Source organism: Sphingomonas sp., assembly GCF_036269755.1.
Lineage (GTDB): Bacteria > Pseudomonadota > Alphaproteobacteria > Sphingomonadales > Sphingomonadaceae > Sphingomonas.
The window spans coordinates 58,326-113,100 of record NZ_DATBDV010000011.1; the positions used below are offsets into that span (position 1 = coordinate 58,326).

Here is a 54,775-nt window from a genome sequence, read left to right on the forward strand (position 1 = left end):
TTCGCGGGGGGCAAGTCGAATTCGTTGCCCTGGCGCTCCTGCGAGCTCGTCAGCAATTCGTCGCTTCGCACCGGCCGCGCCTGGGTCGAGGCGGTAAGCAACTCGGTCGGCGACGGCGTCGCACGCGCGCCATAGGGGGCGACCGGCAACGCCTTGCCCGCCGCCGGCTTGAGGTCACGCGCCGCGCCGCAGCCTGCGAGCGCGAATACCAGCCCAAGCACGATCCAACGCTTCACTTCTTCTCTCCCGCACGTGCCGCCTTCGCCGCCGTGATCGCCTCGCGCACGCGCGCCGGCGACGTGCCACCGAAGCTCGTCCGGCTCGCCACCGACGCGTCGATGCCGAGCACGTCATAGACTCGTTCGTCGATCCGCGCATCGATTGCTTTCAGCGTCTCGATCGGCAGCGCGTCGAGCCCGACCCCGGCGTCCTCGGCTGCCTTGACCGCGCGGCCGGTCACGTGATGCGCCTCGCGGAACGGCAGCCCGGCTTCGCGCACCAGCCAGTCGGCGAGGTCGGTCGCGGTGGCGAAGCCGCTCTCCGCCAAGGCGCGCATGCGGTCGGTGCGGAAGCTCGCGCTCTTGACCATCCCGGTCATCGCCGCGATCGACAGCGCCAGCAGATCGTGCGCCTCGAAGACGGGCGGTTTGTCGTCCTGCATGTCCTTCGAATAGGCCAGCGGCAGGCCCTTCATCGTGATGACGAGCGCGGTCATGCACCCCGCGATCCGCCCGGCATGCCCGCGCACGAGCTCGGCGGCGTCGGGGTTGCGCTTTTGCGGCATGATCGAGCTGCCGGTCGACCACTGATCGCTGATCGCGACGAAGCCGAACGGCTGCGACGCCCAGATCACGAACTCCTCGGCGAGGCGCGACAGGTGCAACGCGCACTGCGTCGCCGCCATCAGATAATCGAGCGCGAAGTCGCGGTCGCTGACCGAATCCAGGCTGTTGGTGGTCGGGCCGTCGAACCCGAGCGCGCCCGCGGTGGCGTCGCGGTCGAGCGGGAAGCTGGTCCCGGCGAGCGCCGCCGCGCCGAGCGGGCAACGGTTCATCCGCGCGCGATTGTCGGCGAAGCGGCTGCGGTCGCGCGCGATCATGTCGTGATACGCCATCAGATGATGGCCGAGCGTCACCGGCTGCGCCGATTGGAGGTGCGTGAAGCCGGGCATAACCGCCCCGGCATGCTCTTGCGCGCGCGCGACCAGTGCATCCTGGAGTTCGCCGAGCGCGGCTTGCACCTGATCGATCGAGTCCCGCACCCACAGCCGGAAATCGGTCGCGACCTGGTCGTTGCGCGACCGCGCGGTGTGCAGCCGACCGGCGACCGGGCCGATCTTCTCGGCCAGCCGCGCCTCGGTCAGCATGTGGATGTCCTCGAGCGCGAGATCGTCGGGCACGCCGTCGCGCTCGTAATCCGCCGCCACCGCATCGAGTCCGTCTGCGATCGTCTTGGCGTCGGCAGCGCTCAAGATGCCTTGCGCGCCGAGCATCGCGGCATGCGCCTTCGACCCGGCGACGTCCTGGCGCCACAATCGCTTGTCGAACGGGATCGAGGCATTTATCTCGCGCATCACCGCGGCCGGTCCTTCGGCGAACCGTCCCCCCCACATCGCGTTAGAGGTGGTCTTGCGCTCGATCGTACTTCTCCTTGCGGCAACCGCCCTGTTGGCCGGCTGCGATAAGCGCTCCCCAGCAACGGGGCAAGCGAACCAGGCGACTGATGCCAGCGTCGCGACTCCCGACGAGGCCGTCGCGCCGCCCGATAACGGCGTCGATACGATCGGCAAGCTCGATCGCAGCCATAAAGGCGAGCCAGCGCCGACCGTCGCGTTCACGGGTCCTGACGGCGCGAAGACCAGCCTTGCCGCGTTCGCCGACCAGCCGTTTCTGCTCAATCTGTGGGCGACGTGGTGCGGCCCGTGCAAGGTCGAGATGCCGGCGCTCGACACCATCGCCGGCGAACACAAGCTGCCCGTGGTCACGGTCAGCCAGGACATGGACGGCGCGAAAGCGGTGGCCCCCTATTTCGCCGCCAAGAAGTTCAAGGCGCTCAAGCCGTACCTCGACCCGGCGCTCGGTATGTCGACCGCGCTCGGCAACCCCAGCTTGCCGACGACGATCCTCTACGATGCCGACGGCCATGAGGTTTGGCGGATGACTGGCGGGATGGACTGGACCTCGCCAACCGCACGGGCGTTGCTGGCGGAGGCGGGCTAGGCCGCGCGGTCCCGCGTGGCTTCGGTAAATTTGTCGGCGCGGCGCAGTCCGACCATCATCTGCCGCTCGAGCCGCGCGCACAACGCGGCATAATAATCCGACAGGAAACCGTAGTCGTCGCGATCGTCGGGCAGGTCGGCCTTGCGCCGGATCGCTGCGGCGACGGTCACGATCGCGTCGTTGTCGCCACCGCGCAGCACTTCCTCGAGCGTCTGCAGCTCGTACTCCCCGTAAAGGCTGAGCGCAGCGTCGCTGAACGTGCGGCGCGCGCGATCGCTCGCGGCGGCCGACGCGACGATGTCATCGCCCAATTTGACCTTGGCGCGCTGCACGACCCAGGTCCCCGCGAGCAGATCGCCGACGCGCAGCCGGTCGCGGTTGAACAGCGGGAAGAACAGGAACACGCAGCTCCACACCAAGGCGATCAGCGAGATCATCTTGTCGGTGCCGCTCGAAAAAATGGTCGCGAAGAAGAAGGTGATCGGCAGGAAGAACTCGATCTCGCGCATCGCGTTGCGCGCGATCACCGCACCGCCGGTCAGCCGCGCGCCATCGCGCGCGACGACGCGGAGCCCGACGATGCGCTTGCCCGGAGTCGCGCCGCGCCCGCCCATCTCGAACAAGGTGAACCAGCCATTGCGCAGGAAAAAGAACCCGATCAGCCACAGCCCGCCCATCAGCACCGATTGCGAGGCGTATGCCGCCATACCGATCACGATTGAGCCGACGATCAGCAACACGAGCATCAGCAGCATGTCGAGCATGAACGCGCCCGCGCGCGCGCCGGCCGAGCCGAGCTCGATCCGCAGATCGACGCCTTCGGGCGTGACGAAGCGGCGCCTGAACGGATTGCCGATGGTGCGGGGTTTACGCTGCCGCGCCATCGTTCCTCCGCGGCCAGTAGAAATAGAGCATCCAGCCGAGCAGCATCGCGATGCCGATCGCGTAGCGCGCGCCGTCCGCGGTAATCGTCTGGCGCCCGATGCCTTCGAGCAGCCCGGCAACCGCGAGCATCACGACGGTGCCACCCATTGCGGTCGCCGCCGACCGCCCGGCCGCGACCGCGGCGTCGGCGCGCGCCAGCTTGCCGGGGAACAGCAAGGCGAGGCCGATGCGGAACCCCGCCGCGCCCGAGATCATGATCGCGAACAATTCGGTGGTGCCGTGGATCATCAGCCAGCCGACGAATCCGTAGGCGAGTCCTTTGGCGGCGAACACCTGGATCATCGCGCCGAGCGTGAGCCCGTTATAGACGATCAGCCCCGCGGTCGGCACACAGAACGCGAAACCCAACGCAAACGACATGATCGCGATCTGCGCGTTGTGGGTGAACAGGAACGACGCGAAGAAAGCGAGCGTGCTCTGGTCGGTGCTGCCGTCATGACCGGTGCCGTAGATCGTCGAGCGCAACAGCTCCGCGCTCGCGGTCGGATCGCGGCCCTGCGCCATATTGTCGGGCATCAGCACGTAGAACCAGCTCGGGTTGTTGCGGATGAGCAAATAGGCGACCAGCGCGCCCGCCGCGGTGAGCACGAACGCGACCAGCGTTTCCTTCCACAGCGCCTGCACCGCCTTGGGCCAGCTGCGCGCGAAGAAATGACCGAGCTGGCGCAGCGGCGAGGTCGGCACGCCGTAAATCTGGAAATAGGCGCGCGTGCAGAGCTGTTCGAGATACGCGACCAGGCTCTTGTCGAGCGAAGTTTCGCGCGCGACCGACAGCGACGACAGCGTCGAGCAATAGAGCAGCGGCAGCACCAGCAGCGCCTGTTCGGGCACGCCGCGCACGCCGCGCTTTTCGATCGCGGTGACGATCTTGTCGAGCCGCTCCCAGTCCTCCTCATGCGCCTGGCGAAAGCGCGTGGCGTTGACCATCGGGGTGCGGATGTCGCCAAAAATTGATGGCTGCGCGTTCACAGCAAGTTCCTCCGCTTCAGATCGACATAGCCCTGGACCAGCCGCTCGGCGATCTTGTCATGCTCGCTCTCGATCACGTGCGCGCCGAGATGCCGCAGCCGGGTGAGCACCAGCAGCCGGTCCTTGAGCAGCCCGGCGGCGGTGACCGCGCGGGTGATGTCGTCCGGAGTCGCGGGCGCGCGATCGACGATCGCCTCAAGTTCCTCGTCGCGCAGCACGACGACCATCAGCAAGTGAGTCTGCGCCAGCCGCGCGGTCGCGCGCACCATGAACTCGGCGCTGGTCAGGTCGGTGAACTCGGTGAACAACACGATCATCGAGCGCCGGGTCAGCCGTGCGGCAAGCGTGGTCAGCGCGTAGGTGTAGTTGGTCTCGTCGCCCGAATAGTCGATCTGCGCCGCGAGATGCTGGAGCTCGGGAAACGCGCCGGCGCCCGAGATCAGCCCGCTGGCGATGCGCGGCCGCGAATCGAATGCGGTGAGCGCGACCCGGTCGCCGAGCTTGAGCGCGACCCATCCGGTCAACAGCATCGCCGCGACCATGCGGTCGACTCGCGGCACGCCCGCCACCGGCTCGGCCATCTGGCGCCCCGAATCGATCGCGAACACGATCTGGTTGTTGCGCTCGGTACGGTATTCCTTGGCATGCAGCTTCAAGTGCCGCGCCGATTGCTTCCAGTCGATCGCGCGCCGGTCCATCCCCGAGCGGAATTCGACCAAGGTATCGAAATCGGTGCCGTCGCCGCGGTCGAGCTGAGTCATCAGCCCTTGCGGCGCGTGGCGCTGGAAGATGCGCGCGCCGCGCTCGTGGACCGGACGGATGTCGGGCAGGATCGCGAGGCTGGCGTCGCTGGCGATCCGCTTGCCCTTCCAGGCAAGCCCGATCGGTCCGCGCCAACGCACCCAGATCCGATCGAACCGCGCGGTGCCGCGCCGCCGAGTTTCGACCGGCATCGCCACCGCGCCGCGCCCCCTGGTCAGCGCGACGACCGCGCGGCCGTCGTCGGCGATCTCGACCAGCGCATCGCTGGCGATCGCGACCTCGGCGCGGCGCGGCGCGGCCACGCCGGGCATCGTCACCGTGACCAGCGCCTCGACTTCCTCGCCGACGCTCGCGGTGCGCGGCAGCGTCAGGTCGACCGCGACGTTGCCGCTACTCATGCCGACCACCGCGTCGATCACCGTCGCTGCCAGCACCACCGCCGGCCACGCCAGCCCGATATACCAGCGATCGGGCATCATCACCGCGATCAGCAGCGCGACGGGCGCGCCGGCGGCGGCCGCCAACACTGCGAGGCGTGTGGGGTAGATCAACGAAGAAGCCCGCGCCGAAACGCACGCTTCCCCGGCGAAGGCCGGGGCCCAGTTGGCCAGATCGAGGCAACGAAGCGCAGCGCTTCCCAACCAGCCCTCCGCAGCTGGACCCCGGCCTTCGCCGGGGAGGCGTTTAAATTATGGGAAAGAAATCCCCGCCTCAACGCGGCGCCTCGATCTGTTCGATGATCCCAGTCACCACATCCTCGACCACGCGGCCGTCGATTTCGGCGGCGGGCGACAGGATCAGGCGGTGGCGGAGCAACGCGGGCGCGAGCTGCTTGACGTCGTCGGGGATGACGAAGTCGCGACCGTCGATCGCCGCGCGGGCTCGCGCCGCGCCTGCCAGCATCGCGCCGGCGCGTGGGCTCGCGCCGCTTTCCAGGTCGGCGACGCCGCGCGTCCCGCGGATCAACGCGGCGATGTAATCGATCACTTCGTCGACCAGTTTGACCCCCGCGACCGCCTCGACCGCGCCGCCGATCGCCTTGGCGTCGGTGCAGGGCTCGACGCCCCAGCCTTGTGGCTCCATCGCAGTCGCGCGCGCGCCGTGCGTGGCGATGATCTTGCGCTCCTCGGCGGCGGATGGATAATCGACCGTCTGCTTGAACAGGAAGCGGTCGAGCTGCGCCTCGGGCAGCGGATAGACGCCCTGCTGCTCGATCGGGTTCTGCGTCGCCACCACCATGAAACGGTCGCCAAGCGACAGGCTCTCGCCGTCGATCGTCACGGTGCGTTCCTGCATCGCCTCGAGCAACGCCGCCTGGGTCTTGGGCGGCGTGCGGTTGATTTCGTCGGCCAGCAGCAAATCGGTGAAGATCGGGCCTCTCGTGAGCGTGAAGGTGCTCGTCTGGAAGTTGAACAGGTTCGCCCCGATGATGTCGCCAGGCATCAAATCGGGCGTGAATTGAATCCGCCCGAATTGCAGGCCCACGGCGCGCGCGAAGCTGTTGGCAAGCAACGTCTTGGCGGTGCCCGGCGGCCCTTCCAGCAGCATGTGGCCGCCGGCGAACAGGGCGACGAGCATCAGGTCGACCGTGGCCTCCTGCCCGACCACCGCCTTGCCGACTTCCTGCCTGATCGCCACCGCCAGGTTGCGGACTTCATCGACCGTCACTGGGCTTTCTCCTTTTGCCAATCGTGTAATGCCTGCGCCGCGGCGACCAGGCTTGCCCGGTCGGTCGCGCTTTCGGCGGCGCGCGCGAGGTCGCTGAACCGGTCGCGCGCGGTTAGTTTGTCGAGATAATCGTCGATCGCCTGATCGCGCAGCCGCGGGGGCACGCCGAACGCGGTCACCGCTCGGTCCCGGATCACTTCGACATAGCGCCCGCCGAGCCGCGCCTGGCGCCGAGCCTTGCGGATCAGCATCGCCGAATTGTCGACCAACGCCGCCTTTCCGAAGGCGATCGCGCGCTCGCGCCGCACCGCCGGGCCGAACCGCGTGACGGCTTGCCATGCCGCGAGCAGCATCGCCGCGACCAAGGTCAGCGTCATCGCCAGGAACGGCGGGTCGAGCGCGAGGCGCAGCGGGTTGGGCGCGCGGCCCAGCCCGACGAGCGTCACGTCGAACGAGATCGGCTGGCCATCGTCGTTGAGCTGGTCGAGCAAGGCGAGCGCGCTCTGCGCATTCGACGCCTCGCGCATGCCCATGTTGGACAGGAGGTCGCCATCGGCGAGGACGTAGAGCGGCCCCGCGCCGACCTGCGCCAGCACGATATGGCCGGCCTGGTCGGTCAGCAGCGGGGTCAGCTTGTCGCCCGTCATCGTCTGGAGCGGTCGCGGCGCGGAAAAAGCGATCGACTCCGACAGGAATCCGTCGGTCAGCAGCGGCCGCCCGCCGCTCGGCGCGCGCGATATCTTGAACTTATTACCGGGCGCCAGCACGCCCTCCGGCTCGCTCGACGGTAGCAGCCCGACGTGATCGACCCAGCCGGCGTCCCCCTTGTCGGGAATCGTCTGCCATTTCGGCAGCACCACCAGGGTCGGCAGCCGCGTGCGCCGCGTGAGCGCCTCGCCCATCGGCGTGTCGGCGGTCTGCGGCGTCAGCACCATCAGGCCCGGCGTCGACAACAGGTTGTCGTCGCGGATCACGCGAGTCTGGTGCCCCGTCGCCTCGGCGAGACGCAGGATGCCGCTATAGCCGAGCGCCGAGTTCGACAGCGCATGCGCCGCGCCGCCGCCGCGCGGGGTGCTGCCCGGGGCATAAGCGGTCGCGACCAGCATCGCGACGAACGCTGCGACCCCGACGGTGATCAGGAAGACGATCGTGCGCAGCCGGAACAGTGCGCCGCCGCTTTCGTCGCCCGAGCGCGTGACCGCGACGTCGCTCATGCTTTCCACTGCCCGGGCAGCGCGAAATCGGCATAGGCCGCGCGCGCCGATTGCCAGTCGTCGGCGCCGAGCGCGCGGCCGCCGAACAGGCTGTGCTCGACCTGCCGCGCGATCTTGGCGAACAGCTCGCGCGCGATCGTCGGAATGCCACTCGCCGCGGCGAGCTCGCGGCTGGTTAGCGAGGGGCGGACGATCTGCGGGCGGCGGCGCTTGATGTCCTCGACGGACCGGAACAGCAAGTGATGGACCGCTTCGGCATAGAGCCCGCGCGCCGCGAGCGAATCCGCCTCCGCCAGCCATTCGCGCGCCGGCGCGGCATCGGGCGCCCACTCCTGTTCGTCGGCTGCCACGTCGACCTGGCGCGCGCGCTTGCGCTTCAACGGCGCGTGCCACTCGCCCGAGCGGACGCGATCCACGATCATCCACACCAGCAGCAGCGCGAGCGCAGCGATCACCAACCAAAGCAGGATGCGGACGTAGGGCGCGGCGGGCATCAGGTTGGTGAGCCACTCGAACAACTTGCCGACCTGGCGCAGCAGATCGCCGAGCGAGCGCAGCCAGGCGGGAATATGCGGCGGCTGCGGCGGTTTGGCCGGGCCCATGCCGAATTGGATGGTGGGGTCCGCACGCAAGGCACGGTGAGCTTCGGCAAAGCGCTGCGCGGCCGCCGCGGCAGCTTGCCCGTTCCCCCCGCTCACGCGATCGCCGCCCCCGAATTCACGACACGGATGCTTACCCGCTGCCGGACTGCGCGCAACCGCTAATTGGTGGCGCTAAGTTGTTCTGGACACGGATGTTCCTAATTCGCACATGCCCCCGTCATCCTACCTTCGCGATTCGAGCGGCGGTTGCAAACATTCTCTCCGCCAGCCGGCGGGATCAAATTTCGCGTTCGAACATTTGAACAAATCGGTTCTGTAACGAGATCGTCTGGACAGGCCGGTTGGTGACCTATCAAGCGGAGGATGAATGCCCAATTGTGCGACCGGCGTATCGGGTCTCGACGAAATCCTGGCGGGCGGTTTTGCCAAGAAACGTCTGTTCCTCGTCGAAGGCAGTCCGGGCACCGGCAAGACGACCATCGCCAGCCAGTTCCTGCTCGCCGGGATGAAGGCCGGCGAAACGGTGCTCTACATCACCCTATCCGAAACCGAGGAGGAGCTGCGCGACGGCGCGGCCTCGCACGGGTGGACGTTCGAAGACGGGTTTCACGTATTCGAACTGGTGCCGCCCGAAAATCTCCTCGACGACGATCAGCAGCAGAGCCTGCTCTATTCTTCCGATCTCGAATTGGGCGAGACGACCAAGCGCATTTTCGAAGCGTTCGAGAAGTTGAAGCCGTCGCGCGTCGTGCTCGACAGCCTGTCGGAAATACGGCTGCTCGCGCAGAGCTCGCTGCGCTATCGCCGGCAGATCCTCGCGCTGAAACACTATTTCTCGCGTCACGACGCGACGGTGCTGATGCTCGACGATCTCACCGCCGACGTGATGGACAAGACCGTCCATAGCGTGGCGCATGCGGTGATCCGGCTCGAAGAATTGTCGCCGACCTACGGTGCGGAACGGCGGCGGATGCGCGTGCTCAAATATCGAGGGCGGCGCTACCGCGGCGGCTATCACGACTTCGTGATCGATACCGGCGGCGTCCGCATCTTTCCGAGGCTGGTTTCGGCCGAGCATCGCGCGACGTTCAGTCGAGAGACGGTTCCGATCGACAATGCCGAACTCAACGGCTTGCTCGGCGGCGGGTTCGAACGTGGCGCGAGCAACCTGATCCTCGGCCCTGCGGGCACCGGCAAGTCGTTGCTGACGCTGAGCTTCGTGCAAGCCGCGGTGCGGCGCGGCGAGGCTGCCGCGATGTTCGCATTCGACGAAGAACGCGGGCTGCTGTTCGAGCGATCGAAGGGGCTGGGAATCGACCTGCAGGGCATGGTCGACTCGGGAAAGCTGTTGATCGAGCAGATCGACGCCGCCGAGCTGACGCCGGGCGAGTTTTCGGAGCGCGTGCGGACGTGCGTCGAACAAAACGGCGTACGCACCGTCGTGATCGACAGCCTCAACGGCTACCAGGCGGCGATGCCCGAGGAGCAGGCGCTGATCCTGCACATGCACGAATTGCTGCAATATCTGAACCGGCAGGGGGTCACCACCTTCCTCACCGTCGCGCAGCATGGGCTGGTGGGCGACATGAAGTCGCCGGTCGATGTCACCTACCTCGCCGATACCGTCATCCTCTTGCGATATTTCGAGGCGGTGGGGCGGGTCCGTCGCGCGATCTCGGTCGTTAAGAAGCGGACCGGCGCACACGAGGACACGATTCGGGAGTTCATGATCGGCGCGAAAGGCATTACGCTCGGTGAACCGCTGACCAGCTTCCAGGGTATCCTGCGGGGGGTCCCTAGTCTCGTCGGCGACGGCGCCGGCCTCCTCAGCATGAAAGAGGCGTAAGCGCCCTTGGACCGTACGATCGCGGAAGGTGCGGTAGTCCTCGCGCCACACGGCCGGGACGCGGCCGTGGCGGCGGCGATGCTGCGCGAAAGCGGGCTCGGTGCGGCCACGGTTCGCGACGTTCCGGAGCTCGTCGCGGCGCTGCGCGGCGGCGCCGGGTTTGCGGTCGTCACCGAAGAAGCGTTGGGGACCGCCGATCTTCGTGAGCTGGCCAGGTTCATCGCGGATCAGGCCGAATGGTCGGACTTCCCGTTCATCGTCCTGACCGCGCGCGGCGGCGGATTGGAGCGCAATCCGGGCGCGGTGCGGCTGCTCGAAACGCTGGGCAACGTCACCTTCCTCGAACGCCCGTTCCACCCGACGACCTTGATCAGCCTTGCCCGCGCGGCACGGCGCGCGCGGCTGCGGCAATACGAGGCGCGCGCCCGATTGGAGGACATCCGCGAAGGCCAGGAACGCTTGCGGCTCGCTCTCGACGCTGGCGGTCTCGGCGCGTGGACGATGGAGTTTGACGGCAATAAGTTGGAATGTTCGAGCGAGTGCAAGGCGCATTATGGCCGCACGGCGGACCAGGACTTCGCCTACGAAGATCTGCTGGCCGCGATCCATGCCGAAGATCGCGCCGGCACGCGGGCGGCGATGGTGGAATCGGCGACCACCCGCGGGCATTATGACGCGCAATACCGATGCGTCTGGCCCGACGGCTCGCTCCACTGGGTCCATATCAGCGGCCAGACCGAGCGCGATGCAAGCGGCAAGCCCATCCGCATGGTCGGCGTGTCGCGCGACATCACCGCGCAACGCCGCCACGAAAGCCGCCAGCTCGCGCTACTGACCCTGGGGGACGGGTTGCGGCAGATGACCGATCCCGCCGAAATGTCGTTTCTCGCCGCGGAAATCCTCGGCCGTACGCTGGAGGTGAGTCGCGCGGGGTACGGGATCGTCGACACACTGAACGAAACCATCACGATCGATCGCGACTGGAACATGCCGGGGACGCAGAGCCTAGCGGGCGTCCTGAAATTTCGCGATTACGGCTCGTACATCGAGGATCTGAAGCGCGGCGAGACGGTGGCGTTCGCCGACGCTCGCCTCGATCCCCGGACCGCTTCAGCCGCGCATGCTCTCGAGGCGATCCATGCGCGGGCGGTGATCAACATGCCGCTGGTCGATCACAACGACTTCGTCGCTTTGCTGTATCTCAACCACAAGGAGCCGCGCGAGTGGAGCAGGGACGAGCTCGCGTTCATCGGCAACGTCGCCGATCGTACGCAGGCGGCGATCGAACGGCGATACGCGGAGATTTCGCTCGCGGAGCTGGCGGAATCGCTCGAGCGCCAGGTCGAGGAACGCACGCGCGAGAGCGAGGCGGCGCAGGAGCAATTGCGCCAGGCCCAGAAGATGGAAGCGGTCGGCCAGCTGACCGGCGGACTGGCGCACGACTTCAATAACCTGCTGACCGGCATTTCGGGCGGGCTGGAGTTGATGCAGCTGCGGATCCAGCAGGGGCGCGTCGGCGAAATCGACCGATATTTCGAGATCGCCCAGGGCGCGGCCAAGCGCGCGGCGGCGCTGACGCATCGCCTGCTTGCCTTTTCGCGACGGCAGACGCTCGATCCAAGGCCGACCAACATCAACCGGCTCGTCGCGAACATCGACGAGTTCCTGCGGCGGTCGGTCGGTCCGGCGATCGAGCTGGAGATTATCGGCGAGCTCGAGCTTTGGACGACGCTGATCGATCCGAACCAGTTGGAGAATGCGCTCCTCAACCTTTGCATCAACGCGCGCGACGCGATGCCGAATGGCGGACGGATTACGATCGAGACCGCAAACCTGCAGCTCGACGAGGTCGAGGCGCGGAAGCGGGATCTGCCGCCCGGCGACTATGTCGCGCTCCGCGTGACCGACACCGGTATCGGCATGTCGCCGGAGGTCGTCGCGCGTGCGTTCGACCCCTTCTACACGACTAAGCCGATGGGCGAGGGCACCGGGCTCGGACTGTCGATGATCTACGGATTCGTCCGGCAATCGGGCGGGCAGGTCGCGATCCAATCGGAGGTCGGCAAGGGCACGGCGATGTCCCTGTATTTCCCGCGCGTACTCTCCGAAGAGGATCGCGAGCACACACCCGAACGACGCGAAGCCGCGCGACCTACCGCCAAACGCGAAACGATCCTCGTCGTCGACGACGAGCCGGAAGTTCGGACGCTGATCGTCGATGTCCTGCAGGAACTCGGCTATGAAACGCGTGAAGCCGGCGATGGGCCGGCCGGGCTCGATTGGCTCCAGTCCGAACCCGGGATCGACTTGCTGGTCACCGATGTCGGCCTGCCCAAGGGGATGAACGGACGTCAGTTCGCCGAGGCCGCGCGCGCCCGACGGCCCGATTTGAAGGTGCTGTTCATTACCGGCTATGCCGAAAGCGCGGTGATCCGTAACGGCCAGTTGGAGCCGGGGATGCATGTCCTCACCAAGCCGTTCGCGATGGACGCGCTGGCGAGGCGGATCGGCGAAGTCATAGGGAATTGATCGCGCGGCGGCCGCCGCCGACGACAGTCCCGCGCGAAAGGTGCCGATGTCCGACGATTACGACCATGGCCGCCGCGACGGCCTTCGACTTGCTCTGGCGCTGCTTGCGGCAGAAGAAGCCAAGTGGTCGGTCTTGCTGGGGCAGAGTCGGTCTGGACGGACAAACGCAATTCGCGCTGTGCGGCACAAGACGCTTCAGGTGGCGCAAAAACGTCTGCGGACGGCGTTGAATCGACTCGCGCCCAAGGAAGAGGCAGCGATCAACGTCGAGATTGCAGCGGCGCTCGCCAAAATGGGACTCTAGCGGAACCGCCGAGCCCCTCGCGCGGTAGGCAACCCCTTGTAAATTCCGGCCATTGGATTCGCGTGCCCGTCCCGCTATGGCTGACCGCGTTTTAGAACGGGCGTAACCATGGCACGGCTGGGCAACCGGAAGGATTCCGAGATCCTCGTCGCGCTTCGGCAGTTGCGCGGCGGGCTGGGCGCGATCGCCGCGCTGTCGGCGATGGTCAATGTGCTGACGATCGCCGGCTCGCTCTATTTGATGATGGTCTATGACCGGGTGCTGCCGTCGCAGAGCCTGGCGACTTTGTTCAGCATCTTCGCGATGATCGTGATCGCCTATCTGTTCTACGGCGTGTTCGACGTGATGCGGACCAAGATGCTTGCGGACGTTGCGTCGTCGCTCGACCGCTCGTTGTCGGGGCGAGTCCAGTTGCTCGAATCGCGGATCGCACTCGAACGCCCCGAAGCGCGCGATCAGATCAGCCCGAGTCGCGACCTCGACCAATTGCGCTCGTTTATCGCCAGCGCCGGGCCGCCAGCGCTGATCGATCTGCCTTGGATATTCTTCTTTTTGCTGGTGCTGACGCTGGTCCATTACTGGCTCGGCATCATCACTTTGGTCGGGATGATCGGGCTGGCGGTGCTGACCCTGGTCGCCGAGCGGGTGAGCGGGCGGCACGTCGCGGCGGTCACCGCCGCCGCCTCGCGCCGCCGCGTCCTCGGTGAGCGGCAATGGCGCCATGCCGAGGCGATCGCCGCGCTCGGCATGCGCGACCGGCTGATGCTGCAATGGCGCGCCGCGCACCACGCCTATCTTGACCGTCAGGCGACGCTGACCGACACGATCGCGACGCTGGGTGGGATCAGCAAGGTGTCGCGGATGTTCCTGCAATCGCTCGTGCTGACCGTCGGCGCGATACTGGTGATCGACGGCAAGGCGACCGCGGGTATCATCTTCGCCAGCTCGATCCTGTCGGGCCGCGCGATGGCGCCGGTCGATCAGGCGATCGCCAATTGGAAGAATTTCGTGGCGGCGCGGCAGAGCTGGGGCCGGCTCGACAATTTGCTTGGGCAAGTCCCGGCGGCGGCCGCGGACCGCACCGAACTGCCCGCGCCGACGCGCGAGCTGTCGGTTGAACAAGTCTCGCTCGCCCCTCCCGGCACGCAACGCGCGACGGTAGCCGGGGTCAGCTTCCAGGTCTCGGCGGGCCAGGTGGTGGGGATCATCGGACCGAGCGCGTCGGGCAAGTCGTCGCTGGTGCGCGGCGTCGTCGGGGTGTGGAAAGCGGCGGCGGGCGTGGTCCGACTGGACGGCGCCGCGCTACCGCAATGGGACCCCGAAGTCCTCGGCCGGCACATCGGCTATTTGCCGCAATCGGTCGAATTGTTCGCGGGCACCGTCGCCGAGAACATCGCGCGATTCGAGGTCGATGCGCCATCGGAAACGATCATCGCAGCGGCCCAGGCGGCGGGCGCACACGATGTCATCGTCCAGCTGCCCGGCGGGTATGACTGCGTGATCAGCGAAGACGGCATGACGCTCTCGGCGGGGCAGCGCCAGCGCATCGCGCTCGCTCGCGCGCTCTATCGCGACCCGTTCCTGGTCGTGCTCGACGAGCCCAATTCGAACCTCGATCCCGAAGGCGAGATGGCGCTCGCGCGCGCGGTGACGGGGGTGCGCGAGCGCGGTGGTATCGTGCTGTTGGTCGCACACCGCCGCGAGATCCTGGGCATCGCCGACTTGCTGCTCGTGATGCGGGCCGGTGGAATGTACGCGTTCGGGCCGCGCGACGAGGTCTTGGCCAAGATCGCGCCGCCGCCGGGGCAGGGCAATCTCACCCCGATCAAGCGGACCGCAGGGTGAACATGTTCTACGCCCCCGATGCGTTCGACGACGCCGAAGACCTCGATCCCGGCGCCGCGCGGCTACGCCGCCGCACGCGCCGCGCGTATTGGCTGATCGCGTGGCTGGTGATCGGCGGGTTCGGGCTCGCTGCGTTGCTCCAGATCGGCGGCGCGGTGGTCGGATCGGGCGAGGTCGCGGTCGAATCGAGCGTCAAGACGATTGCCCATCCGACCGGGGGCATCCTGTCGGCGGTGCTCGTGCGGGACGGCGATCATGTCGCCAAGGGCCAGGTGCTGATGCGCCTCGACCAGGCGGTATCATCGGTCGGGATGGAATCGGCGTCGCTCGGGCTCGAGCAGTTGCGCGCCCGCCGCGCGCGGCTCGAAGCCGAACGCGACGGCGCTGGCGCGATCCTGTTCCCCGGGGAACTGACCGCGAGCAGCAGCCCGCTGGCCAAGGACGCGATGGTGCGCGAGCAGCGGCTGTTCGACTTGCGGCGGCGCGAGCGCGACGGATCGGTCTCCCTGCTCGGCCAGCGCGTCAAGCAATATGAGGATGAGGTCCGCAGCTATCAGGCGCAGATCGATGCGATCGAGCAGCAGATGGTGCTGGTCGAGCCCGAGCTGGCGGGCTTGCGCAAGCTCCATGACAAGCAGCTCGTGACGATCAACCGGCTCAACGAAATGGAGCGCACCGCGGTGCAGATGCGCGGCAGCAAGGCGGCGCTCGAATCGAACATCGCCGAAGCGCGCGCGCGGATTTCGGAGGCGCAGGAGCAGATGCTCAACGTCGATAAGCAAATGCGCAGCGAAGCCGCGACTCAGCTCGCCGAAGTCGTCGGCCAGCTGAACGATCAGCAACTTCGCGTCGCCACCGCCAACGACACCGTCGACCGCAGCGTGATCCGCGCGCCCCAATCGGGCACGGTCGACAAGATTGCATTCCTGACGGTCGGCAGCGCGGTGCCGGCGGGACAGCCGATCCTCCAGATCGTGCCCGACCACGACAATTTGTTGGTCGATGCGCGCATCCGCCCGCAGGACGTCGATCAGGTGCGGTTGGGGCAAACCGCGCGCGTGACCTTTTCGGGCCTCAATCGCCAGACCACGCCCGACATTCCCGGCGTCGTCAGCTTCCTGTCGCCCGATCTCACGAGCGACCAGAAGACCGGCCAGTCCTTCTATCGGATCAAGGTGCGGCTCGACGCGCAGGCGCTCGCCAAGGCGCCGCAGATCGCTCTCAAGTCCGGCATGCCGGCCGAGGTGTTCGTTGAGACCAACGACCGCTCCATTCTGTCGTATCTGTTCAAGCCGCTGTTCGACCAGATCCGCTACGCGATGCGCGGCGAGGGCTAGGCTCGCCATTCGCGGATAGCGGCACCCAGGCAATCCATTGAAGGTCCGCGATCCTCTAGACACCGTGGCGCCGCTCTCACCATCGACGCGCGATGATCGTGCGGGCGGCTGGACCTATGTCGAGCCGCCCACCGGCTATGGCTTGATGCCCAGCAACGCGAGGATGCGCGCGATCAGGCAGCGCCACGCCGCACGCCAGATCTGGCCGCAGGTGAGCCCAGCCATGCCCTTCGTATCGTCGAGTCCGGGATTGGCCGGGTTCATTGGCGTGCCGTAGATGGTGATAGACACGACAGGCTGTCGTCCGTCCGCGCCATTCAGGACGTTGCGGCTGTACGAGCCATCCAGATGGTCGACGATTTCGCCGTCGAAGCTGCCGTGCGCGACGGTCATCTCGATCGTGTCGGCGCGGAACGGCCCGAGCAGTTCGCCCGACGCGGTCTGCGGCTTGAACGTCATCGTCCAGCCGCTGGGGGTACTAGCCCAGATTGTGCCGAGCAGTGCCGGGTCGGGGCGCACACCCACCCAGGTCGAGCGCACGATGACGCGGGTGAAGCGCGACCCGTCGGGGAGCGTTCCCTCGACCCGCCAGCGGAAGGTGTACGTGCCTTCCTTGGCGGTGTCGGTGAAGGCGGCGGCATAGTGTCCCGGTGCCCCCTCGGCGAGACCGGGATCGGGCGCATTCACCTCGGGCAGCCGGTCGAGCTGAAGACCGTGCAGCAGGGCTGCGTGCATCAGCCCCTTGTCCTTGTAATGATCGGGGCTCTTCGTGATGTCCGACGGCAGTTCGCGGAGCATCGCCTTGAAGCGTGCCGCATTGGTGCCGAGGAAAGTGCCCAGCCCCTCGCCAGGCCGCGCGATGTCGAGGTGGATCGTCGCGCCCGAAACCGGCGCGCCGCCGTTGATCAGCCCGCATGACAGCGCGATCGGATCGCCGATGAAATATTGCGGCCGGTCGAACGCCACTTCGGCTTTGAGCTTGAGATCCGCCATGCACAGCGCCGAATCGTTGGTCATCGGCTGGGCGGCGCCGTTCATGTTCTGATGCTGCATGCGCCATTCGGTCGCGGCGGTTCCGCCGGTGACCGCCGGGATGTCGATGACCGTCACGCCGTGCCCCTTGCGGCGATAGGTCGAGACGCCTGCCCCAGGGTTGACCGCGGTGAACGAAGCTGCCGTGCCCTGCGTGCGCCAGGCGACGCTGATCTTGTCGTTCTGATCGCTCCACGGGACGAGGAAGACGACCTTCTGCTCGCCCGAGGACATCGGGAAATACAAGGCGTTGGGGAACGTGGCTGCGTCGGGATCGACGATCGTGTTGACCGGCATGACCGGCTGCGCGTCCAGCACCTTGCCGATCATTTCGGCAAAGGCGGGCAGCAGCTGCTTGGTGTCTTCGGTCATCTGATAGAAACCGTTGCCGAGCGCGTTCAGCCGGTCGGCGTCGACCTGCTGCCCGACCGCGACCGTGAACAGCCGGTCACCGATGAGCGCGTTCGCGCCGAGGCCCGGTCGCACCTGGGTGAAGGTTTGCGCGGCGCTGCCGACCGTGGCGGCGATGGTGACGTTTCCCGAATTCTCATAGCCGTCGGTCAGCAGCAGGACGCTCGCGCGCTTGGTGTCGCTGCCTGCGTTGAGGCCGGCGTCCACCGCCTGGAAACCAGCGACAAGTGCATCGCCGATGGGCGTGCAGGTCTGCGGCGCGCCGAGGACGAGCTCGGCAACGTCGCCAAACGGCGTCAGCGGCATCATCGACCCGGCGATCGCGGCGTTGGCCGGATCGCGCAGGGTGATCTCGCCCATCGCTGCCGCCGACTTCCAGCCGCAGCTGCCATGTTCGAACGTGACTATGCCGGCTTTATGCGCGCCGTTCGGCCGCAACGCGCGGAACAGGTCGAGCCAGGCATGCGCGGCGCGCACCGCCGCCGTCCAACGCGTCTGCCCGGCGCCGAAAGCGGCCCCCATGCTACCCGACCGGTCGAGCACGAGCAGCATGCCGTGCGTCACCGTCTGGACCGCGATCCCGAGTTGGGCCGTGTTGCGCGGGTTGCTCGCCGACCCCAGGCCGCTGCCGTCGAGATTATAGGCCCCGGTGACGATGAAATTGAGGTTGAGCGCGGCATAGGCGGCGGGTGCGGTGAAGCTTGCGGTGCTGCCGCCCGAACTGAAGCCGCTGACGGCGACGGGATTGGCGGCGTCGGGCAGCCAGCCGCTGACGATCGCCGGCGGCGGCGAGAGCGTCGCGGCGCCGTTTTTCGACTCGGTCCGGGCGACCGTCGCGCCCAGCATGACGTTCGCGAGTTCCTCGACCGGCAGGCCGCTGGTCACTTGTGCACCGGTGATCGACGGATCGGCGAGGATGCGGTCGATCGACAACGTACCGCCGCCGGGCTCGACCATTGCGGTGCCGCTGAGGTTGCGGACGATCAGGCGAAGCGTGCCGTTGGGATTCGATCCATCCTGATCTTCGATCGTCACATTTGCGGGGTCGGTCGCCGCCGCACCCGGAGTGATCGTCACCGTCCATTGGCCGTCGAGCAGAATCGGTCCCGCCACCCATGCGCCGAGATTGAGGATCGGCGTCCCCGCGGCTGACCAACTCGCTGGGTCGCGATAGGCGGCGATGGTGGCATTGGCCGGCATCGTCAGCGTCAACGTGGCGGGGGCGTTGGCGATGTCGCTCAGCGTGACGTCGACGGCCGCGAAGGTCGAGCCGGAGATCGAGAAGGACGCACCGGGCGCCCAGGGGGTGATCGTGGGATTTGGCATGCTCGCCTCCGTTCAGATGGTTGTGACGATTTGCTTGGTGTAAAGGTTGAAGTCGCCGGTGCGATTGGAGCGATAGTAGAGCGTGATCGCGCCGTTCTCGATCATCGCACAGGCGGCGTCGTTGCTGTTGCCCGCCGACGCGGTGATCTGGCGGGCGAGACCCCAACCGCCGGTCAGCGGGTCGCGCCGCGCTGCCCAGATGTTGGTCTGGCCGTTGTCGAGATGCGTCCAGAGCAACCAGATGCCGCCATCGTCTTCCCGCACGGCGACTGGCCGCGTGTTGCTGCCGGCTGGACCCGCCGCCGCGACCGGAACCGCCGTGGCGGCGCCCCAGGTGTTGGAAGCGACGTCGCACGTCGCCATGAAGATGCCGGCGTCGGCGCGCCAGAACAGGTGGACTCGCTGCGACCCGTCGATCAGCAGGAAAGGCTGGGTGTCGGCGCTGGCTCCCGGGGAGGCAATCGCCGTGTTGCCCCACGCCTCGATTGCGCCCGACGCCGGCGTCAGCCGCGCAACGCCGATCGCCGAGACGGCGACCGCCTCGAACGCCACCCAGATCCGGTCTGCCGCGTCGGATACGGCGTGGAGCACCCCGGGCGTTGTCGAGGGCAGCTGGGCCTGCAACGTCGAGAGGTTGGTGGTCTCGTTGTCGAGCCAGGCTGCCGTGCCCTCGTCCCAGACGGCATTGTACTGGCGGCGGCGGTAGCGGACGAAATCGTTGGTGCCGGCGCCGTTGACCACCCAGAACAGCGTGACGATCTGGCCAGCGCGTACCGCGATCGCATGCGCCTCCGCGTCGGCCTGCTGCGCGACTGGCGTCTCGGCGGCGGCGGGCAGCCCGGCGACCCCCGCCGCGCGCCTGCAGAAAATGTTGCCGCTGCGCTGATAGGTCATGAACAGCGCCGGCGCCGGGCTGGTTGGCAACAGCGCAAGCGATGGCAGGTTGGCGGCCGCCGCGCCGCTGGTGATCTGGATCGGCGGGTTGGTGGCAGCCGAGCCAGGGTCGGCAAGCGCCCAGCTGGTCGCGAAAATCTGCGAGGTGTTCGCGACGCGATTCGATTCCCACAGCACGACCGTCGCGTCGTTGACCCGGGCGATCGCGCGGGTCGGGAAATCGTTCGCCGGATCGGGGGCGATCGCTTGGTCGTCGGACGCCGGCAATTGACCGCGCAGCAACGCGTTGATCGCCGCCCGCAACGGAATCGCGGGCCGCCCTTCGCCGCGCCGGTAGCCCTCTGGGGCGAGGCCGAGCATGTCCTGGATCAAGGTGGCGGGCGGGGTCAGCAGCCGCTGTTCGCGGCGGTCGGCGATCTGGCTCGGAAAGACCAATGGGTCGGCGGCAACTCGGATGAGCACGGCGAGCGGGAAATAGCCGTGCCCGGCCTCGAAATCGGGATCACCCGACTGCGGGACATTGGCCGAGGCGCGAGCGCGCACGGCCCATTCGCGGCGGATGCGCGCGCAGCTTTCGGTGCCGATGTCGGCGAACACGAGCGCGGGAAATTCGTCGGGTCGCGCCAGCCTCTCCCATACGTCGAGATAGATCAGCGACGTGCCGTTCATCACCGGCAGCTCGGGGATCGTCTTGGTGCCGAGCCGGGTCGCGGCGGCGGCGGCACCGGGGTTGGCGACGTGCAGTTCCTGCGCGCGGAAGGCGATATCGGCGTCGATGATCGCTTCGATCCCGTCGACCATGCAGCGTCCGGTATAGCGCAGCCCAACGACCAGCGGAGAGGTGCCGCCCGGCGCGGCAGCGACGCCGCGGCCGATCACAAAGTCGTTGGCGGCGGGGGCGGCGAGCGCCTGGACGCGAAACGCGTCGCTGCCATAGGGGATGCCGTCGCCGACGTACCAGCGGCGATACGAGCGCGCGGCGAAACGCTGCGCATCCTCGCCCTCGTTCCAGTCGGCGTCGACCAAAGGGACGCCTTGTTGCAGCCGGACGCTTACGAACCGCTTGAGCGGGTCGAACGTGTCGGGGGTGATCACGGCCATGGGTCGTCCTCCTCGTTAGAACACCAGCCAGAGCGTGCGCTCGAGCGTGCTCGTCGGGTCCTTGTTGATGACGGGATGCGTCACGTAATTGATCAGCGCGGGCGCACCCGCGAGTTGGCCGACGAGTCCGAACTCGCGCAGGCTCGACGCGACGTGCGCGCCGTTGGGCCATGGCGGGTTGCCGGGTCCGATCGTGGCGACGATCTGCAGCCGGTTGGTCGGCGCCGCGGTCACCGCGCCGCCGTCGAGAAAGTCGATCTGGAGATTGGCGAGCGGCACCAGGAACGGCGCGGGATCGACGGGCATGGTCTGCGCGGGAGTCGCCGGCGGGGGGCCGCCAAGATCCCAGGCGGGAAGCCCCGCGCCGACCCACAGCCCCTGAATGCCGAGCGCCGACTTGCCCGCCGTGAAGCTCGCGAGCATCCGCCGGCAGTCCATGACGATCGCGTTGTCGCGCCAGCCATAGTCGCGAATAACGTGACCCTGCGCGTCGAATAGCACGTCGCGATAGCGACCCTTGAGCGCACTGCCTGCGGTTTCGGTGAGGGTCATCGGCGTCTCCATCAGACGAGATTCGGGAACCACGTGCGGCGCTTGAGCGTCGCGAGCGCCGCCTCGGCGAAGGCGAGGCTTTCGGGGTCGTTGGCGATCAGGATGCCGAGCCCTGGGATGACGACGCTCGACCCGTCCGACAGCGCGCCGAGCGAATCGACGAAGGGAATGTCGTCGCTCCATTTTTCGCCGATGTCGGCGTCGGCGGTGTAGACATATTCGACCAGCGGATCGGGCGCGACGATCAGCACGAGGCGGAGGTTGATCGGCGAATAGCGCTTGAGCAACTGACGCAGCCGCGCGATCGATTCGCTGGTTATCGGCGCGCCGATCGGCGACTGGCGCAGGTAAAGCCCGATCGTGCGGCGGGTGTAGACGTGGGCCTGAGTTGGTGCGTCGGCGTCGATCACATCGGGATATTCGGGCGTGTAGACGAAATAATCGCCCCAGCGCCGCCGCCCGAGATTGCGTGCGGCATGCTTGAGGACGGGGGCTCGCGCGCCCGCATTCAAGGTGAGCGCGCGCACCTCGGGTACGCGCTCGCTCCGGCGTGGGCCCGAGCCGGGTTCGGGCACCGTCGCGACTTGCGCAAGGGCGAGCGGCGCGTCCGAACGATGGATCAGCCAGGTCGCGCCCGCGGGCCCGGCGACCGCGACGGGGCGGGTTAGCTCGGCCGCGTCGGCGGCGGCGAGCGCTGGTGCGCCGGGGACGCCGAGCCCGTCGACGTCGACGCGCCAGATCGCCGCACCGCCGTTGCGGTCCGAAGAGAAGAACAGGCTGCATCCCGCTCCGGCCGAAAGCGGCGCGGGCTGACGGTCGGCGGCGCCGCCGACGGGGGGCGCGGTGATCGCGGTTTCCGCTTCCCACGCCCCGGCGGCGGGGTCGTAGCGGCTGAGACGCAGCGTCCAGCTCTCTCGCCCGTTCGCCGTGACCGAGTCGCGCCGCGACCAGAACAGCCACGTCCGCCCGCCCGCGTCGACAAAGGCGCGCGGCTCACGCGCCCCGCCGCCCGATTGCCCGAGCGTGACCGGCGCCGACCAGCCGCCATGGACGCCGGCGACAATCGGCCCGGCGATGCCGTCGGCGAGCATTGCGACGCTCCAATCGCCCGCCGGTGCGTCGGGCCTGCCGACGATCAGTCCGTTCGACGTGCCGATCGCGAGACGCCCGTCGGCAAGCACGGCGATCGATCGCAGATCGGCGGCGGGCAATCCATCCGCCATGGTCCGCGCGCGCCAGACGCTGCCGTCCCAACGTTCGAGTCCCGCCGCCGTCACCGCATAGAGTGCCCCGTCCGCTCCCCAGGAGACATCGCGCGCGTCGGAAGAAAGCAACCCGTCCGCGGTTGTGAAACCGCGCCACCCTCCATCCGCGTAGACCGCGATCCCGTCGGCGGCGGCGAGTGCGACGCGGCCGCCGGGTCCCGCGGCCAGGCGGCGCGGCGTGCCCGAGGGCAGCCCGTCAGCGGCAGTCCAGCTTTGCCAGCGCCCCTGCGGGTCGCGCCGGCTGACTCCCGCGGTCGCCGCCGCCCAGCCATTGCCGGCGGCATCGCCCGCGACGGCGCGGACGTCGTTGCCGATGAGGCCCTGCGGCGCAGCGGCGACGACGCTGATCGCGCCGCCAACCGACCGAAGCGAGATCCCCGCCGGCGTCGCCGCCCACAGCGTGCCGTCGAGCAGCAGCACGACATCGCGAATGTCGTTGGAGCCAAAGCCGCTTCCGGTGTCGAACGTCGTCCACACGCCGTTCGCGCGCCGCTCGGCGACGCCGCCATCGGTCGCGAACCACAACGCGCCACGCGCATCGGCGGTGACCGCGCGCACATTGTCGCTCGGCAACCCATCGGCGATATGCCAGCTGGTCCAGGGACCGCCGGCGGTCTGTTGCGAAACGCCCTGGGCGGTGACGAGCGTGACTCGCTCGCTCCAATGGGCCTGACGGATCTGCCAGCGCGCATCGGCATGTTCGCTCCAGAACAGGCGCGCGCCGCCGAGCGAATCGGGCGCGAGCGCGGGATCGGCGGCGTCGCCCGCCGTCGCGGGGCCGTCGAGCGGGCCCGGCCAATCGATCGCCGGCGACCAGGCGCCGCGCCCGACGAGCCGCCGGTCGGCCAGCCCGAGCGGCCGCGCGGCGCTGGAGGCGCTGAGATCGATCGCCAGCCACGCGTCGTCGCCCGTCGCGACGGTCGCGACGCGCAGGCCGCCGCCGGTCGCCAGCGTCGCGTTGAGCGCCGGGCATTGCGCGTTGATCGCCGCCGCGACTTCTACTGCCGTCGCGGCGGCGAGCGTCGCGTAATCGGCGGGCTGGACGGTGAAGATCTGCGTTCCGAACGCGCCGGTAAAGGCGATCCGCGATCCGCCGATCAGCGCGAACGGGCCGGTCTTGCGGTTGACGATGCTCGCGGGGATTGCCGCCGCAGCCGTGCCGACTGCCAGGCGCAGTCGCGCGCCGGGGGGCCGAGCGCCGTCGATCCAGGCGACGGCGATGCGCGCGTCGCCGAGCAACGTTGCTTCCGGCGATGCCGCTGCGCCGGTCCACGACGGCAGTGCGATTTCGCCGCGCCAGTCGCCATAAGCGAAGCTCTTGACGGCGATCGCGCGGTCGACGCGCGGCTGCGTCTCGCCGGCCGCGGTCAACCCCTCACCCAGCGCGATCGACCGCTCGTATACGACCCGTAGCCGACCCGCCGGGTCGGCGAACGCACTGATCGGGCCGTCGGGCGCATCGTTGAGCGCGAGCAGGCTGGTGTCGGTGGCGGCGATTTCGAGCGCAGCCTGCGGGCCGGTCGATATCGTGCGCAATTCCACCGCGCCGGCGACCGCGCGCGCGTCGATCGTGTCGAACGCGGCGGCGATCACGGCGGCGACTTCTACCGCGCGCGCCGATCCGATATCGGCGAAATCGTCGGGACCGAAGCGCACGCGCGCGGGTACGCCGTCATCGACGACGATCGTCAGTTCGAGCCCGGCGCGCAGCCCGAACGGCTCGACCGCGCCCGACACGAGCTTGGCCGACGATGTGCCCGACCCATGCGCCTGTCCGACGGGGAAGGCGAATACCGGCGCGGCGTCGTCCGCGCCCGCCCAGGCCGCGCCGTCCTGCCGCCGGATATAGAGATTGCGCCGCGCCGGCGTATTGGTGCGCGCGACGTTCTGCGCGAATTCGGCGACTTGCGCACGCCAGCCGGTCTGGTGCGTGACGAGCGCAGCGAGCGCGGGCACGGTGCCGACGACATCGAACAGGCGCGGCGCGGTCTGGAGCTCGTTGCGCTGGCGCGGAATCGACACCGTCGTCGCCGTCTCCCAGCCGATCATGTCGCCGAGCGGCGCGATCAGCGGCGCGGCGATGTTCTGCGGATCGCGCAGGCTGGCGAGGCGCTCGGCCGAGCTGCGCAGCGCATCGGCGCCCATGCCGAACATGTCGATGAAGCGGCGCAGCTGGCCGCCGGTCTGGCTTGCCTCGGGAATACCCGAAAAGGCGAGCGCCGGATCGATGGTGCGGCTGTCGCGGGTCTTCAGATTCTCCGGCAGCATGCCGTGCATCGTCAGGTTTAGGCCGTATGTGCCGCCGGGCGCGGCGATCCGGCGGTAATCGCCGATGGCTTCCGCATCGGGTGCCGAGCCGTCGTCGAGCTCGTAATAATAGGGGTCGCCGGGGGTGAGTTGTTCGGCGTCGAGCAAGGCCTCCCGGACGCGGACCGGCGCGCCGCTCGCATCGTAGAAGATCGAGCGCTTGCGGCGCAGGACCTCGGTCGCGCGCGGTCCGGCGAGCGTGGCGACCGAAATCGATTCGATCGCGACGCGATAACCGTCCTCGATTCGGTCTTCGCTCGGCAGATCGATCACCTGCAGCGTGCCCGGTACCGGCGGCGGCGGAAAGGCCGCGCCGTCGTAGATGAGATAGGGATCGCCAGGCACGAGCGGCGGAAACTCGAAATCGCGCTGCTTGCGTCTGAGCAGCACCGGCGGCGCGTCGGCGGGCGTCTCGAACGAGTCGAGCGCATAATCCCAACTCAGCCAGACGCGTCCGCCGACGATGTCGGGCAGCGCAGAGAAGCTTTCGAACCTCATTGCGGTGCCACCGTCAGCAGCAGCGTGCGCTCGCCCGGCACCGCGATCTCGTTCTCGGCCAACTCGATCCGCCCATCGGCTTCGACATCGGCGCGAAGCGCGACGCGCAACGCGGCAGGCAGCAGGTCGACCGGCGGCAGGTTCAGCGAGGCGAGCGCTTCGGCGACGCCGCCGTCGCTCGCGTCGCGCCGCTTGAAGCGCGTGACGTTGGCGATCCGGACGCCCGGCACGTCGCCGATCGCGTCGTGCACTGCCGACAGATAGACCGGCGTGCCGAAATCGACATTGTCATAGGCGAGCAACGCGTCGAGCGCGGCCTCGACAGCGAGGCGCACCTCGTCGGCGCGACGGCGCTCGTCATAGCCGATCTCGATCGTCAGGTCGATCGGCACCGGTCGCGCGTCGAGCACGCGCACGAACGCGCCGGCCATGCGCCGATCCTCGAAAAAGGCAGTCAGCCGCCGCCGGAGCGGCTCGGGCAGCGGGCGCAGTTCGGGCCCGGCAGGCGCGACGAACAGGTCGATCAGGTTCCAGCTGCGCGTCCGCGCGCGCGCCTTGGCGACCCCGCCGGCCAAGTGCGCCATCGCCTCGTGATCGTCCGCCGTCACCGCGCGGTCGCGCGAGCGAAACGCGGCGGGGCCGAACCGCACGGCGTCTTCGGTGGTCTCGCCGTCGGAGCCCCCCGCGGCGGGGGCGGGGTTGGCGACCGCCTTCAGGTTGGGAATCGCGGTGACGGCCTCGCGGATCGTGCCGGCGGCAACGTTTCCCGCCGCGCCGCCGCCCGCGCGCCAGGCGGCGCGAAGATTGTTGGCACCGCGCGGCGGCCGCCGTCCGAAGCGCCCGTCGCCGAAGCGGATTTCGGCGTTGCCGCTCTCATCGAAGCGCACGTAATAATGGCGAGCGTCGGGATCCGACAGGCGGACGCGGCCGTCGGGGCCGATATCGTAAAGCAGACTGTCGCGCCGATCCCAGCGTACCCACCCGGCGCCCTCGTCGACCTCGACCTCCAGCGTGTCGGCGAGGACCGGCCCGGGCGGCAGCGCGAAGCCCTGGTTGGGCTCGCCCGTCGACGATCCGATCACGCGCGTCGCCAGCGTCTCGCCCTGGACCAGCGGCAGCCCGCGATAGCGCAACCGCCCGCCTGGCAGCAGCTCGACCTGGTCGGAGGCGAACGTTATGGTCAGGTCGTCGCCGGGATATTCGAAGATCTGGGGATTGCCTGCCCCCGTCGCGCGGAAGCGCGCGCCGCTCGGCACGACGACCGTCAGCAGGCCCGGATCGAAATCCAGATCGACCTCGACCAGGGCGGCGGCAGGCGAGCTCAGCTCGTAGCCGATCAGGCGGAGATGTTCGACGATGCTGCGCCGCTCGGTCGCGAGCTGGAGGAAGGATTCGTTCGCGATGCGGTCCTGATAATAGAGCACCACGTCGCCCATGAAGGCGAACAGGTCGACCATCAGCATGCCGAAATCGGCGGTGCTGCGGTCGGTCCATTCGGGCAGCCGCAGCCCCGCGAATTCGAGCATCGCGCGGCGCAGTGCCTCGAAATCCTTGTCGGTATAGTCGATTTTCTGGGGAAGGTTGCCGGTCATCGCGTCACCCCAGCTGCACGAGCATGATTTCGGCGCGGGGGTCGTCGGCGAGCTGGTATTTGAGCTCGAGCGTCAGAACGCCGTTGTCGCTTCGAAAGTCGATGTCGGTGACGAGAACGCGCGGCTCGAGCTGCATCAGCCCTTCACGCACATGCCGCGCGATCAGCCGCGCCAGACCACCTTCATTGGGTTCGTGCACCAGCGAATGAATCGGCGTGCCGAAATCGCGCGCCATCGGCCGCTCGCCGAGCCGCGTCGTCAGGATCAGGCGGACGTTGTCGGCGAGCTTCGTCTGGCCCGTCGACCAGGCCACGCCCCCCGTTTGGGGATCGATCGCGAACGGAAAGGCGGGGCCGCGAACGGCGGCGATGCTTTGCGCGCTCATGTCACTTTGACCGCGGCGGTCTGCACCGCATGACCGATCGGGTTGCCGCCGGTATCGGTCACGTCGCTCTTGATCCCGGAAAGTTCGCCGTTGCGGACATGGGCGTCGATCGCGTCGGCCATGGCCCCGGCGGCCTGGGCGAGGGTCCAGTTCGGATCGTCCATGCCCGCCTGGAACGCGGTCTTGAGCGCGGTCGCCAGGGCGGATTTGTCGAGGGCCATGCTATCCTCTCAATCCAGCGGGCAGGGCGGAAGGGCGGGCAGCGCCGGCAGCGCGGGGAGCGGCGGCAGCGGCGGCAGGCCGGGCAGCGCGATCGACGGCAAGGCGGGCACCGGCAGCGCGGGAAGCGACGGCAGTTCGGGCAGATCGGGCAGCGCGGGTAGCGACGGCAGCTCCGGCAGCGGTGGCAGCGACGGCACGCCCGGCAGCGCGACCGACGGCAGGGTTGGCATCGGCAGCGCGGGGAGCGACGGCAATTCGGGCAGATCGGGCAGCGCCGGGAGCGCGGGCAGTTGCGGGAGCGGCGGCAACGCGGGCAAGCCCGGCAATGCCGGGATCGGCAGCGACAGCGCCGGGAGCGCGGGAAAGGCGCAGCGGCTCATTTGACCACCGTCGCGCTGGTCAGGTGGATGCCCGGCTGGAGCGGCAGGATCATCGGCGAAGGGCCGGTGGGCCCCATCGCCGTCGGGTGGACGTGCGCCACCAGCGCGGTCCACAGAATGGAAAAGGCGTTGCCCATGATCGTCGGGTCGCTCGCGCCCGATCCGACCGCGACGGTGGTACCGCCAAGCGAGATCGTCTTCGCCAGGATCGTCGCGGTGGTGCCTTTCAGCTCGACCGAGGTGCCGCCGTCGTTCATCAGCACCAGCGCGTCCTTGGTCATCGTCAGCAGATGCCCCTGCTCGCTCATCAGCGTCGCTTCCTGACCGTTGGCGTTGAGGAACAGGTTGGATCCCGACTTGTTCGAAACGACGACGCTCCCGTCCGGCTGGAGTGCGACGAACGCGTCCTTGCCGTTGCGCACGACCAGCTTCTCGGCGCCGTCCTCGTCGGACAGCTCGATGGTATGGCCTGACTTGGTCTGGATCACACGGTGCGTCGGCGGGCTCTTTTGCGCTTCTTTGGGCGTCGTGCCCTTCGCCCACCACGTGCCGACCCAGATCGGATAGTCGGTATCGCCGGCCTCGAACTCGACCCAGACCGGTGTACCGACATCGGGCACGAAGAAATGGCCGAACGGCAGGCAAGGGCGCGCGCGCACGCTGTTGCCCGCGCCGAACATTGCGGGCACTTCGACCATAACGCAGCCACGCTGATCGTCGTCGGTATTGGCGGTCACCGTGCCGCTATACTTGCCGTAATATTTGTCAGCGTGGCGCTGAAGATCGGAAGGGCGCGTGGTCATCGCGTCGCCTGGAATTTGGAGCGGAAGGAAACCGAAACCTTCTTGCCGAGCGCGCCGCGTTCGAAAATGTGGTTGACGCGCCGCACATACCAGCGCCCCGATGCCCAGCTGGCGAGCCCGTCGATCTGCACCGGCCCCTTGGCGCGCAGGAACACCGTCCCCATCGCCGTGCCCTCCCCGAAATATCCGAGGATGCGGGTCTTGTCCTGCTGGATGCGGCGTTCGAGCGCGGCGGGATCGGAGGGCGCGCCCGATGGCTCGGTCTTCGCGCGCTTCGCGTCGGGCTGGGTCGCGGCGTTGGCGGCGACCTGCATCCCCTGCGCGACGTCGTCCGCGCGCGCCGCGCCCAGCACGTCGGTGAGCCGGCTTTGGCTGGTCGCCGAAGGCCCAGGCTGTGGCTCAGGGGGGGTGGGGGACGTCGTGCGCGCCTCCGCTGCCCCGGTGTCAGGGTTGGCAACGACGGCGGAGGCGGCGGGCGCCGCCCCGGCGCCGATACTGCGATATTTGAATTCGAGCAGCTTGCCCATGCCGCGGCAGTAGAGCAGCTTGCCCATCGGATCCTGGGCGATCAGCGAGTCCTCCGACATGAAATAGAGCTTGGGTTCGCCGCCCGACGTCTTGACGGCGTCACTGTCCTTCGGGTCGGCGTTGACCTCAACGAAGGCGCGCGCGCGCATCTGCTCGGCGAGGTCTTGGAGGAATTCCCAGTCGGTACGGTTCTTCTGCTGGAGCGGCTCGGTTTCGGTCCATTTTTTGTCGACCGAGATGTCGATCTTGCCGATCGGCATCTTCACGCGGCCCGCGATGCGCGTGACGATATCGGCGACCGATCCGGCATATGCGCGCTCGCCGAGTGGCGGATGATCGTTGAACAGATAGGATTGATCGGTGCAAGTGACCTTGACGCGGCCTTTAGGGCCGGCGCCCGCGACGCTTTCGGTCGTGGTGATCTGGCCGACAAACGCGAGCGCGTACTCGGTCTCCCAGCCAAGCTCGATCCGCACGTTGGCGCCCGGACGGAGCACGTTCGAGTTCGACGACCCGGGATCGTCCATGACGAAGGTCGCCTTGTCGGCGCCGCGATCGACATCCTCGATGTCGACGTGAACCACTTGCGGGCCGAGATCGATCGTCTCGACCTTCACCCGGCAAATCACGTTGGTGTCGGACGGCATCGTCAGAAATTTCGCGTGCGCACGACGCGGTTGATCGACCCAGCCGATGCGACCCGCAGGCCCACGCCGGGCCGGTAATCGAGCGGAAAGGCGAGCGGATTCCCGTCACAGATACGCCACCACACCTGGCTGCGCCCATAATAACGCCAAGCAAGATACTCGACGTTTTCGACTCCGCTAAGCCGGTGCGCGACCGTGTCGGATTCGGCGATCTCGACGTTCGGCCGGATCGGCAGCGTTGGCGTCGGGCCGTCCCCGGTCGGCGCGGGATAGGCATTAAGCACCCAATAACGGGAGCGGATATCAACGGGCATGGCTTGGCCTCATGTGAAGAGGTCGACGATCGGCTTGATCGGCGACGCGGCGTAGAAGTCATCGCCGATCCCTTGGCGGCCCAGCGCCTTGGCGGCGCTGACCGTGCGGGTGACGAAGTCGGTGATTGGGGTCGCGGAATGCGTTTGCTCGACCAAACGGACGGTGACTTCGGCGCGCTGTGGCGACAGGTCGTCCTTGAACGCAGTGATCTTGATATCGAGATCCTGCATCACGCAGTCGAAACTCAACTGGCCGTAGATGAAGGTGCAGGTCGGCGGCTTGTTCCAGCAGGGCGGTTCCCAGCCCTTGCCGCCGATGCCACTCGCGACCCAGCCGATGACGTCGATGTCGTCCCAGCCCGGATACATGAACGAGCGGAGCACGGCGAGGTCGGGCTCGATGCTGCCGCCGAAATGGTCGTCGGTGTCCATCGGACCGGGAGTCGTCGCGTCGAGTTGGAACTCGATCTGGTATTCGCGCGGCTCGCCTTCCTTGGCCTCGAATGGGCGCGTGGCGGTGAGCAGTGGGCCGATTTCCTTCAGATCCTCCCACAGCCCCTTGCCGATATCGAGCAACGAGCCCGCCGAGGCGGCGCTGGTCTGATCGAAGCCCCACCGGCCGAAGCTATTTGCCTGCTCGTATTTGTAGCGCTTGCGCTCCTGCAGCAGGTCTGGATTCCACTGAAAGCGAAAGATCAGCGGCGGGATGGCGAAGATGTTGGCGAGCAGACCGCGTTCCATGTTCTTCTCCTAGATCAGCATCGCGTCGAGCTCGGCCGGGCGGATGCCGCGGTCCTCGAGCTCGCGTTCGTGGCGGCGCACCGCGAGCCAGACATCCTCGTCGGTGTGCGGGCGCGTCGGGAAATCGCCGGGGCCGTATTCCGAAGGTGCGGTTTTCTCGTGCCGAGCCGGATCTTCGCCTGGCTGGATAACGATCTCGACTTCGTCGATCTCGATCGAGGCCCGCGGACGATCGAACTGGCCACGCAGCAGACGCAACGCACCGGTCGGAGCGCCCCCATCTTTGGGCGCTTCCGTGAAATGCTTCGATGCCTCGTCGAGCACGGATTTCATGCCGCCACCGGTCAGCCACTGCTCATAGCTCTTGGCGATCAACTCGAAGCCGGTTGGCGCGCCGCTCGCTTGCGCCGGCGCCGTGATCGTCTTGGTCAAGTCGTCCGAATTCTTGGCGATGTCCGCGCCGTAAGCGCGGAGCACTCCCGACGAGAACTTGGCCTCGTCTCGCGCCGCTTGGTCAAATCGGCCCGATACCCCGCCAAGCGCCGTCGTGATGTTGCCGATCGACACCTTGACGTCCGCGACGACGTCCGCCCCGGTTGCATCGATCCCGCTTGCGAGCGTATCGCCAAGCGGCTTGAGCATGCCTTTCAGGTCCGGGAACGCCCCGATGATGGTCGGCGCAACCGCCAATCCTTGGTTGGTGACGCCGCCCGCCGTGCCCGCCGGCGCGGCGGACGAATCCTTGAGCACCGCGGTCTGAGCAGCGTTGAGCATGCCCTGGATATCGCCGGGCAACGATGTGCTCGATTTGAGTACGTAGATTGCCGACAGCAGCGATGGCAGCACCTTGATCAGATGATCGATGGTACGGAACACTGTCAGATCGCCGATCGCGCGCAGTACGTTGAACAGCCCGTCGACCAGCCAGGTGAGGAGCGATTGAACGACCGCCTGCAGCGCAGTGGCGAGCGTCTCGAGCGCGTCGAACGCCGCGACGAGCAGCTTCTTGATCACTTGGAAGATCGCGGTCAGCACCGACTGGATGGTGTCGCCGATGATGCCGACGACGTTCGCCGCGAGCCGCGCCGCCGACGCGACCGTCTCGAACACCACGGTCAGCAGCACACCGCGCAACACCAGCGCGTTGCGCAGCAGAAACTGGATGGTTTCGAGCAGCGCGCGGCGGATTTCGCCGAGATTGGCGATCAGGAAGGCGATTCCGCCGACCGCCATGGGGATCAGCAGCACCAGGCCATCGACGAGACGGCCGGCGCGATCGAGCAGAATGTTGACGCCGTTCAGGATCGCCATCCAACGCTCGCCGGTCTCGCTCAGCGGTGTCTGCGAAACGCGCGCAGCATCCCCGGGTCCCTTGGTGGTGACCGTGAACAGCGCGGTCACGTCCTTCAATGTCCCACGAATGCCTTCCAGCGTGGCAAGCAGGCTCTCGCCAGTCTTCGCCTGCGCTTCGGGCGCGGATTGGGGGTCGCCGGTTTTGGCATCCGGCTTCTTGCCGCCGATGCCGAGCCGATCGACGATCCCGCCGATATTCTGGACGATGCGATCGAGTCGCTCGATCATGTCGGGTAACTTCCAAGCACTCAGCGTGCCGCCCACAACGCCGCCAATGAGATTGCCGAAGAAGTTCCCGACGCCGCCGAGCAGCGCCTCAATGAACCCGCCGAAACTGTTGCCGGGCGCGAGATCGTTGATGTTGACGACATGCACCATCAGCGCTCCGTCGAACATCGGCGGCGCGCCGAAACGTTCTCCGGACGCGAAGGCCTTGGCGAATTCGAATCCGCCGTAACGCGACGTGCTGCGCTGGACGTCCTCGAGCGCGCGGCGCGCGCTGCGTAGCTGTGTCAGCAGCACTCCGATCGCGGCGACGATGGCGTCATCGGGATCCATGCCGCGCCCCTATGCCGCCTGGGCCAGATCGCTCAGGCGCTTGGCGCCCCGGCGATAGGCGGCCTCGACCTCGTCGCGAAACGTGTCGGCGACGCGGCCTGCGAGCGCGCGGTCGATCGTGCCGCCTTGAGCGACGATGCGCAGCTTGGGCATATGGACGCGGCCGAGTTCGGCACGCTGCAGCAGCTTTTTCGGCGACGCCGCGTTGACTTCGAGCGGCAGGTCCTCGTTCTTCGCGATCTGCTCGGTCCATTCGTCGAGCATGAAGCGAATGTAGCCGCTGGAGAGGTTGGCGACGGTGTCGAAGCCGCCCTGCATCCAAGCCGAAAAGGCGAGCGCGACCGCGTCCAGCCCGGTCTTGCGTGCCTCCGGCGACTGGCCGCCGAACAAGGCGTTCAGTAACGCGTCAGAGTCGCCGACCATCCGGGCCATCAGCTTTTTCGGGTCGAACGCCGCCGCGCTCTGCGCTTCCTTGTGGAACGCGCTGGCGGTGTCGTTCAGCCGCGTATTTGCCGAAGCGAACACGTCGGTCACCGCGTCGTTGGCCCCCCGCGAGGCCTGATCGACCGCGTCCATCAGGCCCGCGCGCAACGGGCGAACTATCTTCGCGACCAGGTCGGGGGCGTTAGTGAAATCGGTCTTGAGCACCGGTTGCGCGCGCTGCGGATCGGGCGCTTGATCGAGGATGCCGCCGACGCTGGCGAGCGCCGCCACCATCCTGTCGAGGTTGATCCCCCCAAAGGCATCCGCGGCGAATTTGCCCAGCGCCGCTTTCAGCCCCGGCGCGTGGCGCACCGCGAAGGACAGGCGCTTCGTCGCCAAGCCGAGTTGATCGACCGCCGTGACGCCGGGACCTTCCTTCATCACCGCCTGGCCGATCGTCACGGTAAATTGCGCGGGCGCGGTGTAGGCGGGGGGGCGTTCGTCATCGTCGTAGAATTTTTCGGAGAACCAGGCGATCACCTCCTGGATCGTCACCAGCGCTTCATGAATTATGGCGCCGATATCGACAGCCGTGATCGACTGGACGAAACCCACCACCTGGTTGATCAAGCCGATCACACCGCCCCAAAAGGCGCGGATCTGCTCGGCGAGGTCGGCGACACCGCTGGTCAGGCCGCGCAGATAGGCGCCGCCAATAGCCGCGAACGATTCGACGATGCCGGTGACGCCGCTGCCGATCCGAAGGAATAGCTGCAGCGCCGTCTCGGTGATCGCCGCCATGCCGTTGAGGATGCTGCCGAGGATCGCCTTGCGGTGGTTCCACGCGAGCGTTTCCCAGTGCTCGAACTTGGCCAGCGCCTTGTATTTGGCGAGCGTCAGCGCGTCGCGGCCCGCCTCTTCGATGGTGCTCGACAGCGCCGGGATGACAAGCAGACCGGCGACGACATAACGCGCCATCTCGTCGAGTTGATCGGCGAGCGGCAGCCCCGCCGCGGCTTGCGCCCCGCCCATTAAGGGGGCGTGGGCACCGCCATTGTCGTTGGCAGGCAGTCCGAGCCCGTCACGCAGCCGCTCGAGAGCCTGGTAGAAGCCGTTGCGGTTGGCGCCGAGGCTACGCCACACCAAAGCCGTCATGCCGATCATGTCGGAGGCGGTGCGCGCCTTCGGATCGAACATTTCCGTGGTCGGCGTCTTGAAGCGATCGAGCGAGCCGATCAACGCGACCGTAATCTCCTCGAACACGCGCAGCATTTCTGCCGGCAGCGCCGCCGACCGCGCCTGGTTGGCGATGTTCCCCGGAATGTCCCATTTCTCGAGCGCGCGCTCGACATGCGCGCCGACGCCGTCGACCGGCACTGTCAGCAGCGATCCGAACTGGATATCGGCGACGCGCGCGGTCAGTGCGGTGTTGTAATAGTTGAAGATCGGGAAGGCGGCGGTGGCTTCCTCCATCCGCTCGGCGGCGGGCACCCTTGCTTCGAGCCAGCGGTCGAGCAGGAAGGTCGACCGGTCCATGTTCTTCAGCCAGCGCATCACGTCCGCTGCGTGCGGCGCCATCGTCTCGGCCCAGAGGACGACGATCGGCATGGCGTCAGGCCGCCCGCGCGGCATAGGATTGCTTTTCGAACGCGGCGACGACGATATCGCGGAATGCGCGCAAGTCCGGTGTTTCGGCGTCGGCCCCGACGAAGCTGAGCTTGGTAATCTTGGGCAACAACAGGCCGGTGTCGCCGAGATCGTTGACCGGCAGTAACTGTCGCGCCTGCGCATCCTTTTGCGCCGGCGTCTGTTCCGGGGCGCCGTAAATCGTCTCGTCGAGCTTGTCGAACAGCCCGCGTACCTGCGGCGCATAGTCTCTGAGCGCGGGCGGCAGGACGCGACCGACGGCGAGGTAGATCGCGTCGCGCAGCGCGACGTTGTTGAGCGTCAGCATCGGCATCGCTGCCGAGCTTTCGAGCGCCTTGCGTGCTCCGGCGAAGGCGCTCTTCGGCCGCTGCGAGAATTCGGGCGGCAGCTTCACCCCCGCGTAAACCTCACTCGCCTGATCAAACAGGTGGCTGGCGAGTGCGCCGATGTCGGGCAGGTCGGGGCGCGGGTGCGCCTTGTCGAGCGCATCGAGGTCGGGAAGCGTCGGCAGCGTCGGCAGGTCCGGGATCTTGAGGTCCGGAAAATCGGGGAATTTGAGGGCGTCGACCGCGCCGAGCAGACGAGCCACGGCCGCGCGTGGTTTCTCCGCGTCAACCAGCCCCGCGCCGATAAGGGGGCCCCAGCCATCCACCTTGTCGCGCAGCGGCCCGTCATCGCCCTTGGGCGGCTCGGGAATGGCTTTGTACGCGGCCTTCCAGGCGACGACGAGATCGAGCAGCATCTTGATCCGCTCGACAAGCACGCCAAGCGCGGTCTTCCCGAACGCGCCCGCAAGCTCAAATTTCAGGAAATCCGCGAATTCGTTCAGCGCGGCCTTGATATTCGCAACGACCGGCGTGATCGCGTCGTTGGCGTCGGCGATCGCCTTCCTGACCCGCTCGGCGATCTTGCCGGGCAGTTGGAGTAGCTGATCCATCGCCCCGCCCAGCACGTCGCCGATCTCCGGCTTTTGGTCGAATGGCGCGAACAGTGCATCGAGAACGCCGGACAGCACCGCCTTCAGCGCGGCCATCACCGTGCCGATTAGCATCGACATCGCCCGCCATTGCGCGAGCAGGCCGGGGACGATCGGCATGAGCCGGTCGAACAGGAAAGCCGCCACCCCGACGAATTGGATGAACAACCCGGCGAACTTGTCGAGCGTCACGAGGATGCGCTTGAGCAGCGGGTTCGCGACCTTGTCGCGTGGTCCGGAAAGCTGGTCCCAGAATCGCGCCATCGCATCGATGAACAGCCCGAAATCGCCGAGCAATGTAACGATCGACCTCGTTTGCGCGTGGCCGGCAATGCCCAGTCCCAAAGCCGCGAACAGGCCGAGCGGCATCCCAACGCCGATCGCGAGCCCCGGCAGCAGCCCCAGGCCGAGCACGAAAGCGAAGACGCCGCCGATGCCCCACAGGATTTTCTTGATAAGCGACCGGTCTTCCCACGCGGTGCCCGTGATCGCGCCGGTGATGCGCTTGAACTGCGACGCGATAAGGACGAGGCCGGTCGGCGACATCGCCGCGCCAACCAGCATACCGGAAATCCCTGCCAGCGGGCCGAGCAGACTGACCTGCGAGACCGGATCGGGGCGGCTGCGCTTCGCCAGCTGATATTGGTCCTTCAGCGCGTCGATATTGCGGATGGCGATGAGCAGGTTCAGGTTCTTTTCCGGCACGCGGCGCCCGAACCACCAGGTCAGATAGGCGCTCTCTACGCGGCGCAGCAGCGTCTGCTCGATGCCGACCAGCCGCGCCCAGGGCGCGAGCTTCCGGCCGGTCGTCCACAGCTGGAGGGTCAGTTCGGGAAACAGCAGCAGCGGCATTCGTTCATCCCTTTCTCGCCGCCTTGATCTGCGCGTTCTCGCGTTCGATCTGCTCGCTCAGCAGCTTGACGAAGCTGCGCCGCTCGGAGGTGTCGAGGTCCATGATTTCGGACCACGACCAGTGGAGGTGATAGGCAAGGAAGAAGACTTCCTGCCTAAGCGCCGCCGTGTTCATTCGAGTGCTAGAAAGTGGGTCATGTCGAGATTGGCCTTGATCTCGGCGCCGCAGGAATAGCATTCGCGATCGCGCATCAGATCGACGCCGGGCGCCGCCTTGTTGAGCGCGCGGTCGATCAGCCGCCGGTCGGTCAGCGTCAGTTCCGAGAACAGTCGCGGCCCCAGCGCTTCGACGCGATGCTGCGGCATGTCGCCAACCTTCTTGAGACAGCGTGCGAGCAGCGCATTCTTGCCCGTCGACGCGTTCTTGCGCAGCATCGGCGCGACCGCCGCCTCATCGATCCCGCGAGGCAGCGTGAGGGTCACCGTTGTGTGACAGACTTCCTTGTCCCAATAGCCGTCGACCAGTTCGACGGTGATATCCTCAAGCGTCTCGTCATCGCCCAGCGCGCGCACCGGAAGCTCGTCGAGGTTCTCGACGACGTCCTGCTTCTCGCCACATTGCGGGCAAGTGTAAGTGGCGGGGAGTTCAGGACCGAAGGTAAAGCTGCGCAGGCGGATCAGCACGTAGTTGCGGTCGGCCGAATACCAGTTGGCGACATCCTGCTTCGACAGCTTCTGCTCGCCTTCGAACTGGGTCACGCAGCTGTGCAGCAGCTCGGTCACCAGCTTCCCGCCATTATGCTGGTTGGAGCGGTCGGCCAGGATCGCCTCTTCGCGGCCGGTCATCTTGCGCAACATGCCGGAGCGGCGTAGCGCCCCATCGCCGTTCATGTATCCGATCGGCAGGTTGAACTCGATTTCTCGGGTCATGGTGGTGGTGGTGGTCATCGTCGGTCTCCGAAGGTGCTGGCCGGTCAGGCGGCAGGGATGCGTTCGAGACCCTCGTGCTCGATCTCGATGGTTTGGGTCAGGAAGCCGTCCGACCCTGCCTCAAGGTCGGTGAACTTCGACGACTTGATCCAGCCGTCGAAGAACATGAAGGCGAGCACCGGGACGCCGTTATCGCGCTTGATGATCTGCCCGCTCTTGCGGACGCGCGAGCCGAGACTGCGGTTCTCGCTCAGATAGAAAGTCGAGCGCCACCAATCCTGCCAGCGCTGGTCCTCGGGGCTGCCGTCGACGCGGCGCTCGATCACCAAAGTATCGAACTTGACCTTGCTCGACGAAATTTTGTGGATGCGAAAGCCACCGCCGTCGGGCTGTTCGACCGTGTCGTACATGCCTTCGTTGAGGCCCGTCACCTTGGTCACGCCGGGGCTTTCCGTCCCGTCGATCATGATGACGAATTCGGTCGCCTTATAGCCTTCCCAGATTTCGCCGACCTGCGGCATGGCGCTGCTCCTTGAATGTGGTGGGGATCAGGAATCGGACGATGTCTCGCCGCTCGGCTGTTGGCCGACCTTGACGACGATCGTCTCGGCCGGGACCGACGGGTAGAAATAGATTTCGACGTTCAGAAAACCGAGCTGAACCTGGCTCGGCGGGTTGTTGGTCGCGTCGCAGATGATCGTGAAGACATGCGCGGGCGTGCCGGTGCCGAACGCGCCGTGGCGCCACAGCTGCATCAGGAAAGGCCGCACGCTGCCATAGGTGACCAAGTTCCACAGCGTGTCACGGTTTGGCTCCTGCCGCACCCAGCGCAATCCGGCCCGGAGGCTCGACTTCACGTAGTTGAACAGCAACCGGACGCTGACGTAATACCAGCGCGGATCGGTGCTCAGCGTGCGGGAGGCATCGACGACGATGCCGGCGCGGGGCAGCGCGCGTATCCCGTTGATCGATCCGTCGCGGACCAGATGCGAATGTTCGTTGTCGGACAGGCGATAGCTGACGTCGAGCGCGTTGCGCAGCCGCGCCTCGTCGCCCGCCGGCGCCTTCCAGATACCGCGCGTCCGCTCGATGCGGGCATAGACCCCCATCACGTGGCCGACCGGCGGAATCGTCTTGACCGGCGAGTCGCCGACGCCCAGCGGATCGGCGACGCTGATCCACGGACCATAGAGCGCGCCGTAGCGTTTCGTGCCCTGCAACGCCTGGCCATAGGCCAGCGCGGTGCCGCCCTCGATCGACCCGTCGGGAATCGCGCCGACGTACATGCAGTCGTCGCGCGCTTCGCAATAGCTTATCCCGGCCTGAGCAATCGCAGCGTCGGTGCGCTCGCAGGTGACGAGCTGGATGTCCAACGGATCGAACGCATAGAAGCCGGTGCGCGCCGCTTGACTGCCGATGAAGTCGTTCGATGTCGCGACGCCATCGAGTCCGCCCGTGGCCAACGCGAGCGGAAGCGCCATGTCGGACGGGCGATCGTTGCCGACCGGCGTTGCGCTATGCTCGTCGATCGCGCGGACATAGGCCGAGCCGCTGACCGGATTGTTTAGCTTGGCGACGACGTAATTGTCGACGTCGCCCTCCATCGACAGGCCGGGCCAAGTCTCCTTGAGGTTCTGACCGGGATCGGTACCGCCGAGATAGATTTCGAGGTCGAATTCGAGCGTCGCGATGCGTAACGCCGTCGCGGTGTAATTGGCGGGGGTCACCGCCGGCGCCCAAGTCACCGCGCGCGTTACGGGATTGATCGTCATGATCTTGACGCGCTCCGGAGGGGGCAGGGTGCCGTCGTCGAATACCACCGCGTCGCCGACGTTCAGGCCGGACACCGATTGCAGCGTCGCACCGTTCGCGCCGAGCGCGGCGATCGTCGCATCGGCATTGGCCGCCGCGAAGCCGAGCGTCGCGTTGGCGGCGACCGCGAGGCGCGTGAAGCCGCCGTTCATGAGCGCAACGCTGCCGCCCGAAGTCAGGCGGAGTTGGTTGCCGGCGTCGAGCGAGGCGTGGAAATCACTGGTGGCGGCGTTGATCGCCGCGACGATCTCCGCCCGCGTCGCCGCAGCCGGATTGGCGAATTGGGCGGCACTGAAGGTGACCGTGGTCGCGCCCGGCGCGTTATCGACCGTGACGACGAGGCTGGGAAAGGCGGCAGCGACCATGTCGGTTGCCGCGGCCAGCGGGGCGGCCGTCACGACCGTTGCGGTCGCCGTTTCCGCTAGGCGCAGGCTGGTGACAAGCGAGCGCCGTGTCGTCCTTACGTAAATATCGAGTCCCCAGGATCCGGGGTCCGCGACGCCATGCGAACCTGCCTCGAGCGTCAGCGTGTTGACCGGACCCGAGTCCTGAAGGATGCGCTTGGCAGTGGTCGACGCCCCGCCGCCGCTCGCGACGACGCGGTTGACATAGGCCGTCGCACCGTCGTTATCGAAAAAGCCCTTGACCATGTACGAGCCCAAGCCCTGGGCGAAATGTCCGCCGAAACGTTGCTCGAATTCGGCGTAGGAGCCGATCATCACCGGTTTTTGCGCGGGGCCGCGCTTGGTCAGGATGTTGAACGCGGCGACGGATGTCGAGGCGCCCGGAATCGCCGGCGCGCCGGTGCCGTCGACTTCGACGACGTTCAGACCGATATTAAAGGTCATGCGCCTTCTCCCTTGCGGCGGCTGGTTGCGGTCGGTGTCTTGGCCTTGGTCGTCTTGCGGACTGCGCTGCCGATTTCGCCGCGGGGAGTTGCGGGGGCCTTGGTATTTTTGCGGGATCGCCGCGACGATCCCGCTACGGGGGCCGCGGGGGCCGCGGGGGCCGCGGGGGCCGCGGGGGGGGCGGGTGGCGCGGCGGGCGCAGGATGTACCGTCATCAGGCCGCGTTCGATCAGCGCGGCATGAGCGCCATCGATCTCGCCGACCTCGATCGCCGCGTCGGCGGGGATGATCGTGACCGCTCCGCCATCATGGCGCTCGATCGGCCGCCGCGCGATGTTGCGCAGCAGAACGCGCGTTTGGGTCATGCCGCTTCCTCGTTGTAGCCTGTGGCCAGCCGGACCTCGCCGACCGATCGCACGGGTATCGCGCGGCCGCGGTCGCGCGCGACGGTCAGCCGGTAGCGGAGCAGCGGCCCCGTCGCCTGCTTGTCGCGCCGCTCGACCTCGCGGATGCGTTCGATACGATGGCCTAAGCCGCCGACGTCGAGCGTCCCATAAATACCGAGCCGTGCGACGACGAAATCGAGCATTGCCGCTTGCGCGGCAGTGTCGCCGGCGGCGAACTCGATACGGTAATTGAGGTGCCAGGCTTCAGGCTCGGGATAGATGCGATGGCCGGTCGCTGTGTAGTCGGCGCTGCGCCGCGCTTGGCCGCCGAGCATGTCGGCCGGCGTCGCGCCGTAATTGACGATTCCGATCCAGGGCTCTGCAGGAACGGCCGCACCCGGCAGGTCGAGAATTGCCGGAACGGGATTGCCGCCGATCGAAAGGCCGCCGTCCAGCGCCGCGAGCAACGCGGCGTCGGCGTCGGGCACCATCGCGGGCGCGACCGCGCGCAGGTCGTCGAGCCACACGTTCAACCCGCCATCCCCGGCCAGCACGAATAGCGCGATGCGAGTCACGGCGCCCCGCGCCGTCGCTGGCAGGTCGTCGAGCGCGAGGCGCACCAGCGTCCAGCGTCCCGCCGGCGCGATCGGGATGCGACGGTGCCAGTCGTTGCCCACCGCGTTGATTGGAAGGGCGGCCGAGCCAAGCCGCAATTCGAGTCGGAACGGCTGCGCCGAATCCTGGTCGGTCGGCCGATCCCCGCGTACCCAAAAGCGCAGCTCGGGAAAGTCGGTGAGGTCGGTGGCGGCGACGGCGCGCTCGATCCGATGTCCGGTGGCCGTGGCGGCGATACCGGCCGACAGACTGAGCCCGCCGACGGGTAACGACGGACTCGGTTCGTCGAGCGCGAGGGTGATATCGGGCGATGGCATGTCGGCGGGAGTCAACGCCTGCCACGGCGCGACACTGTCGAAATTGTCGATCAGCATGGTCGGCATGCGACTCCACCTTGCGCCGCCATCAGCGCCAGCGGACCGGGTGTAGACGAGTCGCGCCTCGCAGCCGTTTCGGCTCAGCGGCGGACCTGTCACGGCGGCGCGTGTCGAGCGTCGCGGACGCGCGCCGCCGTCGTCATCGGCGCGTCACTGGCGCGTCACCGATGCGCGGCAAACGTAGGTGCGGAGGCGCCGCGGTCGACCGCGACGAAGCAGGCACGGATCAGGCGGGAAGGACGGCGGCTTCAGCGCGCGGCGCGGCACGGCGGACGATCGCCAGCGCGTCGGCGATGCTCGCGTCGACGCGTTTTACCGTGCGCTTGCCGCGCGGTTTGGGCGGAGGGGCGGGGCGCTCGCCGCATGGCTCGATCAGCGCATCGCGCAGCGCTACCGTCTCCGCCATCGGCGCGATGCCAAGTTCGTCGCGCAATGCGTTCTCGCAACGTGCATATTGGCGCAACGCCGATGGCCGGTCGCCCATCGACAAATGACAGGCCATCGCGGCGCGATGGAGATGTTCGCGCAACGGATCGAGCGCAAGCGCGCGCTCCGCCCAGGCGATCGCCTGTAGCCAGTTCCCGCGTCGCGCGTGAAAGGCGGAGATGCGCTCGATGAGCGCAAGATGGGCGTTGTGGAGCCGTTCCTGTTCGACCGTCAGCCAATCATCGTACTGCCCCGCAGCACAATCGCCCCGATAAAGTTGCGCGGCGCACGTTAGGCTTGCCGCGTCGGCTTCATCGAGCGCGTCGTCGGCCTTGATATCCGTCGCGGCGATCGCATCCTCGAATGCCCAGATGTCGACCCATGCTGCGCACCTCCCGCGAAAGCCGAGCTGATGGGCGTCGGCGTAGACGTGGTTGCCTTCGCCGCCGTCGCCCTCGATCGCGCAGCGGATGCGCCACAGTGCGGTTCTCAGCGCCTTGCGCGCGACTGCCTCGGTCTCTTCGGGCCACAAGGTCGCACAGACGGTTTCGCGGTGAATCAGTCGATCGCGGTTGAGGATGAGGTAGGCGAGCAGCAGCCGCGACTTGGGCGTCGGTGGAAGCCCGATCACCACGCCGTCGCGCTCCAGCGCGAAGCCGCCGAGCAGACGGACGTTCAGCGGCGCCACATCGTGCGACGTGATTCGGATGATCGAGTCCCCCAGCGGCCTGCTCCCAAAGGAAAATGCCGCGTCGCTATTTAAGCGTCCGCGCAATGAGCGACCCGATTCGATACGACTCCGACTATTCCGCAAGTCTTGATATCGATCAACCTTTACTTTTCGTTGTTCATATTTTGGAATTGGCTGATCGCCGAACGATCAACTTGTTCAGATTTTGAATTAAACGTTCGGGACTCGTGACGTCAATAAATCGACCAAGTTCTTGCCGTGCCAGACAGAAGCTTCGCGCCTGCCGCCCTACTCGCCCGACCTCAATCCGATCGAACAGGTCTTCGCCAAGCTCAAGCTGCTACTGCGCAAAGCCACAGAACGATCCGTCGAGGCAACATGGCAACGCATCGGAAATCTCCTCGAGGCCTTCCCTCGACACGAATGCGCCCGCTGCCTCAAAAACTCCGGATACGCTTCAACATAGGTGGATCAGACTCTAGAGCGCGACCCGCCCGTGCTAGAGTGGCCATCCCGATGGCCAGCGAAGCCGAAGCCGGGGCTTGGTTGGATCGCTGCGAACAACACCGCGCTATCGCCAGCATCGATCGCGAATACGGGCGTCGCATCCGCGATGGCAGAGGGGCAATCTTCGGCGCCCGATTCGTCCCGCTATGACGGGGCGGTCATCGATGGGCGTGCACGAATCTGGCGCGGGCGTCCATAAAGCGCACGGCAAAACCGGTCCGCGATTGCCCTGAAAAATTGGATCCCGAGCCATGTACGAGCAATGAATGATGGAGCGAGACTTCTCCAGGCTTGAGCAGCAAATCGACGATGTTCGAAAACATCGCGGGGGAAGGATCAAAGCTGGCGCTGAAATTTCCATCGGCGCCTTCGGTGTCGTGAGGCAAGAGTCCGGCCCGGTGCGAGCTTGAGATTGCCTGCACACAGCCATTTTCGTGCGTAGTCTGGTCCACCGCGATCCATAGCGTGCAGGCATTAGGCGGCCCGATTGGCCAGAAGAATGCATCTTGGTGCCACGGCACGCGAGCGCCCGACGCCGGCGCTTTGCTGAATACTTGGGCCCCCCATAGAACGGCTTCGCAATCCAAAGCCGCACTCGCCAGTGCAACGAACTCGGGGTTCTCGGCAAAGCGATTTAGCGCGTGATGGCCGACTACGCCGAACGGATTGGCTTCTGGCCGAGCGCTTCGCGGCAATACCAGCTTGGTGAGCGGAACCGTGGAGTTCGCGGCTACCAGATCGGCGACGGCTTCACGCAGCCAAGCAAGCGCTTCGGTCGAAAGCCGATATTTAGGAACGACGAAGCCGTCGGTCTGGAATCTGCTGGCCTCAGCGCGGGTCAGCATTGTGCCCCGCCAGATGTCCGATAGCGGCCATATAGACGACCGACGCAGTCAAGCCGTCAAATGCCAGCAAGCCGTCGATAGCACGATCATGATAGCCAAACAGGTTGATGCATCCCAATCTAAGGGCGGTGGCAGTTAGGGCGAGATTTTGTCCGACATGCCCGGCTTCGACCAATACCGCCCGGTAGCCGCGATCACCATATTTGAAGGTGCTGCGCTCGAAAAGCGCTGCGACGAAGACCATGGCGCTACAGTCCTGCGCGAGCGCAGGCTGAACCAGTGCGGCGGCAATCGCTTCGCTGGCGTCGCCCAACCGAACTACAGCCAGTTCGCCGCGCAACGGGTCGAAATGATAAAGCCCGGCTGCCATTCCTTCCACCGAAGCGACATATACGTACAGCTCGAGGGGGTACAACGCGCCGCCGGACGGCACCGTCCTTCGCGGGCGAGCGCCCGGTTCACTGCCATCGGGTGGGAGTTGGCCGTAGCCCAGTCGCAGCAACGTTGCGAGCGTCTCCATCGCTAACGGAGCACCTTCGATGTCGCTGGGCGTTCGTCGCTGTGTAATTGCCGCGGCGACGTCCATGCCAAGCTGGGCCGCAGCTTGCGGGAGTGCAATCGCTAGGTTCCGCGCATATCGTAGCGTGGGATGCATTTCCCGCGATCGCGCCGTCGCCAGGTCGTCGGGCAGGATGTCGTAATATTTCCCGACTTTGGAATTCTCATGCAGCAATTCCCACGCCGATTCCTCGGCTGCGGAAGGCAGGCGCACTTTCAGCCAGATGTCGTGCTCAGGAGTGGTCATGGAAAGGGATGCGGTGCCGCGTGGCGCTCGCTTCTCGGGCAACCTGGAATCGTTTTCGCTAGCACGGCCAATCGCTGGTCGGGCGGGAAACGCAGTGCATGACCCATGACCAGAGGCTGCAACCCGGGGACAACGCAACGAACAACGTGAAAGCCGAGTTCGGCAACGTCGGGCGTCGTCTGCTCGACCATGAGGGCGGTATATCCATGCCGTGCGAGCGCAGCCGCCACATGGCGCGGCCCCTCGTCAGGAGTCGCAGAATCGAGCCGGGCTATGTTCGAAAACGTCACCGTTTCCGGACTGCTGTCGATGAAATCCGACAAAGTGTGCTGCGCCGCCTCGGTATGAAGGCGGAGATGAGTCTCCTGATCGACGACCGCGACATAGTCGTTCGCGGTCGAAACCGGCGGCCGCGTTTGCTTGAGAACATAGGTCCAGCGTAGCGTATGAGCGAGTTCTTCCAGCGCACTGCTGAGCGCCATGGCCGGATCGGGGGAGGTCGAGGCGGCAAAGGTAATCGCCGGCATATCGGGATGATCGTGACGTTGGAGCGCGATAATCGTCGGGACCCCGTGATCCATGCGCGCCCAGAGCAACGATACACGGCTCCCGACCGCTTCAAACCGGTGAACCATATCGAGCGCCGGCGCCGGAAGCGAGGCTTGCTCGATGAGCGGGTGCCGCAGTTGCGCCTGCCATGTGATGGCGAAGGCATCTCGCTCGATTACCTCACACAGCGCACCAGCGATCGCCGCACCAAGCACGGTGTGCGCAGCGAGTCCGGTCGAAATAGGTTGAACGATCGCTGGCTCAGCATCTTCCGCATAAAAATAATACGGCAGCTGTATCATCGCTGCAGGCACGTAGATTTCCCGGTCGCCAGGAATCGTCCGGCAGGCCTGCCATCGCACGCGCGTATCCTCGTCGAACTGCTCGAACGGAAAGTCCGGGCGGTCCAACTGGTCGCTCCCATAACGAACGAAGCTCGCGGGAGGAGTATGCGGAAACATCGCGTCTCGCGCTTCGACTAGGGGCCATGCGCGCTCATCGTAGATCGCGGCGCAATAGCGCTCGACCGCCTCGCCCACAGCCTTGATCATCGCGCCGCCGCGCGACACCGACGCGCCACCGCTATGTTCGAAATTGGCCCGCTCGGCGAATGGAGCGGTCGAGATCGACTTGGCGATGAAGTGATGAAAATTGGGCAGTTCGCTCTGGCGTGGCTGTTCGCCGAGATACCGCAACACGCCGGACCGTGGCCCAAGGAGATCGTTGATCGCGGTGAGGCCGACGTCCAGCTTCTGCTTTTCTTCCCACGCATTGGTACCGGGCAGCGGTTTGCCCATCATCGGTCGTGCTCGCGATAAGGCGAGAGCGCGATCGGGCTAAACGCATTTGCTTCCGAGCAAACGTTGCATCGAGGTATCCGCAAAACGCGACGCGCATTCATCGCGTTGTCGAGAAAATCGACCGTGATAACTCGCCCCGGACGGGGACGCGGGATTTCCCCGAAAAAACGCGTCAGTTCGATCGCGGCGCAGTCGGCAAGCATAGCCGGCATAGATGGATGGTGCCCTTGAGCCATCTGGTATTCCAGCGCCTCGCGCGAAATCGCGAGCGGACGGCGGAGCCACGGCGCGTTTTCGCGGGAGATCAGGCAATTCCAGCATGCCGTTTCTCCCGGCACAACGAGCGGCCCCACGGTTCCGACTGCCCCATCAAGCAGAATGGGCAAAAACGGGACCGACAGACTGACCGCGAGGGCGTTCCAGCGATCGATCAATTGGCCCGCTCCGAACTCGACCGTTGCGACGAGGCAGTCGACGCGTTCCGGATCGAGCTGCCACGCGGCCACCGGTGTCGGGCGCATGGTATCCCCCGGGTCGGCCGCGGGTTTCGCGTTCTGTTCGAAAAGTCGGAGGTTGCGCAGAGGCGGATCGTCTACAACCTGAATGTCCAAGAAAGCGGATTCGCGTAGCGCATCCGCCAATCGATGGGATATCGCGTTGACCCCCAGGATGGTGAGCGACGCGTCGGCAAGCCGTTTGCGAACCTTCCCCGGGTAGTCGCCCTCATCGTGCACGAAGATATCGAAGATCGGCTCCGGGCTATTGCCGTCGTGGCAGAATTCATCCGCGTCGCTCAACAATCCGACCTGCACGAGCCTATCGATCAGTCCAACGACGACGCCATTGTCACGCGGGGCATAGGTGCCGACAATCGCCGCCCGATCGACACCCGCTTCACCTTCAAATGCGGCGAGCAGGTCCACGACGAGTGCACCCAGCCGCCTGTCCGGGAGCAACAACTCAGACCGTCCGCGCCGAATATGTAGACCCGCAGCATCGTCCACCAGTTGATAAGCGCGTGCGCGCAGTCGCTCGCCCATGGTCATGTGAGTGCAGTCCCGACGGCAGTTGCGTAGATCACCGACTGATCAAGACCATCCAAATCAAGCAGCCTGTCAAGCTCGCGGTCGCGATAGCCGCCGAGATTGTGCGCAGCACACCCCGAAGCTACCGCCGCCAAATTCAAATTCTGTGCGATATGTCCAGCTTCAATGCACGCGAATCGATAACCGCGGTTACCGTATTTAAAAGTCGTGCGTTGAAAGACAGCGGCAAATAAGACGAGCACCGCACTACTAGCGGCGACATCCGTTTGAATGAAGCAGGCTGCGGCTGCCTCCGCGGTCTTTTCATCGCCGATTCGTGCCAGCGATGGTCCGCGAAAGTCGACATAGTAAAGACCCGAAGCGACATCATCCACGCGGTAAACCGCGACGAACATCTCGATCGGATAAAGGCCGCCAGCAGACGGCGACGTTCTCAAATAACGCGGCGTCGCCGCCGGACCGCGATCGCTGGTTGCCCCGCAAGCGAGGCGAAGAATAGTGGCGAAAGTGGCCCTGCTGATCGGCGTCGCCGCGAAGCCTTGGGGCGTTGCGCGAGCAATCATCGCCTCGCTTGCGGGCTGCCGCAATTCAATAGCGTCTGACGAAAGGTCGATCGACGTGCCATCGCCCATGGGCAGGACGGGCCAGAGCGATTGCATGTGCGCGATAACGCGGTCGTCGCTCGGGCCGCGGGTGTAGCGTCCGATCTTCGCATTTTCATGGAGCAGTTCCCACGCGGTGGCAGCCTGCGCGGAGCGCCCGACCGTCGAATCCCAGACCCAGCTCATTCATTACGCTCCTATGGATATGGATGTGGAGCGGGGTTGTCGCCGGTCGACGACATAATTCCGGCATATCCCATCTTTTGCGGGACCTTCCATAATCGGCGCCCACCGAGCGGGCGGATCCAATGGCCAGCCGCCAGCCGCTGGCAGCCCGGAATGACGGCGCGCACCACCGCGAGTCCGAGTTGGCGCAGATCAGGTGGCGTCAGGTCGACCAAGTACAGTTCCTCGCCGAAGGCCTGAACGCGCAACGCCAGCTCTTCGAGCGTGTCCGACGCGCTTGCTCGCTGGATACATGTCATACCTGATAACGTGGTCGTGCGTTCGCTGGCCTGTAGAAAATCTAGAATACCGGCATTGTCCGGATCGCAGTAGAAGATCAGGTGGTCGTTCTGCTCGCGGATGTTGGTGTACCCAGGGACGACATCGATGTGAGCGCCGTCACGCATCTTTGCTTCCATCCAGCTACCGGTGTGGGCCGTTTCCTCCAGCGCCTTGCGGGCAGCCTCGATCGGATCGGGCGAAGTGGCCGCTGCCACGACGACAGGGGGGGCGGACGGCCTGCTGCGCCGGGCTATCGCCATCACGGTCGGGACGCCATGGTCGAGCGTAATGTCGAACAGTGCGGTCGCGTAACCGCCGCGCTCCAGCCGCGCGACGAGATCGGTATTGTCGGGTCCCAGGTCGCCGACAATGCGCGGCGGCGAGATCATTGCCTGCCATGTGATGGTAAAGGCGTCGCGCTCGATCACCTCGCATATCGCGGAAATCGCGGCTTCCTGATAAGAGCAATGGAACGCGAGTCCGGTGGAGATCGGTTGTAGCAGCGGCGTGTCGCCATCTTCAATATAGAACCACGGGACAAATACCGTGCATGCCGGGATGTGGACGATTTCCTGGTCCGCATACCTGACCGCCGGGCACCAGCGAGTGACGGTTTGCCGATCGAACCTCCGAAAGGGAAAGTCAGGTTCAGCATATTGCGTCTCTGAATACAGCGCGAAGCTCTCCGGCAGGGCACATGCGAACGGCGCGGCGTCGAAGCTGGTCGACGGGAAATCGTCGATTTCAAAGATTGCGCCGCCGTAGCGTTCGAGCGATTCGCCCACTGCCTTCGCCAGGGCGCGGCCTCGATACGGCGACGCCCCGCCGCCCGACCGGAAATTCTCCGCAAAGCCCATGCCCTTATTATCTTGAGCATAGGCAGCGAACTGACAGAAATCGGGTGAGTTGGGCGGCCGCGGCATTTCCCTGACGAACAGGATCGGTCCAGTCGTGGGGCTGACCAAGACGTCCAGAACATCCGTGAGCCGTCTGAAGGATGAGGCGTCGATCATGCGGCGCTGAAGCGGTCGTTGTCGCCGATGGCCACCGCGCCACCCGAGCGGCCACTCGCGCAGACGGGGCAGCGCGGCATGCGAAGCAACGGGCGGCTTTCCGTCGTTCCGCTGGCAAAATCGACGCTGAGCACGCGGCCGATCGCGTTGGGATCGCGTAAGGCGAATACGCGCGTCACTTCAAGCGCCACTTGGCCGGCGACTGAAGCCGTCATCGCCGGATGGCGCCCGCTCGCGTCTTGAGCGAGGTGGGCATAGCCTTCGGGTAACCGACGGGTGGCAGGATCCTCGTGCGCGGCGTTTTCCCGCCCGCGCAGGCACTCGAAACATGGCGTTTCCCCGGGGCTCACCCAAGGCCCGATCGTTGCCCATGAACTCGCCTTCACCACCGGCAGGAAATCGATCGAAGCGTCGACGCAAAAGCCGTTCCACGCTCGCAACAATGTCGCGCCACCAAATTCGGTTGCCGCGATGAGAAGATCCGGTCGCCGCGCAGTGTCGTTACGCCATTGGCTACTGGCGATGGGCGGAGGCATCGGCGCGAACGAATCGGACATCCAGCTTGCTGATGCGAGAGATCCGTCGGCGGCGAAGAAGTCCAGATTGCGAAGCACCGGATCGTCGAGGAACGCGACAGTTCCGATAGCCATTTCGCACAGTAGTTGGCCGATCGCGCGCGTGAGGTGATTGATGCCTGCGATCGCGACACTGCGAGCGGCCAGATCCTTGCCCGTTCGTCGCGGATCGGCCCCCATGTCCCAGTAAAAGATGTCGAGCGGCCCATCCGTCACGGAGGCGGAATCCATGTCGGTTGAGATGAAGCGCGCGGCGATCAGTTGGTCCAGCAATCGTTCGATAACCGGTCGATCGGGCGCCGCGAACCGATCCACCAAATCCTCGCGCGAAACGCGCCCGGATTCCGCAGTCGCCATCAGAAACGAAACGGCCTCCAGAATGCTGCGCCCGACCAATCGCAATGAAGTTGCCCCGCGCACCAGGATCGCGCCCTCGGGGATTTCGATCAACTGGGCGGGCAGGAAGCGTAGCCCCGGCGTCACGTCGTCATGCCTTGGTTCCTAATTCCCGGCGGTGGCGCGCTCAACTGTCAAAACACGCTCCTCTTCCAGCCGATGCAGGGCATCGAGATCCCCGGCACGTTCCGAGCGCAGCATTCTTAGTTCGGCTGCAGTGATTTGGTAGGGCGAACGATAGCGTTTGAAATGCACCGTCGCGCCGTCGTCGGCGGACGGTCTGATACAGCTGACCGCAGGTCCGATCTTGACCCGCGCCCGCGACCAGTCGACCGGTCCGGGATCGATGTGGACGCCGTTCCAGACCAACTTGCCGGTCGAATATCGCAAAGCGGTTTCAATCGCCTCCGGGCGATTCTCGGGCAGGCCCTGTCCGTCGCGAGTGTCGAGGATTATGGCGCCGCGCGCTAGTTCTGGCGGGTTGCCGGATGTCGTGCGGAGAAGGCCTGCTAATGCCGCGCGCAACGCCTGTGCGGCAGGTGAATCATAGGGCGGTTCAAGCGCGCAATCGATAACCCCTACTGCCCAGCCTTGCGCGCCGACCATGGTCATTGCCCCCGGCTCCGAAGCCCGCCCGTAGAGGTCGCGAGAGACTATCGGCAAGGTTGCCGCCGCTACGCCGCACGGTTTGTCGATCCCTAGCGCGGCAGCGGCGTGTTCCAATCGCGCTCGAGCGGCGCTCAACACCTCCTCGGCATCGACTCCATCCCAGGCGACCGCCCGATTGATGATCGCGCTCGCTACCCGCCACCCGAGTGCTTCGGGCACTTCAAAAGCGGCGAGGTTGAGACATGCGCGCAGCCATGCGGTGAATGCCGGATATAGGTCGCCACGCGCCTCGCACAGTTGAGCACGACAAACGTCGCGATAGACGAGATCCGAAGGCATAAAGACGCCCTTCGTCGTCTCAAAAGCACGGTTATAATAGGATTCGGCCTCGTCGATATTGGCATCTCGCCGGTGCAGGCGGGCGATGTTGATGCAGTTGAGATAGCGAATGTGCCAAGCCTCGTCGTCCAGGACATCGAGTGATTCCTCGATACCCGCCTCAAGCTGGAGCGCGCGCTCAGCGTCACCGGCGCGCAGATGAGCGAGTGCGTTGATGTTTCGCAAATACAGGTCAAGCCAGGGGCTATCTGCAAATTTGCCGTCTCCGCGTGCCAGCCCGAAGGCCGTCAGCGCCTCGCCCGGTTGGCCGCTCATCACCATACCCCACGCGCGCGATGCGATTAGCGCGCGTCGAACCGGCTCGGGCAACGGCGCCGGCAGCGCTTCGACGACCGCCGCCTCCCGGTACCGCTGCAGCGCAATACGCATCGATTGCTGCATCAGCAGGATCATGCCGGCCTCGAACGCGTCGCGCGCGGCCACCTGTGCGTGCGTCAGAAGCAACAACCCTGTGTCGTTGCCACCGACCGAAAAGCTTTCCCAAGCCATCTGCGCGAGTAATCTCGCATCGCCAAGCCCGCGCTGCACGAGCCGAGTCTCGGCAAAGGCCCGCGCGTTCGGCGCTCCCGTCAACGCGATGTGGCACAGAGTTTCCGTCGATGCCTGCGTCGGATCGCTACGCGCCGCCGGCGACGCCATCGACCATCCGCCATCGAGCGCGATCGCCGCGGGTTTTGCCGATGTGTGCCCGCCGGGCGCGACGACCTCCGCGTGAAAGTCCGCAGTTTCAACGCGTGACTCTGGCGATGGATCGGACAATGTGGACCAGTCGATCAGAAATCCTTCGACGTCCAACGTTGCCGGTGTTCCGACAAATATGAGGCTGCCGGGCCCCCTGGCCGCTGCGAAAAAGCTCGCAAAAAAACGGTTTTCGCGGCCAAAGTCGAAGCCGAATTGTGGCAGGCTGATCAACAGCGCGACGTCCGGCCACTCGCGCAGATGCCGCAAAACATGCTTTGCCCGATCGAGCGCGGCAAGGATTTGCGCGTCACCCTGGGCTTCCGCGTCGATCCAGCTTGCGACCGTGGCGTCGGACATACCGCCATGTGCCGACCACGGCACCGCCATCGTGCCGCGAGTCGCAGACCCGGCATCGATATTGAGCTGCCGCTCTATCTGACATGCCGCCGCCTGGCCCTCCCATGCGCCGAGGGAGAGATCGACACCGATGATTCGGCGCCGATCATTCTTCAGCCACCGATCAATTTCGTGAGCGGAACCGACGAGCCCCGTAGCCCGAACTGGGCCAGCGACTCGTGCGATATAGTCGCACGAGTCGTGTCCGGCCGCCGCCGTTTCGGTATCGCCAACGCCACGTAGAGGTAGCGCAGTGGTCGCCACGATCAGTGTATAATTCGACGCGACCTTGAGGGAGCCGCTTCAGCGGCCGCGGTGCAGCAGCATGGCGTGCAGCAACAGCATTTGATATCGCCGAGATCGCGTGACGTCGCCGTCCTTCGCATCATTGTGTCGAAGGCACTATTGAGCGACGTGATATCTTCGAGCGACAGATTGACCGGGGCATCACCGGGCAGGCGGCCTCCACCGCCGCGCATCGAAACCATCACGCGCATTGCATCGGCTTCGGTAATCTGCCGTGCCGCCGGCGTCAGCTGGTCCTGTTCCTCCTGATTAAGGAGATCGGTAATCGGAGTGCTTGCCATTGTATGTTCCTTTATAATTGCAGGAAAAAACGCTTAAGCAACACGCTCATTCAGACGTCTTGTGGTCGGTCGCGGTTCAACTGATATTCGTGATGCCGACCTGCGCCGAAAGCCTATCGACTCTTTTTTGATTTGACAATAGACCGATAATTCCAAAATCCGGATGAGATAAAGCACAGATATATATGGAGGGATGGCGGCGGCGAGCTGTCAGACTCATGCGCCCTTCCTTCAACGGTGCCACGCGGTTGTTTTTGTGAGTGGCTTCTTGGCTCGAACAAAGTACATAGTGCAAAGGTCATAAAATAGTATCGAGGTATTATCCGATAGAAAATGATATTCGCGTCTTGCAAAATATTGCGCTAAGGCGGATTCTTAAGAGACCACATATCCAACATAAAGTTGCATTCCTATATTAAGTTACAAACCGCAATGCCAATTTGCGCACAAATAGATTGATTCAACTTCGTTGCAGTGCATTTCCTGTCAACGAAGATAGCTAGGTGCGACGAGGTGGATAGGAGCGAATACATGCATATACGCGCCGCAGGATTCGCTGGTACGCTCGTGGTGGAAACTGAACGGCATTGCGATGTAGGTGCCATTTTTCCGAGACATTCCGCTCATAGCGCGTCGCGAAATCATCAGTTGGCATTGATGTTTCCTAAGTGCTCGCGCGCGCGCCGCGTCTAACCCTAACGCCTCTTGGTGATGTAACTTCGAGGATATCGCCTCCCTGGACGACTGCTGGCCAGAGGTAGACTACCTCGCCATTGAGCTTCACGTGCACCACTCCGCAACGGGCGCAACCTGCGCGCGTCCGGATAACGGGAGTGCGGAAACTCAGAGATTCTAGACTTCTTGGCGGTGCTTTCGGTCTAACGCGAAAGCGTCTCCCACGATCATGCCCGGTCTTCGCGGGCGGCCCGGCGACGATTCGCGGTAGCCTCTAGGAGACAAGTCGAGCGAAGAGAGGAGCCTTCTTGCGGGGCAGGCGTCGTCGGCGAGGTATCGCCGTATGCGTCAGCCGAGTTGTACGGCTTGGACGTGCCGGCGTTGTTGCCGCTCTTGGACACGCCGCCGGGGACGTTGAGCACCTGGCCCGCGGTGAGCGCGCCGTCGGCGCCCATGCCGTTGGCTTGCGCCAGCTTGTACCAGAGCGACGCATCGCCCCACAGTTGCGCCGCGACGCTCGCCAGGCTGTCGCCGCTACGCGCGGTGTAACTGCCGCCGCCGGCCCCTTGCGCATAGCTCGTATAGGGGTCGTACGCCTGGTCGAAATCGGCGTAGCTCGCCCCCGTCGCCGCACCGCCCCGGAAATAGCCG

The 54,775-nt window shown here is 66.1% G+C and carries 46 protein-coding genes and 1 pseudogene (1 of these 47 running past the window's edge); 7 read left to right on the plus strand and 40 right to left on the minus strand.

From position 1 onward, the window contains the following. On the minus strand, positions 1–236 hold the 5' portion of the coding sequence (locus VH326_RS08745; protein ID WP_329631431.1) for a hypothetical protein. Its footprint begins 4 nt before the window's first position; 236 of the gene's 240 nt are visible here — the first part of the coding sequence; the start codon lies at positions 234–236; its stop codon lies beyond the left edge, outside the window. Then, positions 233–1,612 (minus strand): argininosuccinate lyase, encoded by a 1,380-nt coding sequence (argH, locus tag VH326_RS08750; protein WP_329631432.1) that lies wholly within the window; start codon positions 1,610–1,612, stop codon positions 233–235. The genes VH326_RS08745 and argH overlap by 4 nt, the downstream gene beginning before the upstream one ends. 55 nt (positions 1,613–1,667) lie before the next feature. Between argH and VH326_RS08755 the strand changes: the two genes are divergently transcribed. After that, positions 1,668–2,219 carry a TlpA disulfide reductase family protein gene (locus tag VH326_RS08755; protein ID WP_329631433.1) on the plus strand — a complete coding sequence of 184 codons (552 nt, stop codon included), beginning with the start codon at positions 1,668–1,670 and terminating at the stop codon, positions 2,217–2,219. On the opposite strand, the gene VH326_RS08760 is transcribed toward VH326_RS08755, so the two are convergent. From VH326_RS08760 to VH326_RS08785, 6 genes are all read right to left on the minus strand, one after another. Next, positions 2,216–3,103: an RDD family protein gene (locus VH326_RS08760; RefSeq protein ID WP_329631434.1), complete on the minus strand. Its 888-nt coding sequence runs from the start codon at positions 3,101–3,103 to the stop codon at positions 2,216–2,218. The genes VH326_RS08755 and VH326_RS08760 overlap by 4 nt on opposite strands. Further along, entirely contained in the window at positions 3,087–4,091 is a 1,005-nt protein-coding gene (locus tag VH326_RS08765; protein WP_329631477.1) for a stage II sporulation protein M, read from the minus strand. Before VH326_RS08765 ends, VH326_RS08760 begins: the two co-directional genes overlap by 17 nt. Before the next feature lie 38 nt (positions 4,092–4,129). Next, a complete protein-coding gene (locus VH326_RS08770) occupies positions 4,130–5,446 on the minus strand; it encodes a DUF58 domain-containing protein (RefSeq protein WP_329631435.1) in 1,317 nt (438 codons plus the stop codon). Positions 5,447–5,606: 160 nt separating this feature from the next. Next, complete coding sequence (locus tag VH326_RS08775) at positions 5,607–6,563, minus strand: MoxR family ATPase (RefSeq protein ID WP_329631436.1); 957 nt, start codon at positions 6,561–6,563, stop codon at positions 5,607–5,609. Continuing rightward, the gene (locus VH326_RS08780) at positions 6,560–7,777 is read right to left on the minus strand and encodes a DUF4350 domain-containing protein (protein WP_329631437.1); all 1,218 of its coding nucleotides are present in this window, start codon (positions 7,775–7,777) and stop codon (positions 6,560–6,562) included. Before VH326_RS08780 ends, VH326_RS08775 begins: the two co-directional genes overlap by 4 nt. Continuing rightward, positions 7,774–8,379 carry a DUF4129 domain-containing protein gene (locus VH326_RS08785; RefSeq protein WP_329631438.1) on the minus strand — a complete coding sequence of 202 codons (606 nt, stop codon included), beginning with the start codon at positions 8,377–8,379 and terminating at the stop codon, positions 7,774–7,776. Before VH326_RS08785 ends, VH326_RS08780 begins: the two co-directional genes overlap by 4 nt. 367 nt (positions 8,380–8,746) lie before the next feature. Between VH326_RS08785 and VH326_RS08790 the strand changes: the two genes are divergently transcribed. The 5 genes from VH326_RS08790 to VH326_RS08810 all read left to right on the plus strand — a co-directional run bounded on the left by VH326_RS08790 (position 8,747) and on the right by VH326_RS08810 (position 16,240). Further along, positions 8,747–10,225 (plus strand): ATPase domain-containing protein, encoded by a 1,479-nt coding sequence (locus VH326_RS08790; protein WP_329631439.1) that lies wholly within the window; start codon positions 8,747–8,749, stop codon positions 10,223–10,225. Positions 10,226–10,231: 6 nt separating this feature from the next. Next, complete coding sequence (locus VH326_RS08795) at positions 10,232–12,754, plus strand: ATP-binding protein (protein WP_329631440.1); 2,523 nt, start codon at positions 10,232–10,234, stop codon at positions 12,752–12,754. 46 nt (positions 12,755–12,800) lie between these two features. Beyond that, positions 12,801–13,058 (plus strand): hypothetical protein, encoded by a 258-nt coding sequence (locus tag VH326_RS08800; RefSeq protein WP_329631441.1) that lies wholly within the window; start codon positions 12,801–12,803, stop codon positions 13,056–13,058. Between the two features lie 108 nt (positions 13,059–13,166). Next, a complete protein-coding gene (locus VH326_RS08805) occupies positions 13,167–14,903 on the plus strand; it encodes a type I secretion system permease/ATPase (RefSeq protein WP_329631442.1) in 1,737 nt (578 codons plus the stop codon). Between the two features lie 2 nt (positions 14,904–14,905). Beyond that, complete coding sequence (locus tag VH326_RS08810) at positions 14,906–16,240, plus strand: HlyD family type I secretion periplasmic adaptor subunit (RefSeq protein WP_329631478.1); 1,335 nt, start codon at positions 14,906–14,908, stop codon at positions 16,238–16,240. A gap of 135 nt (positions 16,241–16,375) precedes the next feature. On the opposite strand, the gene VH326_RS08815 is transcribed toward VH326_RS08810, so the two are convergent. The 22 genes from VH326_RS08815 to VH326_RS08920 form a co-directional block, all read right to left on the minus strand. Further along, on the minus strand, positions 16,376–19,009 hold the full coding sequence (locus tag VH326_RS08815) for a vWA domain-containing protein (RefSeq protein ID WP_329631443.1): 2,634 nt from the start codon (positions 19,007–19,009) through the stop codon (positions 16,376–16,378). Positions 19,010–19,021: 12 nt separating this feature from the next. Then, positions 19,022–21,004 (minus strand): hypothetical protein, encoded by a 1,983-nt coding sequence (locus VH326_RS08820; protein ID WP_329631444.1) that lies wholly within the window; start codon positions 21,002–21,004, stop codon positions 19,022–19,024. Between the two features lie 15 nt (positions 21,005–21,019). Further along, entirely contained in the window at positions 21,020–21,556 is a 537-nt protein-coding gene (locus VH326_RS08825; RefSeq protein WP_329631445.1) for a hypothetical protein, read from the minus strand. A gap of 11 nt (positions 21,557–21,567) precedes the next feature. Beyond that, positions 21,568–25,626 carry a two-component regulator propeller domain-containing protein gene (locus VH326_RS08830; protein WP_329631446.1) on the minus strand — a complete coding sequence of 1,353 codons (4,059 nt, stop codon included), beginning with the start codon at positions 25,624–25,626 and terminating at the stop codon, positions 21,568–21,570. After that, positions 25,623–27,218 carry a putative baseplate assembly protein gene (locus VH326_RS08835; protein WP_329631447.1) on the minus strand — a complete coding sequence of 532 codons (1,596 nt, stop codon included), beginning with the start codon at positions 27,216–27,218 and terminating at the stop codon, positions 25,623–25,625. Before VH326_RS08835 ends, VH326_RS08830 begins: the two co-directional genes overlap by 4 nt. A 4-nt stretch (positions 27,219–27,222) precedes the next feature. Beyond that, entirely contained in the window at positions 27,223–27,603 is a 381-nt protein-coding gene (locus VH326_RS08840) for a GPW/gp25 family protein (RefSeq protein WP_329631448.1), read from the minus strand. Next, positions 27,600–27,824 carry a hypothetical protein gene (locus tag VH326_RS08845; protein WP_329631449.1) on the minus strand — a complete coding sequence of 75 codons (225 nt, stop codon included), beginning with the start codon at positions 27,822–27,824 and terminating at the stop codon, positions 27,600–27,602. The genes VH326_RS08840 and VH326_RS08845 overlap by 4 nt, the downstream gene beginning before the upstream one ends. Before the next feature lie 9 nt (positions 27,825–27,833). Then, on the minus strand, positions 27,834–28,205 hold the full coding sequence (locus VH326_RS08850) for a hypothetical protein (protein ID WP_329631450.1): 372 nt from the start codon (positions 28,203–28,205) through the stop codon (positions 27,834–27,836). Next, on the minus strand, positions 28,202–29,008 hold the full coding sequence (locus VH326_RS08855) for a phage baseplate assembly protein V (protein ID WP_329631451.1): 807 nt from the start codon (positions 29,006–29,008) through the stop codon (positions 28,202–28,204). The genes VH326_RS08850 and VH326_RS08855 overlap by 4 nt, the downstream gene beginning before the upstream one ends. Next, complete coding sequence (locus VH326_RS08860) at positions 29,005–30,183, minus strand: hypothetical protein (RefSeq protein WP_329631452.1); 1,179 nt, start codon at positions 30,181–30,183, stop codon at positions 29,005–29,007. The genes VH326_RS08855 and VH326_RS08860 overlap by 4 nt, the downstream gene beginning before the upstream one ends. A gap of 2 nt (positions 30,184–30,185) precedes the next feature. Continuing rightward, a complete protein-coding gene (locus tag VH326_RS08865; protein WP_329631453.1) occupies positions 30,186–30,497 on the minus strand; it encodes a hypothetical protein in 312 nt (103 codons plus the stop codon). 9 nt (positions 30,498–30,506) lie between these two features. Beyond that, positions 30,507–31,238 carry a hypothetical protein gene (locus VH326_RS08870; RefSeq protein ID WP_329631454.1) on the minus strand — a complete coding sequence of 244 codons (732 nt, stop codon included), beginning with the start codon at positions 31,236–31,238 and terminating at the stop codon, positions 30,507–30,509. Positions 31,239–31,247: 9 nt separating this feature from the next. Further along, positions 31,248–33,149 carry a hypothetical protein gene (locus VH326_RS08875; RefSeq protein ID WP_329631455.1) on the minus strand — a complete coding sequence of 634 codons (1,902 nt, stop codon included), beginning with the start codon at positions 33,147–33,149 and terminating at the stop codon, positions 31,248–31,250. 9 nt (positions 33,150–33,158) lie between these two features. Continuing rightward, on the minus strand, positions 33,159–35,180 hold the full coding sequence (locus tag VH326_RS08880) for a hypothetical protein (RefSeq protein ID WP_329631456.1): 2,022 nt from the start codon (positions 35,178–35,180) through the stop codon (positions 33,159–33,161). A 4-nt stretch (positions 35,181–35,184) separates the two neighbouring features. Further along, on the minus strand, positions 35,185–37,047 hold the full coding sequence (locus tag VH326_RS08885; protein ID WP_329631457.1) for a hypothetical protein: 1,863 nt from the start codon (positions 37,045–37,047) through the stop codon (positions 35,185–35,187). Between the two features lie 4 nt (positions 37,048–37,051). Further along, on the minus strand, positions 37,052–37,222 hold the full coding sequence (locus tag VH326_RS08890) for a DUF6760 family protein (RefSeq protein ID WP_329631458.1): 171 nt from the start codon (positions 37,220–37,222) through the stop codon (positions 37,052–37,054). Beyond that, positions 37,219–37,995 carry a hypothetical protein gene (locus VH326_RS08895; protein WP_329631459.1) on the minus strand — a complete coding sequence of 259 codons (777 nt, stop codon included), beginning with the start codon at positions 37,993–37,995 and terminating at the stop codon, positions 37,219–37,221. The genes VH326_RS08890 and VH326_RS08895 overlap by 4 nt, the downstream gene beginning before the upstream one ends. A gap of 26 nt (positions 37,996–38,021) precedes the next feature. Continuing rightward, on the minus strand, positions 38,022–38,498 hold the full coding sequence (locus VH326_RS08900; protein WP_329631460.1) for a phage tail protein: 477 nt from the start codon (positions 38,496–38,498) through the stop codon (positions 38,022–38,024). 27 nt (positions 38,499–38,525) lie between these two features. Further along, positions 38,526–40,637: a hypothetical protein gene (locus VH326_RS08905; RefSeq protein ID WP_329631461.1), complete on the minus strand. Its 2,112-nt coding sequence runs from the start codon at positions 40,635–40,637 to the stop codon at positions 38,526–38,528. Further along, positions 40,634–41,002, minus strand: a complete 369-nt coding sequence (locus VH326_RS08910) for a hypothetical protein (RefSeq protein WP_329631462.1) — start codon at positions 41,000–41,002, stop codon at positions 40,634–40,636. Before VH326_RS08910 ends, VH326_RS08905 begins: the two co-directional genes overlap by 4 nt. Next, positions 40,999–42,021 carry a hypothetical protein gene (locus VH326_RS08915; protein WP_329631463.1) on the minus strand — a complete coding sequence of 341 codons (1,023 nt, stop codon included), beginning with the start codon at positions 42,019–42,021 and terminating at the stop codon, positions 40,999–41,001. Before VH326_RS08915 ends, VH326_RS08910 begins: the two co-directional genes overlap by 4 nt. Positions 42,022–42,241: 220 nt before the next feature. Beyond that, entirely contained in the window at positions 42,242–43,129 is an 888-nt protein-coding gene (locus tag VH326_RS08920; protein WP_329631464.1) for an AfsR/SARP family transcriptional regulator, read from the minus strand. A 283-nt stretch (positions 43,130–43,412) separates the two neighbouring features. Here VH326_RS08920 and VH326_RS08925 point away from each other — a divergent pair. After that, positions 43,413–43,598 (plus strand): annotated as a pseudogene (locus VH326_RS08925) (IS630 family transposase); the annotation flags it as partial. 199 nt (positions 43,599–43,797) lie between these two features. Here VH326_RS08925 and VH326_RS08930 read toward each other — a convergent pair. The 10 genes from VH326_RS08930 to VH326_RS08975 all read right to left on the minus strand — a co-directional run. Further along, a complete protein-coding gene (locus VH326_RS08930; RefSeq protein ID WP_329631465.1) occupies positions 43,798–44,484 on the minus strand; it encodes a phytanoyl-CoA dioxygenase family protein in 687 nt (228 codons plus the stop codon). Beyond that, positions 44,468–45,289, minus strand: coding sequence for a SagB family peptide dehydrogenase (locus VH326_RS08935; RefSeq protein WP_329631466.1), 822 nt, complete (start codon positions 45,287–45,289; stop codon positions 44,468–44,470). The genes VH326_RS08930 and VH326_RS08935 overlap by 17 nt, the downstream gene beginning before the upstream one ends. Continuing rightward, complete coding sequence (locus VH326_RS08940; RefSeq protein ID WP_329631467.1) at positions 45,286–46,635, minus strand: YcaO-like family protein; 1,350 nt, start codon at positions 46,633–46,635, stop codon at positions 45,286–45,288. Before VH326_RS08940 ends, VH326_RS08935 begins: the two co-directional genes overlap by 4 nt. After that, positions 46,635–47,684 carry a TOMM precursor leader peptide-binding protein gene (locus VH326_RS08945; RefSeq protein WP_329631468.1) on the minus strand — a complete coding sequence of 350 codons (1,050 nt, stop codon included), beginning with the start codon at positions 47,682–47,684 and terminating at the stop codon, positions 46,635–46,637. The genes VH326_RS08940 and VH326_RS08945 overlap by 1 nt, the downstream gene beginning before the upstream one ends. Continuing rightward, positions 47,681–48,472, minus strand: coding sequence for a SagB/ThcOx family dehydrogenase (locus VH326_RS08950; protein WP_329631469.1), 792 nt, complete (start codon positions 48,470–48,472; stop codon positions 47,681–47,683). Before VH326_RS08950 ends, VH326_RS08945 begins: the two co-directional genes overlap by 4 nt. Before the next feature lie 11 nt (positions 48,473–48,483). Continuing rightward, positions 48,484–49,806 carry a YcaO-like family protein gene (locus VH326_RS08955; RefSeq protein ID WP_329631470.1) on the minus strand — a complete coding sequence of 441 codons (1,323 nt, stop codon included), beginning with the start codon at positions 49,804–49,806 and terminating at the stop codon, positions 48,484–48,486. Beyond that, a complete protein-coding gene (locus tag VH326_RS08960; protein WP_329631471.1) occupies positions 49,803–50,864 on the minus strand; it encodes a TOMM precursor leader peptide-binding protein in 1,062 nt (353 codons plus the stop codon). The genes VH326_RS08955 and VH326_RS08960 overlap by 4 nt, the downstream gene beginning before the upstream one ends. A gap of 18 nt (positions 50,865–50,882) precedes the next feature. Next, positions 50,883–53,126 (minus strand): hypothetical protein, encoded by a 2,244-nt coding sequence (locus VH326_RS08965; RefSeq protein ID WP_329631472.1) that lies wholly within the window; start codon positions 53,124–53,126, stop codon positions 50,883–50,885. Positions 53,127–53,128: 2 nt separating this feature from the next. Next, complete coding sequence (locus tag VH326_RS08970) at positions 53,129–53,449, minus strand: hypothetical protein (RefSeq protein ID WP_329631473.1); 321 nt, start codon at positions 53,447–53,449, stop codon at positions 53,129–53,131. A 902-nt stretch (positions 53,450–54,351) separates the two neighbouring features. Then, positions 54,352–54,775: LysM peptidoglycan-binding domain-containing protein (locus tag VH326_RS08975; RefSeq protein WP_329631474.1), on the minus strand; the 424-nt coding region annotated here is incomplete at its 5' end.

Excerpts from the sequence above, each read along its gene's own strand:
- argH (WP_329631432.1), bottom strand. The coding sequence starts at position 1,612 with ATGTGGGGGGGACGGTTCGCCGAAGGACCGGCCGCGGTGATGCGCGAG.
- VH326_RS08760 (WP_329631434.1), bottom strand. The coding sequence starts at position 3,103 with ATGGCGCGGCAGCGTAAACCCCGCACCATCGGCAATCCGTTCAGGCGC.
- VH326_RS08765 (WP_329631477.1), bottom strand. The coding sequence starts at position 4,091 with ATGGTCAACGCCACGCGCTTTCGCCAGGCGCATGAGGAGGACTGGGAG.
- VH326_RS08780 (WP_329631437.1), bottom strand. The coding sequence starts at position 7,777 with ATGAGCGACGTCGCGGTCACGCGCTCGGGCGACGAAAGCGGCGGCGCA.
- VH326_RS08785 (WP_329631438.1), bottom strand. The coding sequence starts at position 8,379 with ATGGGCCCGGCCAAACCGCCGCAGCCGCCGCATATTCCCGCCTGGCTG.
- VH326_RS08790 (WP_329631439.1), top strand. The coding sequence starts at position 8,747 with ATGCCCAATTGTGCGACCGGCGTATCGGGTCTCGACGAAATCCTGGCG.
- VH326_RS08800 (WP_329631441.1), top strand. The coding sequence starts at position 12,801 with ATGTCCGACGATTACGACCATGGCCGCCGCGACGGCCTTCGACTTGCT.
- VH326_RS08805 (WP_329631442.1), top strand. The coding sequence starts at position 13,167 with ATGGCACGGCTGGGCAACCGGAAGGATTCCGAGATCCTCGTCGCGCTT.
- VH326_RS08810 (WP_329631478.1), top strand. The coding sequence starts at position 14,906 with ATGTTCTACGCCCCCGATGCGTTCGACGACGCCGAAGACCTCGATCCC.
- VH326_RS08815 (WP_329631443.1), bottom strand. The coding sequence starts at position 19,009 with ATGCCAAATCCCACGATCACCCCCTGGGCGCCCGGTGCGTCCTTCTCG.
- VH326_RS08820 (WP_329631444.1), bottom strand. The coding sequence starts at position 21,004 with ATGGCCGTGATCACCCCCGACACGTTCGACCCGCTCAAGCGGTTCGTA.
- VH326_RS08825 (WP_329631445.1), bottom strand. The coding sequence starts at position 21,556 with ATGACCCTCACCGAAACCGCAGGCAGTGCGCTCAAGGGTCGCTATCGC.
- VH326_RS08830 (WP_329631446.1), bottom strand. The coding sequence starts at position 25,626 with ATGAGGTTCGAAAGCTTCTCTGCGCTGCCCGACATCGTCGGCGGACGC.
- VH326_RS08835 (WP_329631447.1), bottom strand. The coding sequence starts at position 27,218 with ATGACCGGCAACCTTCCCCAGAAAATCGACTATACCGACAAGGATTTC.
- VH326_RS08840 (WP_329631448.1), bottom strand. The coding sequence starts at position 27,603 with ATGAGCGCGCAAAGCATCGCCGCCGTTCGCGGCCCCGCCTTTCCGTTC.
- VH326_RS08845 (WP_329631449.1), bottom strand. The coding sequence starts at position 27,824 with ATGGCCCTCGACAAATCCGCCCTGGCGACCGCGCTCAAGACCGCGTTC.
- VH326_RS08850 (WP_329631450.1), bottom strand. The coding sequence starts at position 28,205 with ATGAGCCGCTGCGCCTTTCCCGCGCTCCCGGCGCTGTCGCTGCCGATC.
- VH326_RS08855 (WP_329631451.1), bottom strand. The coding sequence starts at position 29,008 with ATGACCACGCGCCCTTCCGATCTTCAGCGCCACGCTGACAAATATTAC.
- VH326_RS08860 (WP_329631452.1), bottom strand. The coding sequence starts at position 30,183 with ATGCCGTCCGACACCAACGTGATTTGCCGGGTGAAGGTCGAGACGATC.
- VH326_RS08865 (WP_329631453.1), bottom strand. The coding sequence starts at position 30,497 with ATGCCCGTTGATATCCGCTCCCGTTATTGGGTGCTTAATGCCTATCCC.
- VH326_RS08870 (WP_329631454.1), bottom strand. The coding sequence starts at position 31,238 with ATGGAACGCGGTCTGCTCGCCAACATCTTCGCCATCCCGCCGCTGATC.
- VH326_RS08875 (WP_329631455.1), bottom strand. The coding sequence starts at position 33,149 with ATGGATCCCGATGACGCCATCGTCGCCGCGATCGGAGTGCTGCTGACA.
- VH326_RS08880 (WP_329631456.1), bottom strand. The coding sequence starts at position 35,180 with ATGCCGATCGTCGTCCTCTGGGCCGAGACGATGGCGCCGCACGCAGCG.
- VH326_RS08885 (WP_329631457.1), bottom strand. The coding sequence starts at position 37,047 with ATGCCGCTGCTGCTGTTTCCCGAACTGACCCTCCAGCTGTGGACGACC.
- VH326_RS08890 (WP_329631458.1), bottom strand. The coding sequence starts at position 37,222 with ATGAACACGGCGGCGCTTAGGCAGGAAGTCTTCTTCCTTGCCTATCAC.
- VH326_RS08895 (WP_329631459.1), bottom strand. The coding sequence starts at position 37,995 with ATGACCACCACCACCACCATGACCCGAGAAATCGAGTTCAACCTGCCG.
- VH326_RS08900 (WP_329631460.1), bottom strand. The coding sequence starts at position 38,498 with ATGCCGCAGGTCGGCGAAATCTGGGAAGGCTATAAGGCGACCGAATTC.
- VH326_RS08905 (WP_329631461.1), bottom strand. The coding sequence starts at position 40,637 with ATGACCTTTAATATCGGTCTGAACGTCGTCGAAGTCGACGGCACCGGC.
- VH326_RS08910 (WP_329631462.1), bottom strand. The coding sequence starts at position 41,002 with ATGACCCAAACGCGCGTTCTGCTGCGCAACATCGCGCGGCGGCCGATC.
- VH326_RS08915 (WP_329631463.1), bottom strand. The coding sequence starts at position 42,021 with ATGCCGACCATGCTGATCGACAATTTCGACAGTGTCGCGCCGTGGCAG.
- VH326_RS08930 (WP_329631465.1), bottom strand. The coding sequence starts at position 44,484 with ATGCTGACCCGCGCTGAGGCCAGCAGATTCCAGACCGACGGCTTCGTC.
- VH326_RS08935 (WP_329631466.1), bottom strand. The coding sequence starts at position 45,289 with ATGACCACTCCTGAGCACGACATCTGGCTGAAAGTGCGCCTGCCTTCC.
- VH326_RS08940 (WP_329631467.1), bottom strand. The coding sequence starts at position 46,635 with ATGGGCAAACCGCTGCCCGGTACCAATGCGTGGGAAGAAAAGCAGAAG.
- VH326_RS08945 (WP_329631468.1), bottom strand. The coding sequence starts at position 47,684 with ATGACCATGGGCGAGCGACTGCGCGCACGCGCTTATCAACTGGTGGAC.
- VH326_RS08950 (WP_329631469.1), bottom strand. The coding sequence starts at position 48,472 with ATGAGCTGGGTCTGGGATTCGACGGTCGGGCGCTCCGCGCAGGCTGCC.
- VH326_RS08955 (WP_329631470.1), bottom strand. The coding sequence starts at position 49,806 with ATGATCGACGCCTCATCCTTCAGACGGCTCACGGATGTTCTGGACGTC.
- VH326_RS08970 (WP_329631473.1), bottom strand. The coding sequence starts at position 53,449 with ATGGCAAGCACTCCGATTACCGATCTCCTTAATCAGGAGGAACAGGAC.